The following is a 57,671-nucleotide window of genomic DNA, read 5'->3' as shown; positions in this document are numbered from 1 at the left end:
GACCGGTACGGCCGTCGGCCCGTGCTCCTCGTCGCGGTCCTGCTGCTGCTCGCCGGGCTGGCCGTCTTCATCTTCGCCGCGGGTCCCGGACATCTCGTCGTGGCGCGGATGCTCAACGGCCTGGGGATCGGTGCGATCGTCGTCGTCGGCGGGGCCGCTCTGCTGGACGTGAGTCCCGAGCGGGCGGCCCGCAGCGGGACCCTCACCGCCATCGCGTTCAACGTCGGCATCGCCGCCGCCGCGCTCGGCACCGCGGGCCTCGCCCAGACAGGCTTCCATCCCCTGCTCCTGCCCTACCTCGCTGACGCGTTCATCGCCCTCGTCCTGTTCGTGCTCCTCCTGGTGATGCGGGAGCCGCACCCCTCGGTCGGGGCCGCGCCTCTGGGAATCCCTCGCCCGCACGTGCCGAAGGAGATCCGTGGACGCTTCGTCTTCGCCGTGATCGGCGCCGGTGCCGCCTGGGCCGTGCTCGGGGTCTGCTTCTCGCTGGAACCAGCGATCGCCGCCCACGCGGCGCATGTTGACGGGCCGTTCTTCGGCGGCGTCGTCATTGCGGCCGTGACCCTGGCCGCCGCCTGCGCCCAGGTCGTCAGCGCGCGTCACCCGGCGCGCACGGTCGCGCTCGTCGGCGACACGGCGCTCGCCGTGCTCATGCTGGCCGGGGTGGCCGGCTTCGCGACCGGCAACGCCGGCGTCATCATCGTCGCCGTCGCACTCCAGGGCGGCGCCTACGGGCTCGCCTTCGGCGGCTCCCTGCGCCACCTGACCGCTCACATTCCCGCCGAGCGGCGCGGAGCTGTCATGTCCATGTTCTACCTGCTCGCGTACGGGGCGCTCATCACGCCCACGCTCCTCGTAGGCATCGGCGCCACGGTCTGGAGCGACACCGTGATCTTCCCTGTCTTCTCCGTGCTCGCCGCCCTTCTCTGCGTCTCCGCCGTGGTCGTCGAGCGCGTACTGGGGCGTCGGGGAGGGCAGGCTGCGGTGACGCCGGCGTCGACGGTCGAGGCGCCCCGGATGAGCGAGGTCGACTGACCGGTGACCTCGAAGCTGCCCGGCGCGCGGCGCCGGGCAGCTTGCGAAGCACGTCGTCGGGCAGGTGGCCCCCGGGGCGTGGCGGACGAGTGCCAGAGAATCCTGCGGGCCGTCCAGGCCGGCGTCGATGCCGAGGGCCTGATCGACTGGAGCATGGCCAGCGTCGATTCCACTACCTGCCACGCCCACCAGCACACAGCGGGCACCTCCACCTGTGCCCCAAAGATCCCGGGCCGACGCAGGAGCCCGCCACGTCACCGCTCCGATGAGGCTCCGGGACGCTCGCGAGGCGAGCTCACAAGCAAGATCCACCTCGCCGGAGAAGGTGGGCGCCGCCCGCTCGGGTTGGTCATCACGCCCGGCCTAATCAGCAGCCCCTGAGGGAGGGCGTCAACGCCGGGACGGGCGGGGTGTGCGGTCCGTCATGGTGGATTCCTCACCTGTCGTCGACGGCGGGAAGCGAGTCGTCGGAGGAAGAGCGCGGAAGGAGTGGCTGCCCGGGCCGCCGCTGCCTGGAGAATGCGCGGCGGCCGGGTGCCGGTGCCCCGGAACCGGTGGCCGGGGGGCCGGGGACGGCGGTCCGTGGTCGGTCCCCCCCCCGGGGGGCGGTGTCCCCGGGGCGAGGGATCATCCTGCTGCCAGCGCGGCGTTGATCGCGTCGGCCATCGGGGTGCTGGAGGCCGGGTTCTGGCCGGTGAAGAGATTGCCCTCCTGAACGGTGAACGCCTGGTAGGCGTCACCCTGCTCGTGCCGGGCGCCCATCTCGCGCAGACGGCTCGCCAGCAGCCACGGAGCGTTGTCCGCGGTGCCGAACAGTTGCTCCTCCTCGTCGGTGAACGCGGTCATCCGCCGACCGGTGAAGATCCACTTGCCCTGCTCGTCCACGGCGGACAGCAACGCGGCCGGACCGTGGCAGACCGCACCGACGATCTTCCCGGCGCGGTCGGTCTCGACCAGCAGCCGGCCCAGGTCCGAGTCCTGAAAGAGGTCGACCACGGGGCCGTGCCCGCCCGGCAGCACCACGGCGTCGTAGTCGGCAGCCGAGACCTCGTCCAGCTTCAGCAGCGGCCCGAAGTCGCTGAGCGCCTGCTGGGCGTGGGCCACGTACCGGGCGCAGTCCTCACCGGCGAGCGTCGGGTCGGCGCTGTGCTGGTCCAGTGGCTGGAGCACGCCTCCGGGGGAGGCGAAGTCGACGGTGTGGCCAGCGCTCACGAACGCCTCGTGCGGCGCGGCCAGTTCCTCGGCCCAGTAGCCCGTGGGGTACTGCGAGCCGTCGGTGCGCTCCCACACGGCGGCGGCGGACATGACGATCAGAATGCGGCTCATGACTTCTCTCTCAACTTCTCGAACCTGTGCGGCTTGTGGCGATCGGCCGGTCATCTGCGGGACAGGCCACCGGATCGGGCTGATCCGGCGCCGCATCCACTGTCCCCCTGCCCCGGCCGCCTCGAGGCGGTCATCACTGACCCTGAGCTGCATAGGTGCGCCCCGCCTAGGACTGACAGTCCTTGTCGAGACGGCCATGACCGCGGCGAACCGGACCACACTGGCCGCCATCTCGAACCGCGAACTCGCCGATTTCCTGTAACGGGCCCGTGCGCCGTGCGACCCGGCGCGCGCGGACCTATCGTCGGGCACCCACGTGCGTCGCGTGCCCGGTCTGCGGTGCGAAGAGGTGGCACGACCGGCCGGCGTCTCCGCCGTCAACTACGCCCGCCTCGAACACGGAGGCCGTCATCCCCTCCTCGTGATGGCCTTGTGGGTGCGTGCGGACCGCGCCCCGGCCATGTGGTGGGCCGTGGGCCGTGACCAAGCGTCGCAAGCCTGCTCGACATGGCCCCGCTTGATGTACATCTAGGCTTCCGCCACAGGTCCAGGGCGACGATACGGGCGAAGGCGTCCGGCCTCACCGCGGCGGCCGGTCCGTACTCCACTGCGGCTGCCTCATGGTCGCCGAGCGCCTCGAAGACCTTCACCGCCCGCGATTGCACCGAGCCGATCGGGGCTCCGGCACCAGCGCCCGCAACGGCACCTCGTCCCCACGGGCTTCGCCCTCGGCGAGCAGTGTGCGCGCCGGCGTCGGCCCCGGACGGTGGCGGTTCCGGGACGCGGGTGCCCGTCAAGGCCTTCAGGGCGGTGGTGGTGGCATCGGATCGAATCCTTACAACGCACCGGCGGACGCGACCCCTGCCACGTCGTGATCACCGCGTCTCCGGAGGGCGCGACACCCCGAACCTCCTGCGCCCCGCCCAGGCGGACAGCTGACGGCAGGGCCCTCTTTCAGTCCTCAGGTGCCGCTTCGGTCGAGGCGGCGTGGAGGATCTGCCGGATGCCGAACCGGAAGCGCGCTTCGAAGTCCACGGACATGAACTCGTCCAGCGCCGAGTCCAGTCCGGGAAGGTGGCGTTCGGCCACGCGGGTGCGCAGGCGGTTGCGGCTGTCGGCGGGTTCCGTCTGCTCCTCCTGGACGAGTCCCAGGGTGAAGTAGAAGAGGTTCCAGGCCGTCCACGCGGCCGTCCTGCGGGTGGGGCAGCCGCGTAGCAGGGCGGTGAGCAGGCGGTCGGTGAAGGCGAGGGTCTGCGGTTCCGCGGGGAAGGTGCCCGAGACCAGCAGCGCGCCGTCCCGGTGGCGGAGCATCGCCTCGCGCAGTCGTTCGATCAGCTCGGCGGCCTCGTCGTGCCAGTGCTCGGGCAGGTCCTCCAAGTCGACCTCGCCGAGGACAGCCTCGGCCATGGTGTCCAGGAGTCGGTCCTTGGTGCGGATGTGCCACATGACGGTGTTCATGCTGACCCCGAGTTCTGCCGCGATGGCGCGGGTGGAGAGCTTGGCGACACCGCCTCGGTCCAGTACGTCGAACGCCGCACCGACGACGTGGTCGAGGGTGATCCCGACCTTGGTGGGGGCGGCAGCTTGTTTCTTGGTCACTGATCGAGTATATCTGGCACCGGCAATCTACTTGGTCAGTGATAGAGAGGTGTGGCATGGAGGAAAACGTCGTCATCATCGGGGGCGGACCGACGGGCATGTGGCTCGCCTGCGAACTGCGGCTGGCCGGCGTCCCCGCGGTGGTCCTGGAGCAGGATCCGGAGATTGATCCGAACTCCCGGGCGCTGACGGTCCACGCCCGCACGATCGAGACCTTCGCGCTCCGCGGCGCGCATCAGGAATTGTTGGCGGAGGGCGGCCGGATCCCCAGCGGCCACTTCGCGGTCCTCGACGACCGCCTCGACTTCGCGGCACTGGACACCGACTTCCCGTACACGCTCACGGTTCCGCAGGCCCGCACCACGGAACTGCTTCAGTGCCGGGCCGTCACCCTGGGCGCGGACGTCCGTCGCGGGCACCGGGTGACCGGCTGCGTGGACACCGGCGACACGGTGACCGTGTCGGTCGACGGTCCTGACGGTGCCTACGAGCTCGATGCCGCGTACGCGGTCGGGTGCGACGGCACACGCAGCACGGTGCGCCAGTGCGCGGAGATCGAGTTCGACGGGACCCGGTTCACGGCCCTCGGGGTGCTGGGCGATGTGGTGCTCGGCGATCCGCCGCCGGGCCCGGTCGCGAGCAGGTGGACGGTGCGGGGCACGTTCATGCTCGTACCGTTGTCCGGGGGCCGGCACCGGATCGTGGTGCATTCGCCCGAGGACCTTCGTGAAGACTGGCCGGGCGAACTGACCCTGGAGGAGTTGCGGGAGCGGGTCCGGCGCATCGCCGGCACCGACTACGGGATGCACAGCCCCTCCTGGCTCTCCCGCTACAGCAACACCAGCCGCGTGGCCCGGGACTACCGCAAGGGCCGCGTCCTGCTGGCGGGGGACGCGGCCCATCAGCACATGCCGATGGGCGGGGTGGGGCTGAACGTGGGTGTACAGGACGCGATGAATCTCGGCTGGAAGCTGGCGGCGACCGTGCTCGGCCGGGCAACCAACGCGCTGTTGGACACCTACCACCACGAGAGGCACCCGGTGGGGGAGGACACGATCGAGCACACCCAGGCGCAGACCGCGATCATGTCCGGCTTCTCACCGCAGGGAGCCGCGCTGCGGTCCTTGATGGGAAAGCTGATCGCGGAGCGGCCGCAGCTCAACGACGCCCTGGCGCAGCGTCTGTCCGGGTTGGCGGTGGCGTACACGCTGCCCGGTCAGCGCCATTTGCTCGCGGGCTGCCGGGCGCCGAACCTGAGGCTGTCGGACACGGAGCACCTGTTCGACCTCCTTCGGGACGGCCGCCCCCTGCTCATCGATTTCGGGCGCGTCGACGGCTTCGACGCCGACGGTCTCCTTCCCGACCGCGCGACCGCCCTACTCAACTGGTACCGCTGCCCGCGGTCGGCCGAACAGTCCCGTGCGGCATGGGTCGGCGTCAGCGCCGCCCTGATCAGGCCGGACGGGTACGTGGCATGGGCCTCGGACGAGAGCGACGCGGCCGCTCTGCTGGCCGGGGCCGCGAACGCCGTCGCCGCCCTCCACGATCCGCTGCCCGCACATGTGCAGCTCGAAGGGGACCACGCATGATCCACCGCATCGAACCGGACGGTGTCTTCGGCCTTCCGGACCTGGTCAGTCAGATATCCGTGCCGGCCGGCCAGAAGCTGGCGTTCCTCAGCGGCCAGGTGGCCTGGGACGAGCAGGGCCGCGTCGTCGGGGAAGGAGATCATGCGGCGCAGGCCACGCAGGTGGCCCGCCGTGTCGACCGTCTGCTTGATGCCCTCGGCGCGCAGCGGCAGGACATCGTCAAGGAGACGATCTACGTCGTGGACTACGAGCCGCATCTGATCCCGCACATCCTGGGCGCTCTGCACGGTTCGCCGCCGCCCTCGTCGACTCTGGTGGGTGTGGCGAAGCTGTTCGCCCCGGAGTTCCTGATCGAGGTCGAGTGCGTGGTCGCCCTGCCTGACAGAAAGCCCGACGGGAAGCAGGCACGCGCGCGATGAGCAACACCGAACAGACCACTGAACCGCCCCCCGTCCGCCCCTTCCGCGCGCTGCTCGCGCTCACGCTCACGGTCTCGGCGGTGCTGCTGGGCAGCACCATCCTCAACGTGGCGTTGCCCACGATGCAGAGCGAACTCGGTGCAAGCAATACCGAACAGCAATGGTTCCTGAACGCCTACACCCTCACCTTCGCCGGTTTCCTGCCCGTGGCGGGAAGTGCCGGTGACAGGTTCGGCCTGAAGCGCCTCCTGGCCTGGGGAACAGCCGCCTTCGCCGTGACGACGGCAGTGGCCGGATTCCTAGATTCGGCCCTGGGCATCATCATTCTCCGCGCGCTCATGGGCGTGGCCGCGGCCACCATCATGCCCGCCACCCTCGCGGTGATCCTGCGGATCTTCCGGCCCGAGCGACGGGCCCGGGCCATCGCCTCGTGGGCGGCCGCCTCAGGCCTGTCCATCTCGCTCGGCCCGCTCCTCGGCGGCGCGCTGCTGAGCGCGGGCATGTGGTGGGGCTCCGTCCTCGAACTCGTCGCACTGTTCGCCCTCCTCGGCCTCGCCGCGACCTGGGCATGGATTCCGAAGACGCCGACGAGCGGCGTCGGACAGCTGCGCATGATGCCCGTCGCCGCGTCCTTGGCGGGTATCGGCCTGCTCGTGTTCGGAGTGGTGCACGCCACCGACGACGGCTGGGCCTACCTGGGAACCTGGCTGCCCGCGGCCGTCGGCCTGGCCGTGCTGGCCGTACTCGCCCTGGCCGAGGTGCGCCACCGTGAGCCGCTCCTGGACGTCCGCCTCTTCAAGCACGCCTCGTTCACCACCGCCGCGGTGGCCCTGACGCTCGGCTCCTTCGTCGTCTTCGGCTACCTGTACTTCACGACCTTCTACCTCCAACAGGTGCGCGGATTCACGCCGTTGCAGACAGGGCTGCTCTTCATTCCGCTGTCGGCGGGCCTGGTGGTCGGGGCCCCGCTCTCACAGCGGGCGACGCGACGGTTCGGCGCCCGGACGACGATCGCTGTCGGCACCGCGCTCATGGGCGTGGCGTTCGCCGGCGTGGCCGGGCTTGGCGCCCACACCAGCCCCGCGTGGTTCGTCGTGGACGCGTTCACCCTGCAACTCGGCTTCGCGCTCGTCCTGGCGCCCGGCACGACCCTGGCCTCGTCCTCCGTGCCCATGGACCGAGCGGGGGCGGGATCAGCGCTGCTCAATACCCTTCGCCAGCTGGGCAGCGCGCTCGGGGTGGCGGTCCTCGGATCGATCCTGTGGTCCCGGTACGCGGGCATGATGACCGACCGGCTCGCCGACAGCCCGGCGGGCGTCCGCCGGACCGCGGCGGAGTCGCTCGCCTCGGCCCTCGCCACGGGCGATGCCGCGGCGACGAACGCCGCCGCGCCGACGTTCCTCAGCGCCATGCACACGACGACGCTCGTCGCCGCCGGAGTGTGCGGGATCGCCGTGCTCGTCACGCTGTTCATGCGCCCGTCCCCCCGGACCGGAACGGTTCGCCCACTGACCTCCGTACGGGAACGGGTCCGCGCCGGGCGCGGTGCGTGACACCTCTTATGGGGCATGGCCGAAGGGCCTCTCACAGCCCTCGCACGCGGTCAGCGGTGCGAGGGCAAGGGCAAGGGCGAGGGCGGGGGAGAGGGGGCTGGCGGACCGACTGCAAGGAACTCGCCGACAGCTCGTCGCTCGGCTGAGTGTCAGGCTGCGTGGGGGCCGGGGGCGGCGCTGCCTTCGTACTGGTTGATGTTGGAGACGAGTTCGGTGAGGTCGGGGTCGCTGTCGTAACGGCGCTGGTGGAGGGCGGCGATGGCCTTGCCGATCTCGGGGTCGAGGTCGTCAGTGATGTCGAAGGAAACGAACTTGTCGACCAAGGGCAGCCCGATCTCGTCGGTGCGACGGTGGGCGTCGTGGATGAGGTACTCCCAGTAGCCCTCCAGGTCCGCTATCTGAAAGGTGGCACCCCACTCATACGCGCCGCCGTGGTCGCGGCCGACGAGGAATGACTGTACGGAGGGGATGACCTCGCCCTGGTAGCGCAGGCTGGCAAGGGCGTTTTCGAGCTGTTGCGGCGTCGTGCCGGGCTTGAAAGTGAAGCGGACGCAGTGGCGAATCATCAGAGTGTTCCCTTCTCGGTGCTTCTTTTTCGTCATCGAGGTGGTTGGTGTGCGCACAAACTCGGGGGGTTGGGCCAGACCAGGCCAGCCGAAAGGAGCCCCGCCGGGGACGCTGAGCTGCCTGAGGGCCATCACCAGCGAGCCCGCTCGGACCTGAGTCGCTTGATCTCTGAGCGGGTCTGCTTTCGGTACCGCGTACGCGGACCATCCGCAGGCTTCAGCTCTCTGCCAGAGTGGCGAGGAAACCCCGGTACCACTCCAGGGTCTGACTCAGGGTGGTCTCGATCGGGGTGGGCGCGACACCGAACTTCTGCTGGAAGGCGGTGGAGCCATGATCTGCGGCTCGGCGCCGACCAGCCAGCCATGATCGAGCCCGGCCAGTGTTGACACCGCTCGTGATCAATACAGCTAGGGTCTCTTGTCGTCGGTCTTTTCGAGTTCGTGGGAGATGGCTGCTTCGTCCTGTCCCCGCACGGTCTCTTCCAGACTGTGGTCGTCCCGCTGTGCGAACCGCTCGCCCTTGGCGAAGTCGTCCTCGCTCAGCACCTGACCGCACCACTCCCCTCGCCCCGCCACATGGTCGTCGAACGGCACAGCCGCGCCCTCTCCAAGGACGACCCACTGGTCGGCATCCCAGCGCAGGGCAAGGACATACCTGTGACCGCTCTCCAGCCGGGGAGCAGCGGGAGCCGTGCCCTTGACCCGTTTGCCGCTCCGGTACACCGACCAGCCGGGAGCGGTCATCTCGAACGCGCTCCCCAGCTCACGCCGAGGGGCGCGAGCGGACCACAGCACCTTCTCCTTCGAGAGCGTCACCGTCCGCTCGACCGTGTACCGCACCGGCCCCTTGCCCAAGTCCCGCCTGTTGATGGCCCGCTCGGCGGTCGGCACCGCCACCACCACATGGTCAGCGCCCGCCTTCCAGTCCGCCGCGGTATGGGACGGGTAACGGTCATCGGCCGCACCGCAGCCCACCACGGTACGGAGCCCCTCCTTGCCGATCAGCACACCCGCGGTAATACCGACAGCGGCGAGAATCGCGACGCCCGGCCTTCCCGACAGCGGCATACGGCACGTGAACTTCAACTCAGAACACCTGTTCTCGAACAAGGATGGACAATTCAGTTCGCACAGGCGTTGACGATTTTCTGCGGAAGTCTTCTGCTGGGTGCACGCACGGACGCCTCCGCGCAGGCCGTGCCGAGCGGAGCGGCCGGTCGGACACCAGACGTTCTTGTCATCTGCTCCGCCGCCGACGAGCAGCAACACCGCGAGAGCGCTGCTAACCCCTACCGAGCACGCCCTTTGACAACATGATCACGGCAGGACCGCGACCGGCGGGCGAAGCCAGTACCCCCATCGGAACCGGCGCCCGCCCTTCCGATGTACAGACCGATGCCCGGTGGGCTTGAAGCCGTGCAGTCCCGACCACGATCACGGGTCTCATCGGGTAGTGCCCCTTGCTGTGCACACCGGTCCGTCCGGCGCACTCTCAGCGAACCATTCGGTCCACGGATGTGGAAGTTCCGATCCGGCATGGGCACTTATGCCTGTCGGGTATGGGTCTGATAGCGCGGGCCCGCGCGTTCGACACCGCGGAACTCCCGCAGAGCCCGTATCGGTCCCCACCACATGACCGTCGTCACCATGCTGCCCTCGTGCAACATCGGCCACAGACATCCGGTGCCTTCGGACCGGCCTTCGCGGTGGCGAGACGGCTCCACTGTGGGGTACGAGGCGCTCTCACGCCCCGGTGCCAGCGAAACCATCATGTCCGTCTGCACTGCCGAACCCCGGGCCACGTGGCGCGCATCGAGCGGCTGCGGGCCGCCAAGAAGACTGCCGCGCGGTCATCGAGCGGGCGCTGGGACGACAGCGACAGCACTCCCATTCGGCCCCACTCCGCACGGAGATGATCGAGCAGGGGCGGCCGGGCACCGTTGGGCGGCCCGGGGCGCTTCCAGCGTGTCAGGCCTGCTCCACGACGGTCCTCATCAGCCGGTTTCGAAGGCGGTGCCCGCCGCGGCCCCACCGACGACAGTCGCCCGGTCAGGGGCGGCATTGCGGACTGCCGCCGCCGGGCCTGTCGATAGTGACGCGCTGTGGCGGGCCATCACCACGTCCGACACCTCCAGCGCGAGCCGGACGAACCGTGCGACGGCCCGGGAGGTGCTGGACTCGTGCCAGACCAACTGCAAGGTGCTGGGCGAGAGGTCCCGTACGCGCACCATCTTGATGCCCCATGGGTGGGTGTCCGCCGGCAGCACGGACCTGGGGACGAACGCGATCGCCTGCCCGAAACCGACCGTCGACAGAATCTCCAGGGAGTCGCGTATCGCGGGCCCTTCTCGCCACGGACGGTCGCACAGGTCGACGCCGGCCCCATAAGCGCGCTCCTGCTCACTGGCCACCGGTCCCATCACCACCGTCTCCCCGGCCAGTTCGTCGAGGTTCACCTCGGCGCGGTGGGCGAGCGGGTGGTCCGCGGGCAGGAGCGCGACACGGGGTTCTGTCAGCCATGACTCGCTCGCCAGCTCCCATGCGCCGTACGGCACCCGGATCAGAGCCAGTTCGCACGCTCCCGAGCGGACCGCTGCGGGCTGCGCCAGCGGTTCGGTGAACACCAGGTCCACTCTCTGGCCGGGCAGGCGGGCCGCGCACTCCTCGACGAGGCGGCCCGCCAGCCCTCCGTCACAGCCGCGTACCGCCAACCGAAGGGGTGGGGTGGCGTCCTGGGCCGCGCGCTGGACCTCGCGGAGCGCGCTCGCGACACGCTCGTCGAGGCCGGAGACCTCCGTCATCAGCACCCGTCCGACATCGGTCAGTTCGACGGAGCGTGGCCCGCGGACGAAGAGTTCCGCGCCCACCATGTGCTCCAGTGTCCGTATGGCGCGGGACAGGGCCGGTTGCGTCATGGCCAGTTGCCGGGCGGCGCGGGTGAAGTTGCGCTCATGCGCCACGGCGAGGAAGTACCTGATCTGCCGAAGGTCCATGTCTGTCACTCACACAGCCTAAATTGCTGTGCTACCCAGCCATATCGGCCGCGCGGATCGGCGGTGCCGCATGCTCGGACCCATGCCCGGCGGGCATGGGCGCCCGTGCCGGATCGGAACTTCACTACCGGCGGACCGGATGGTTCGCTGACTGCGCGCCGGACGCACCGGCGTGTACAGCAAGGGGCACAACCAATGAAATCTGTGATCGTGGTCGGGACGGCGAAGCTTCGGGCCGACCGGGCGGACGAGGCCCGAAAGCTCATCACTTCGGTGGTGGAACGCTCCCGCCGGGAACCGGGCTGCTTGTCCCACGAGGCCCACGAGGCCGTTGGCGATCCGCTGACTCTGATCCTCATCGAGAAGTGGGCCTCACAGCAGGACCTGGACAGCCACAATCAGGAGCCCTGGCTCGCCAAGTCCCTGGGCCGGCTGGTCGAACTGCTCACCGGCGCACCCGAGATCCAGGTGTTCACCCCGCTCGGTGACGGTATCGCCGACCAGGACACCCCGCGCTGACGGTCTCCTGACGCCGGGGCGTGGACCTGACGGTGCGGGCCCTGGACGTCACGGACCACGACGGGCGCGTGCGTGCCTGAACGACGTGACGATCGAGTTCGGGGATATCGACATCCTCGTCAGCAAGGCCGACAGCGCGACCCGCGGCCCACTTGAGCAACTGAGCGGCGCCGCTCTGCAGAGACAGCCCGACGTCAACTTCCTCGGCATCGCCGCGCTCACCCGGCCGCCGGCGCCGAACCAGTCGGCATCAACGCCGACTGGGCCGTGAGCAGAACCTCACTCCAGGCAGACCTGGCAAGGCAACTGCCGGACCAGCACCAGCCCGATCCCACGAGAGGTGCCGGTGCTGAACCAGGTGGCGGGAGTGTGTTCGCACTTCGTAAGTGCTGGACGGGAAGCCGGACCAGGGCTGCTGTTCCAGCGCTGCCTCAAGCGTGAACCGCCGCGGAGCGCCCTTCGGGGCCACGCCCTGTGCGTCCTAGGTCGCTGCTGACCAGGACTGACAGACCCAGTTTGGGCGGCCATCAGCGCTTTTCGTGCCACAGACTTGTTCCTATGGCTTCCGTCAACCGTGAAATCGCCGATTTCCTCAAGCGTTCCCGCGCCCAGTGCGACCCCGAGCAGACGGGGCTGCCACCGGACGGACGGGTCCGGCGCGTGCCGGGACTTCGGCGAGAGGAAGTCGCCCTCCTGGCGGGAGTCTCCGCCGATTACTACGCCCGTCTTGAGCAGGGCCGCCCCATCAATCCGTCCCCTGCCGTCGTCGAAGCCATCGGTCACGCCCTGAGACTGGACGAGGCAAGCCTTGCTCACCTCAAGAATCTCGTCGGCATCACCGCCACCCGCCCCCCAGCGCGTACGCCCAGCGTCCAGCGCCTGCGCCCCGGGCTCCACCGGCTCCTCGACTCCCTGGACAGCGCCGTTCCCGCCCTCATCCTGGGACGTCGGTCCTCCGTTCTGGGGGCGAACCGGATGGCCAGAGCCCTGTTCGCGGATTTCGACACCATGCCGGCCACCGAACGTAACTACACCCGCTGGCTCTTCCTCGACCAGGACGCGCGCGACCTGTTCGTCGACTGGGAAGTGCAGGCCCGCGCCGCGGTGGAGAACCTGCGCCTGGACGCGGTCCACGCGTCGGAGCGGCAGGCCACACAGGCGCTCGTCGCCGAGCTGCGGGAACTGAGCGACGACTTCGACCACTGGTGGCGACAGCACCGCGTGCACCAGCGCACGCACGGTTCCAAGCGGCTGAGGCACCCCTTGGTCGGCGAACTCACCGTGGAATACGAAACTCTCGCACTTCCCGGAGACACCGAGACCACCCTGTTCCTCTACACCGCCGAACCCGAGTCGGCGTCCGCCCAGGCGCTGAGCCTGCTGGCGTCGTGGACCTTGGCGGAACCGTCGACCTCCCCCGACCGGCCGCGCCACTGATCCGAGGGGTGCCACCTGTGTGCTGCCCTTGGCATCGCTGCCGCCCTCCCGGAACCGACCTGCGAGGAAAGTCATCAATGCCTGTGCGAACTGAATTGTCCATCCTTGGAGAAGGTGCTGTGGTCCGCTCGCGCCCCTCGGCGTGAGCTGGGGAGCGCGTTCGAGATGACCGCTCCCGGCTGGTCGGTGTACCGGAGCGGCAAACGGGTCAAGGGCACGGCTCCCGCTGCTCCCCGGCTGGAGAGCGGTCACAGGTATGTCCTTGCCCTGCGCTGGGATGCCGACCAGATCCGCGCGTTACGAGTCGTCGGCACCCGCGGCACGGCTTCAGGGCTGAGGGTGAAGCTGCTCGATGCGGTCGCGTTTGGTGTACATGTCCCAGTACTGCTCGGCGAGATCATCGGGGTCGACGACCGGAAACTCCGGGGCCGACTTCGCAGTACCCGCGCTGCTCTGCGCGCTTCCGTTCTGGACGACGAGGGCGCTCAACTCGCTGCGCGCGATGCCGGCGCCGACCGACAGGGTTCCTGCGTAGATGCCGGTGTCGGCGAGCTCGCCGTGGAGGGCGTAGAGGTAGTTGCGGGCGGCGGCGCCGAGGGGGGCCATGCCACTGAGTCCCGCAGTGGGATGGACCGCTGTGACACCGGTGGTCAGGAGGAAGGCGCCGTCTCCTCGATCGGTCCACTCCGGCAGAGCCGCGCGCACGACCTCCACGGGTGTCAGCAGGAATGTCGGCAGGCCCTTCTCCAGAAGGGCGGCGTCCGTCTGCGCGGCTGGGGCGAGGCTCAGGTCGGTGCTGACCGGTCCGTACTCGATCACGTCGATACGACCGAAGCGCTCGCGGATGCGCGCCATCAGCGTCGGCACGTCGGCGGGCCGGGACAGATCCGCGGTGAACCCGGCGGCCTCGATACTGTCCACGGCCAGCTGCTCGACGAGGGCGTCCAGGCGTTCCCGGCGGCGCGCCACCAGGGCGACACGGAAGCCCTCGCGGCCGAAGCGGCGGGCGACGGAGACACCGAGGCCGGTCCCGGCCCCGAGGACGGCGATGACTTTGGACATGAGGGACGCTCCTTGCTCCGGCTGTCCGAGAACTTGACAGTAGGGTCAACTTTCGTTTCGAAGGTAACATGTAGCTTGACCCCTGGGTCAAGTTAAATGGACGGGCAGACTGGTCCGCGACGGCGACAAGGAAAGCCGGGCCGGAGCCGGGAGGGAATCAGCGCATGCGAGCCGACGCACAACGGAACGCGGAGAAGCTGCGCGCAGCCGCCGCCGAGCTCTTTCGGGAGCGCGGACTGCAGGTGCCGCTCAAGGAGATCGCCCGGCGGGCAGGGGTGAGTCATGGCACGCTCTACAACCTCTTCGGCACGCGTGAGGCGCTCATCGACGAGGTGGTGACCGAACGTGCCACGAGCCGTTTGGACGAGGTCGCCCAGCAGGCCCTGTCCGTGGAGGACCCCTGGGACGGCTTCGCGCACTACGTCGAGAAGCTCTGCGAACTCCAGGCCACCGATCCCGCCGTCGCCGACGTGGTCAGCGGCCGCTACCCGGGGGCCGAACGCCTCATGACGGCCTGCGCCCGGAGCATGGACGCCGCGCAACGGATCGTCGGACGGGCCCATGAAGCCGGCGCTCTGCGCCCCGACTTCACCAACGCGGACCTCGTGTTCGCTTTCGCCGCCAACGCCCTGCTGGCCCGCGCGACCGCGGACACTGCCCCCACTGCCTGGCGCCGCCAGGTCGCCTACCTCCTGGACGGCCTGCGCACCGAAGCCGCCCGCACCGCTGTGCCCGCCGGCCGACTGACCCGCCAGCAAGTCCACGACGCCCTCACAAGCCTCGGCGAGAAGGCTTAGCACGGTCGAGGATGAGTACATGGCCGGGTACGTCGTGCCCGACGACAAGGGGGATCTCATGACAGTGGCGTGGAGGCACTGACCGAGATGGCCGACGCCGTCGCAGCCATCGACGACGACCACTCATCTCCGCAACCAGGCGGCGGACGCGGATCTCGGGGATGTCGACGATGGCGCTCTGCCCGCTGGCGCCCTCGCCACCGTCGACTGCTTCGTCCAAGGTCTGGACGCTCGCAGCGGTCGGCCCGGCTGGCCCACCCCTGATCCACCGCGGCGTGGCGGGGCTTGGTGGCGGGACACACACTGGCATTCCTAGACAGAACGGAATGCGATTTCCTCTCCTCGTCGCCGCAACGTGGAACCAGGTGAGCATGAGCAGCCGCGCTCAAGACGACACGCGAGTTCCCGAGACACCACTCAGACGCACGCTGACCACGCCGGTCCTCTACTTCTTCATCCTGGGGGACGTGCTGGGTGCCGGCGTGTACGTGCTGGTGGGACAGGTGGCAGCGGAATCCGGGGGCGCGGTGTGGCTCCCTTTGATTGTGGCCCTCGGCCTGGCCCTGCTGACGGCCTCCTCTTACGCGGAACTTGCCACGAAGTACCCACGGGCCGGCGGCGCCTCGCACTACACCACTTTGGCCTATGGCCCGTTCACCGGGTTCTTCGCCGGGTTTTGCATGCTGGCCGCAGGTGTCGTGTCCGTGGCCGGGCTGGCCCGCGGGTTCGGCGGTGACTACCTGAGTGTCTTCGTCACTCTCCCTGTGTCACTGGTAGCCGTTCTGTTCCTCGGCGCCCTGGCCCTGCTCAACGCTCGGGGCATCAGCGAATCGACCCGGGCCAATGTGGCCGCGACCGTCGTCGAGGTCGGTGGCCTGGTGTTGGTGATCGGCCTGGGTGCATGGGTGGTCCTGCGCGGTGATGGGGATGTGGGCCGCCTGACTCAGCTCGGCACAGCCCAGCACTCACCGGCCCACGCCGTGCTGAGCGGATCGGTCCTGGCCTTCTACTCCTTCGTCGGCTTTGAGACGTCGGTCAATGTGGCCGAGGAAACCCGCGATCCGCGGCGGTCGTACCCGCGTGCCCTGTTCGGTGCGCTTGCCACGGCCGGTGTGGTCTACGCGCTGGTCGGTGCCGCGGCGAGTTCCGCGGTACGGACGAGCTCGCTGGCACAGTCCAGCGGACCACTGCTTACCGTCGTCGAGGTCGCGGACGGCGTACCGACACGACTCTTCAGCGTGATCGCCCTGATCGCCGTCGCCAACGGCGCGCTGCTGACCGGCATCATGTCTTCCCGGTTGGCCTATGGCATGGCCCGCGACGGGCTGCTGCCAGAGTTTCTGACGAAAGTACTGCCCGGTCGGCGTACTCCCTGGGTTGCCATCGTCATGACCACCTCGTTCTCGCTGCTGCTCGCGATGACGGGTGACGTGTCCGCGCTCGCCTCGACGCTCGTTCTGCTGCTCCTCGTCGTGTTCTTCCTGGTCAACACGGCCGTTCTACGACTGCGGACCGACACCGTGCCGCATGACCATTTCAGGACCCCGACGGCGGTTGCCCTGTCCGGCGCCGCATCGTGCGTGCTGCTCGCCACGCAGTTTGAGCGCCAGGTATGGGTGCGGAGTCTGGCCGTGCTGGCTGTCGGCGCACTGCTCGCGGGGGTCGCGGCCCGTCGACGACCACGCGAATAGCGCGAAGGCTGCTGTTCGTATCCGAGACCGGCTCAGCCTTCCTTACACCGGCGTCGTCGTTCTCGACAGGTGGTATCCGCCGAACAGCGGTACGGTCGTACGGAAGATTTCCACCCGCCCACGCAGTGCTAATTCCGGCCGGCCTCTTTTCCGGAGAGCCGATTTCGGCGGAATGGAGTGCGGTGATGGAACCGTTTCGCATCAAAGCCGTGGAGCCCATCCCTTTACGTACCGTGGAAGAGCGGCAGAACATTCTGGCCGAGGCCGACTACAACGTTTTCCGCGTGCATTCCACCGACGTCACCATCGACCTGCTGACCGACTCGGGGACGACCGCGATGTCGTCCAAGCAATGGGCGGCCCTGTTTCTGGGAGATGAGTCCTACGCATGGGCCTCCTCCTTCGAGCGGTTCGAGCGGACCGTGCGGGAACTGACCGGATTCCCGGAGGTCATTCCCGTCCACCAGGGACGCGCGGCCGAGAAGCTGCTCTTCACCATCCTGCTGCGCCCCGGACAGACCACCGTCGCCAACGGCCACTTCGACTCCACCCGCGCCAACATCGAGCAGCTGGACTGCCGCGCGGTGGACCTGCCGTGCCCCGAGGCCGCCGATATCGTCAGCGAGGCACCTTTCAAGGGAAACATCGACCTCGACCGGCTACGGGAGCTGCTGGACGAACCGGACGACGAGCAGGTCGCCCTCGTGATCCTGACGGTGACCAACAACGGCGGTGGCGGCCAGCCCGTGTCTCTGGAGAACCTGCGGTCCGCGCGGGAGATCTGCCGGCAGCACAAAGTACCCCTGCTGCTGGACGCGTCCAGGTTCGCCGAGAACGCTCACCTGATCATCACGCGTGAACCCGGCCAGCAGGACCGCACGCCGCGTGAGGTGGCCCGCGCCATGTTCGACCTCGCGGACGGCTGTTGGGCCTCGCTGAAGAAGGACGGCATGTCCAATACCGGCGGTCTCATCGCTCTGCGGGACGCGGAGACGGCGGCGCGCTGCCGTGAGTCGCTGACCATCTCCGAAGGGTTCCCGACCTACGGAGGACTCGCGGGACGAGACCTGGAGATCCTGGTCCAGGGGTTGCACGAGGTCACCGACCCTGCCTACCTGGCGCACCGGGCCGACACCGCGGCGTGGTTCACCGACGCTCTGGCCGAGGCGGGCCTTCCCACGCTGCGTCCGGCCGGCTGCCATGCCGTCTACGCCGATGCAGGACAGCTGCTGCCGCACATCCCTCCCGAGAACTTCCCCGGCCAGGCGCTGGTCTGCGAGCTGTACCGCCAAGCCGGGGTGCGCACGGTGGAGTTCGGCACGCTGACGCTCGGCCAGGACGGCGGGCAGGCCCCGAACGAGCTGGTGCGGCTGGCGCTGCCGCGCCGCGTCTACACCCGCTCGCACCTGGAGTACGTGGTGGACGCGGTGAAGGACGTCGTCGGACGGGCCGGGGAACTGACCGGCTTCACCATCACCGGTCCGCAGCCGCCGATGCGGCACTTCACCGTCAAGCTCACCCCGCTGAAGGAAGACAGGAGCCCTCCGTGAACAGCCTGATCACACTCGTCAACCCGAACAAGGTCCACCCGCCGATCACCCCGTATGCGCTGGACGTCCTTACCACACAGCTGGAGCAGCACGGCTATACCGCGGAAGTCGTGGATCTGTGCTTCGCACGGGACGCCTGGCCGCAGATCCTCGAGGAGTACTTCACCTCCCGCCCGCCGCCGCTGCTGGTGGGAATCTCGGTACGCAACACCGACACCCTCTACGCGCAGCAGCAGCGCGTCTTCCTCCCCGAGCACCGGCAGATCGTGCGGAAGATCCGCTCACTGACTCCGGCACCCATGGTGGGCGGCGGGGTGGGGTTCTCCACGATGCCGTTCGCGTGCATGGACTATTTCGGGCTGGACTTCGGGGTCAAGGGCCCGGGCGAACGCATCCTGGTGGACCTCGCCGACCGGTTGTCCCACGGCGGCGACCCGGCCTCGGTTCCGGGCCTGCTCATCAACCAGGGCGACGGTCTGGTGACCCGCGTTCCCACTCTCGATCCCGACACCGCCCTGGGAGGACTGGGCGAAGTCGGCGCCGGACAGTCGCGCGCCTGGCAGGTCGACACCGACTCCTCCTACACACGGCGATCCGGCGACCGGTCGAAGGTCGACAACCTCGGCTACTACGAACGCGGTGGGCTGGGAAACATCCTCACCAAGAGTGGCTGCCCCTATGCGTGCGCGCACTGCGTGGAACCCGACGCCAAGGGCACGGCGTTCGCGAAACGCTCCGTACACGCCGTGGTCGACGAACTGACCGAACTGGTGGATCAGGGAGTGTGCGACGTCCACACCGCCGACTCCGAGTTCAACCTCGCCATCGCGAACACCAAGGCCGTGCTGCGCGAGATCGGCCGCCGCAAGGACACCACCCCCGACTCCCCGCTGCACCGACTGCGCCTGTGGATCTACGCGCAGCCCAAACCCTTCGACGACGAGTTCGCCGAGCTGCTGGCAACGGCCGGATGTGCCGGGGTGAACGTGGCACCCGACCACGTGCGCGACGACATGCTGGACGGCTGGAAAGTCACCGGCAAGGGGACCCGCTACTACACCTGGTCCGACACCGAACGCCTGGTGAAGCTCTGCAACAAGTACGATATGGCCAGCATGGTGGAGGTCCTGGCGGGAATGCCGGGAGAGACCTGGCCGACCCTTCGCGAGGCCATCGACCGCACCCTGGCACTGGACGCGACCGTGTCCGGGTTCAGCCTGGGACTGCGCTGCTTCCCCTACCAACCGCTGGGCCAGTGGCTGGCCCAGCAGAGCGAAGGCGTACGGCACGTACCCGGGACGCAGTCCGACAGCGCCACCGAACCCATCGTGCTGCGCACCGCCGACCAGTGCCGCACCCCCGTGGAGTACGAGCGGCAGTTCATGTTCCAGTCCGACGGCACCGTACGCCCGGTGTGTTACTTCTCCACCGGCCTTCCCGAAGATCCCGCCACCATGGCCGACCCGGCCGGCCGCTGGCTGCACACCGTCGACCTGATGTGGGAGCACATCGCCCCCGCCGACTATCCGCGCGTCATGCTGCCGACCGCTCCCGGCAGCTCCAAGGACGACAACAACTACGCCGACAACCCCTTCCTCACCGCCCTCACCGCCCTGGGGTACCGCGGCGCGTTCTGGGCGAAATGGAGGGAACGCGACACCATCCTCGCCGAAGCCGAACAACAGGGGATCACCTGAGGACTCCGGCCGCGCGGGCCCGGTTGCGGCTGCGCACTGCACGGCAACTGGTGCCAGACAGCGTGCTCAGGCACAGTGGCTGGGCCGCCGCGGTGATCGAGTCCTTATCGCTCCCCGGCGACCCCTCCGAGCTGCCCCTGCGTCTCGTATACGCCGACACGTTGAGTGACACCCCCAGCGGACGCGCTGGAGGAGTGGAGCGTGGAGCTCCTCCACCGACCGCTCGCTCACCCGCGAGTCCCTGGCGATCGCCGTGTTCCTCTCGGCGCGCGCGAACCGCTCGCCGGCCTCGAACCGGATCCGTTCCCTGAACTGCTGTCGCTCCGCGGTCAGCCCGCCGCCCTGCGCGTACCGGCCGTCAACGAGGAGGTGGACCCGGCTGCCGTCCCCAATCCGGCCCGGGTCGCCCGGCTCCTTCTGATGCGCGCGGAACTCGCCTCCGGGCTGGCCAAGCGGCTCGCGATCTCCCAGGACAATGGACCTGGTGCTCGGCGCGGGCGACGGCACGTGCCTGTACGTGCCGAGGGTGGCGGCTCGAAGGGGAGGGCACCCACAGGGGGCCGAGCTGCTCGCGCAGAGCCGCCCCTACCATCTCCGGCACGCCGGGATCTCGTTCTGGCTGTACTCCGGTGTGGACCCTGCCGAATGTGGTGAACTGCCGTTCAGCGGCTCCGCGTCCTGTCGGCACCTCGAACTCCGGCCAGCACTCTCCGGGGCGGGACCAGCTCGTTTCCGATCGCTCCGGCGGCGCTGTAGGGGGAGGCCGGAACTCCTGCGCAAGGGGGGCGGCTCTCACCAGTGAAGCCAGCGGCCCTCGGTTCGCGCTTCATGTCGAGGACACTGTGGGTGCTTACCGGTTGTCTGTCTCGTCCTCCCAAGGGCGCCAGCGGCCGGTGTTGTCGACGGTGCCGAGTTGCTGGTCGGCGAAGTGCACGCCGAAGCCGAAGACGTCGCTCTGGGCCAGGAATTCAACGAGTCGGCGACGTGAGTGCTCGGCCTGGGCGCTGTCGTGGTCGAGGACGACTTCCCAGTCGGGATGCTGGATCTGGACGGGTGAGTGCATGGCGTCGCCGAAGGCAACGATCCGGCGGCCGTCAGCGGTGTCGAGGATGTAGGCCGTGTGCCCCGTGGTGTGTCCGGGCAGCGCCCAGGCGCGTACTCCCTCGGCGATCTCCGTTCCGTCGGCGACAGCTGTGGTCCGTTCGCTCTGTCCGGCGAGCCGTGGGCCGGAAGCGGGGTTGAGTCCTTGCAGTTCTCCCTCCCCTACGACCCAGCGCGCGTTGGGGAACAGGCTGCGCGGGTCGTCGACGGCGTCCGGCCGGGCCCATCCCGTGTGGTCGTCGTGCAGGTGACTGAAGGCGACCGTTTCCAGCGTGGCCGGGTCGACGCCCAGGCGTTCCAGGTGACCGGGGAGGCTCTGCACGTGGTCGAAGTCATGCTGGAAATGTTCGGGGTCCTCGCCCGAGATGCGACCGTGGCCGGCGTCCAGGAGCAGGCGCTTCCCGCGACGTTCGACGAGCAGTGCGCCGCACCCCATGGCCAGGTGGCCCGCGTCCGTCATGTGGGCACCGTGGGCCGTCCAGTTCTCGTCGGCGGAGGCGGGGTAGACCCGGGTGGGGATCATGTGGACGCCGGCGTCGGGGACGTAGGTGAGGCTGAGGTCGCCCAGGGTTCGCGTCCACAGACCGGGCAGGCGGCCCCCGGAATCGTCGGTGGTGCCGTGCTGCGGATGGGCGGTGGTGGACTGCTCGCTGGTGGTCATGGTGGGTCCCTTTCCTTGTTCGTGTGTGCGGGGGAGTGGTCCGCTCAGGGCGTGAGCAGGCGGACCGGTTCGCCTGCTGAGCAGGCGAGGATGTCGGCTAGTGGGTCGCGGTAGAAGATCTCGTATGCGTCGGCGGTGACGTAGCCCAGGTGTGGGGTGAGGACGGTTCGCGGAGCGCTGCGCCATGGCGAATCGGTGGGCAGCGGCTCGGTGGAGTGGACGTCCAGGGCGGCGTCGCCCACCGTCCCGGCGTGCAGTGCGGCCAGCAGTGCCTTCTCGTCGACGACGGGTGCCCGGGAGGTGTTGATCAGTAGTGTGTCCGGCCGCATGAGGGCGAGTTCGTCGGTACCGATGAGGCCGACGGTGCGTGGGGAGAGCCGGATGTGAAGCGTCACCACGTCCGAGGTGGCCAGCAGGATCCGTTTGCTGACGGGTGTGACGCCCAGTGATTTCGCGTGCCCGGGATCGAGGTGGGCGCTCCGGGCGACGACGTCCATACCGAAGGCGACCCCGACCTGGGCCACGCGACTGCCCACGCCGCCGAGGCCGACAACGCCCAGGCGGGTCCGCGCCGCGCGGCCGCCTCCGTGTCGATGGCAGCGTTGGCCGGGCCCGTGGTCACCAGCAGGCGCAGGTTCGGCAGATGGCTACGACCACATCGAACGGCTCCAGCGTGGTGATCACCTCCCCGGTACTGCCCAAGTGCTCGAAGAAGTAGGTCAGGTGGGCGCCTTCGGGCAGGGAATCCCAGGCGGCGTACCGGTGTGCTGTGTGCTGGTAGTCGTCCAGGATCGCCACTCGGCGGATATCAGGCATGAGCGGTCTCCTCGCCGTGGGCGTGGGCGTGGGCGTGGACGCGGGCGCGGGCGCGGTCCGCGCCAGGTGTACGGGCCGCGTTCACACTTTCGTCCGCCGACGGGTCGGCGAGCGGTTCCGCGGGGCTCGGACGGAGCAGTTCCAGGGACCAGATCGCGAGGCCGATCAGCGCGATCACCGCTCCGAGCGCGGAGACCCCTGCCCAGCCCACAAGCGGATACAGCGCGGCCGTCAGTGCGGACGTGACAGTGCTGCCGGCGAAGGCGGAGACCATGAGCGCTGTGGTCACCCGGCTGCGTGCGTGCGGGATTCGGCGGTACAGGACGCTCTGGTGGCTGATCAGTAGTGCCTGCTGGGCGAGGTTGAGCGCCACGATGCCGACCATCAGCGCGCTCAGACCGAGCGGGCCTCCTCGGCCGGCGAAGACGAGCACGCCCCAGCTGCCGGTCAGTACGATCAGCCCGCCGGTGGTCACCTTGCGGGCGCTACCGCGGTCCGCCAGCCGTCCGGCCGCCGACGCGGCGGCTGCCCCCACGACCCCGACCAGACCGAACAGGCCGATGACCGCCGGACCGTACCCGTAGGCGGGGCCGGCCAGCAGGAACGACGAGGCGGTCCACAGGACTGTGAAGCCGCCCATGCCGACCGCGGCCAGAGCCATCCGACGGCGCAGCAGCGACTCGGTGCGCACCAGCGTCACCACCGATTGCAGCAGTTGGGGGTAGGGCGTCTTCGTGGTCGGCGGGACGAGAGGCAGAACCAGGCGCAGGGTGATCGCAAGAACCGCCATGACGCCCGCCGCGAAGACGAACACCAGCCGCCAGTCCCCGAATTCGGCCAGTACCCCGGAGACCGTTCGCGCGAGCATGATGCCGACCAGCAGGCCGCTCATGACCGTCCCGACCACCGCGCCGCGTTCATGGTCGGCGGCCAGAGTGGCGGCCATCGGCACCACGATCTGCGCCACGGCGGAGGCCACCCCGACCAGCGCGACCGAGGCGTACAGCGCACCCAGCGAGGGGGAGGCCGCCGCACCGATGAGAGCGACAGTGCTCAGGGCGAGCAGCCCGCTCACAAGACGGCGCCGCTCCAGTACGTCACCCAGGGGCACCAGCAGTGCCAGCGAGAGCGCGTAGCCGATCTGCGAGGAGGTGATGATCAGACCTCCGGCCCCCTCGGAGACACCCAGAGCCTTGGAGACGACGGGCAGCAACGGCTGCGCGTAGTAGATGTTCGCGACCGCCGCGCCGCACGTCATCGCCAGCAGCAGCACCATCGCGCGGCTCAGCGGGGAGCGGACGGCAGTGCCGCCCTTTCTGAATTCTGGATCGTTCATGCCGGAATGGTCGTCCTGGTGCGACGTGCTGGTCAAGCAGTTTTAGATCGATCGATCCGTAAGTGATCAGGGTCACTGCGGGTCGTCGGCGTCCGGGCTCTCCGACGCTTGGCGCTTTGTAGAGCAGTTGGTCCAATATGGGAGGAGCGCTCCCCGTGCCGGAGCGCTCGTCTTGTGACGCAGGAGGTCCATATGCCGCCAGTCGGCCGTCCCCGCGCTTTCGACATGGAGGCCGTACTAGAGGCCGCGATGCTGCTGTTCTGGGAGCAGGGCTACGAAGCGACCTCGCTCGCACAGCTGAGAGCCGCCACCGAGCTGTCCTCTGCGAGCCTGTACGGCGCCTTCGGCTCGAAAGAAGGGCTGTTCAAGCAGGTCGTCGAGCACTACATGGACGGGCCGGGCGGCGCTGTCGACGGCATCGAGGACGAGACGGTCAGCCCGCGAGAGGCCGTGGCCGGCCTGCTGCACCGTTCGATCGACATGCAGGCCGACTCGTCCCATCCCACCGGCTGTCTCATCGCCCTGTCCGGCACGATGCGGGCGCCGGGGGAGGATCACGCCGCAGTGCGCGCGACCGTCGCGGCACGGCGTGCGGCCGACCGGGAGCGCATCGGAGCCTGCGTGGAGCGAGGCGTGGCCGCGGGCGAACTCGATGCCGATGCCGACGTCGCCGGGGTGACCGCCATGATCCACAGCTTTCTCCTCGGCCTCTCCACGCAGCTGCGCGACGGGGTGGCCGCAGCGACCCTGCACGCGGCGGTCGACGTCCTGCTGCTCAATTGGCGCCGCGCATAGAGAAAGCAGTCGGCCTGCGGGTCCCTTCGGTCGCTTGGGCGGCGAGGAAGTGGCCGGCGAGGCGGCTGACATTGTCGAGGGCTTGGTGGCGGACAGAGGGCTCCACCACGTGACCCGTCCGGCGTGGACGCTCTGCTGTGGGTCCAGCGGGACCGGCCGACGACCGACGGCCGACCGAGCGTCGAGCGTGGCCGTGGGTGTGGGGGCCCGGGGCCTTGCTGGATGCCCGCCTCGAGGGCGCACCGCTGTCTCAGGAGTCGATTGCCATCTCACTGCCGGTCGAGCAGATACATCACCGAATTCTTCGGGGGAACCTCGATAGGTGATGGGATACGGTCGGCGCGTCGAACACGCGTTTCGTCGCGATGCTGGTTGACGGGCCGGGGGCGAGGGCCTGCGGCTGACTTGTGAAGGCGGCTGTTGCGATGCTGACCTGGCGGGTACGGGGTATGCCCTGGAGGGCGAGATCCGGAAATCAACCGCCGCCCGCACGGCGGCCGGGCGGCGTCACCAACGTCATGGCCTCCTACAACTGCGTCTTGTGCAGGGTGGCCGAGGGTGTCACGCCGTGGCGTTGACGGTAGGCGGCGGCGTACCTGCTGCGGTGGGCGAAGTCCCAGCGGTAGGGGGGAAGAGACCCAGCTGGAGTGGCACCCTTGCGGCCCGAATACAGGCGGGCTGCTGACCGGTACGAAATGCGTTCAGCGGACGTCGTACTCAGCCTGCGCTTGTGGTGCTGCTTCACGCGGGCCCGAAGTGACCGGGGGAGTAGAGGTGACTGTTCTTGCAGCCGAGCATGGGTTGTCCGAGCGCAGTGGTGGTGCGGCCCTTTCTCCAAGAGAGACATGCGCGAGCGAGCTGCGCATATCACCTCAGCTAGGCACGCGTCACACCTACTGGTGGGACGCTGCCGGTGGGAGGCCGATCTCACCAGGCTCGTCCGTGACCGGTCTTCATCGAGTACGGCCGGGTCTGTCACAGATGGCTCCGGAGGCGAGTCCCTTTCTGTGGGGCTACCGCACGGGTATGGCGATCATGCCGCCAGGCGGGTGCCGCGGCGCCAGATGGCGCGGGTGTTGAGGGTGTCGCTGATGTTGCTGGTCGGGTCGCCGTCGACCAGGAGAAGGTCGGCGCGGAGTCCTTCGGCGATGCGGCCCCGGTCGCTGAGGCGGAAGCGGCGGGCCGTGGTCGCAGTGGCGGCGCGAAGGGCCCGTGCGGGTGTGAGGCCAGATGTCACGAGGTATTGCAGTTCGTGGTGCAGGCTCGCTCCGTGTGCCAGGCCCCCGAAGAACGTCTCGGGCATGGAGACGTCGGTACCGGCCAGCATGTCGACGCCGTCGGCGTCCAGGGCGCGCACGGTGTCGTACACGTCCTCGAGTTTGCCTTGCGGGTAACGGTTGTAGCCGGAGCGCAGGGTCTGGTCCCACTTGTTGCCGAGGCGTGCGGCGACTCGGGGATCGTCGGCGAGTTCGCTGCCGGTGATCCCCATCATCGAGGCATTGAGAGTGACGCAAGGAATGACGAACATGCCCCGCGTCCTTGATGACGCCGATGATCTCGGCGGTGTGCGGCTGGTCCATGAACACGTGGGTGAGGCCGTCGATGCCGGCTTCGGCGGCCACCGAAGGAGAACCGGACGAGGTTCATGGAGTTCTGCCGCTACCTGCGCAGCCCCTGCCCGTCGGAGATCCGCATCGCGATCGTGCTCGACAACTTCTCCCCGCACCTGACCACGAAGAAGGATCGCCGGGCCGGCGACTGAGCCACGGCCCACAACGTCGAGCTCACTTACACGCCCACGAACAGTTCGTTGGCCGAACCGCATCGAGGCCCCCGCTCACGCGCTGTGACAGGAATGGCGCTGCCGGATCCCGAACAACTTGGTGTGCGGGGCCGACGGAACCGGGTAACGTCTTGGTCATGTTCTTCCAGACGCCGATTTACGAGTGAGGGAGTGACGGGCCCTTGTTGACGTCCTTCGATGTCGCCGCGCCCGTCCCTCACCGATGAATCCGTAGGCACTTGACACTATTTCGGGAGAACCCGTGAGCAAGAACATCAATAACCCTGTGGGCATGGGCGGCGGCAAGCGCAAGAGGCTGTCCCGTGCCGAGCGGCAGAACAACGGTCCGCACCGCAACCTCGACCGCCGGGGTGCCGCCGACCAGAAGGCGGAGCTGGTGCGCAAGATGCGCGAGAAGGTGGGCGCGGCCGAGGGCGACGCAGGGCAGACGAGCGACGACACCGCACAGAGCTGACGCACCGCCGCCGCGGGGCGGCACCACATGGGGCAGGGCTCGGGCCGCGAAGCGCGGTCCGAGCCCTGCTGCCGTACCGGGCGTGGCCGGTCCCGGTCAGCTTTCGGCCGAGCACCCGCGTCTCAGCCACAGCCCGCGGTACGTCCCTGAATCTGGTGAGACACCGGGGTGCCGCGGCTACTTCGGCGACATGGTGTGCCCTCCGGTAGAAGTTGCTTCGTAAAGTTCAGGCTTCGTCCGCGCGCGCACCTCTCCGTATGGGCATGGATGCCCGGGCCACCGCACAGCCACGCTGGACCAGCAAAGGCTGGTCTTCGTGGCGGAGACGGACATGCGTGGCGGGCAGCCGCTCGACGAACACCAGCTTGTGGCGTGCTCCGGCTCCCATCGCTCGTCGCCTCGGACCTTCCGAAAGTGGGTGTCGCTGAGCGGCCCACAACGGGCCGCGTCACGCGATGAGTACAGAAACCACGTCCCTGCTCAGGCCGGTGATCCGCGGACGGTTGACGAGCATGGCGCGGATAACGCTCCCGCTGAACCGACCAAGCCGCCACGCAGTCTGCTGGCCAACCGGACCGCCCGAACAACGAGACCGCGGACACACCCTGTATGAGCGGCTTGCGTACACATACGCGGGCCTGTACTGCAACGAGCCCGGCGGCCCCGTTTGCGACCTGCTCCGTCTCCAAGTCTCAGCCAGTCAGTTCCGGTTGCCCCCATCGGGATTGACGGGGCGCAGAGGGCGGACGCATGGCGCACCGGGCGCGTGAGACGGCGTGTACTCATCCCATCCGTACACCGGCTCTGCTCCAAGGGCTTCCGGATGTGCGATCACGCGGATTGCCAGCGTGCAGTCATTTCCCTTTGATCGAGGTACGGAGCGATGTCATCCAGTTCGACGCCAGCCCCCCCCCCCCTTTCTGCTCGGACGTGTCCAGGCCCCGCGCAGATTATGCGTTCAGTCACTCGGAGGTTGACGGTTGTTGGCGGCGTTGTTTGAGCGGATGGTGGTGCGGGGTCCGGATGTGGTTGCGGTTCGTGATGCGGGTGTGGTGGGTGGGGAGCTGACGTATGGGGAGGTGAATGCGCGGGCCAATCGGCTTGCCCGGTGGCTGGTTGCGCGGGGTGCCGGGCCGGAGCGGTTTGTGGCGTTGGCGTTGCCGCGCTCGGTGGATCTGGTGGTTGCCTGCGTGGCGGTCGCCAAGACCGGGGCGGCCTACCTTCCGGTGGATCTGTCTCTTCCCGCCCGGCGCATTGAGTTTGTGTTGGCGGACGCGGATCCGGTGCTGGTGGTGACCGTGCGGGCCGCGCTACGGCAGCTGCCTCCTGAAGCCGTCTCGTCGCGGCAGCAACTGGTACTCGATGATCCGGAGGTGGTGCAGAGCCTGCACTGCCTGGACTCGTCCGACCTCAGCGATGAGGAACGCGGCGCTCGTGTGTTGCCGGGGCACCCCGCTTACGTGATCTATACCTCCGGCTCCACCGGACACCCCAAAGGCGTCATCACCACGCACCGGGGCGTCGAGGCCCTGGCTGCCACGCAGCAAGAGCGGTGCGCGCTGGTCCGGTCCAGCCGGGTGTTGCAGTTCGCTTCGCCGACCTTCGATGCGTCCTTTTGGGAACTGTGCATGGCACTGCTGTCCGGTGCGACTCTGGTGGTGGCTCCGGCCGAGCGGCTGCTGCCAGGGCCGGAGCTGGTCGGACTGGTCACACAGGAACAAATCACCCACCTGACACTTCCTCCGTCCGTGCTGGCCGCCCTGCCCGACGACGGCCTGCCGCCGGGCGTCACGCTCATCGTGGCCGGCGAGTCCTGCCCCGGAAACCTGGTGGCGCAGTGGGCGCCGGGACGGCGGATGCTCAACGCGTACGGCCCCACCGAAACCACGGTCTGTGCCTCCGTCAGCCTCCCTTTGACCGGGGCAGGCTCGCCTCCGATCGGCCGACCGGTGCGTGACGCGGACTGTCACGTACTGGATGCAAAGCTCGAGCCGGTGGTGGCCGGGGCGACGGGAGAGCTCTATGTGACGGGGCCACTGCTGGCTCGTGGTTATCTGGGCCGTCCGGTGCTGACGGCACAGCGGTTTGTGGCATGTCCCTATGGTCGGCCGGGGGAGCGGATGTACCGTACCGGGGATCTGGCACGGCGCAACGCCGACGGGGACCTGGAGTTCATCGGCCGGGTCGATGACCAGGTCAAGGTGCGCGGCTTCCGCATCGAGCCGGGCGAGGTCGAGGCCGTCCTCGCCCGCCGGCCAGGCATCGCCCAGGCCGCCGTCATCGCCCGGGAAAGCAGCCCCGGCACCACACACCTCGTCGGGTATGTGAAATCTGGCGGCGGCCAGACGCCGGATACCGACTCGCTGCGCCGACGGCTCGGGGAGATGCTGCCCGACTACATGGTGCCCTCGCTGCTCATCGCACTGGAGGCGCTGCCGCTGACGCCGAACGGCAAGGTGGATCGCGCTGCACTTGCCGCCAGACCGGTAGAACGTTCCCTCCAATTCCAGGGACCGGCCCCCCACGGCTGTGTGGAGGAGCAACTGGCCGGGTTTGTCGGTGCGGTGCTCGGTGTGGAGCCCGTCGGGGCCGAGGACGACTTTTTCGCATTGGGCGGCGACTCCCTTTCAGCCGCCCGCCTGTTGCACCGTATTCGCGCCCGGTACGCCGTGGACCTGCAGCTCAGAGAGGTGTACGAGACACCGACCGTTGCGGGACTAGCGGCAGCCGTGCAGCGCTCCGAACGCTTGAGCGGCGGACCGGAGCTGGCTCCCAGGGAGCGACCGACCGTGCTGACTCTCTCGCACGGGCAGCGCCGCCTGTGGTTCTTGAACCAGATCGCGGAGGCCGCCCCAAGCTATGCGATTCCCTTGACGGTACACCTGCGCGGCACGGTGGACCGGGACGCCCTGAGGGCCGCGCTGGGCGATGTGGCCGCGCGCCACGAGAGTCTGCGCACCCTGTTTCCTGCCACCTCGGGGCTGCCGCGCCAGGTGGTGCTCGAACCGGAGTGCGCCCGCCCGGTGCTGAACGTGCGCGTCGTCTCCGCGGCCGAGGCGGGCACGTGCGTGGAGGCCGGCGCGCGGCGGGGCTTCGACCTGACGCGAGAGCTGCCGCTCCGTGCCGAACTGTTTGAAACCGCTCCGGACGAAACCGTCTTGTTGCTCATCGTGCACCACATCGCCTGCGACGGTTGGTCCGCAGCACAGCTCTGTGCGGATCTCGCGGAGGCATACCGGGCCCGCTGCGCCGGACGCGGCCCCGACTGGACCCCACTGCCCGTACAGTACGGCGATTACACGCTCTGGCAACGCGAACTGCTCGGCAGCGCGGACACTCCGACGAAGGACACGCGGCGGCACCTGTCCTATTGGAGAGACACGTTGGCGGGTCTGCCCACTGAACTCCCCTTGCCCGTTGACCGCGCGCGCCCGACGGTGCCAAGTCACCGTGGCGCACGGGTCCGCGCGGCCTGGCCGGACCAGATGCACCGCAAGCTGCTCGACCTGGGACGCCAGAACGACACCGGCCTGTTCACCGTTCTTCAGGCCGGGCTCGCCGGGTTGCTGACCCGGCTGGGAGCGGGGACCGACATCCCGCTGGGCACGATCGTTGCCGGCCGGAGCGCTCCCGCTCTGGACCACCTCGTAGGTTTCTTCGCGAACACGCTGGTGCTGCGCACCGATACCTCCGGCGCCCCCGCCTTCCACGAGTTGATCCGCCGCGCACGGGAAACGGCCTTCGCGGCCTTCGATCACCAGGACCTGCCGTTCGAGCGCGTCGTGGAAGCGGTCAACCCCGCACGGTCTCTGCATCGCAACCCCCTGTTCCAAGTCGCGCTGGTGGTCCAGAACAACCCCTCGCCCCAACTGGACCTGTCGGACGGCACCCATGAGGGCACCCAAGTGCACGTTGCGCACAATGGGTCCGCCAAGTTCGACCTGCTCTTCGAGTTCTGGGAGCGACGAGGAGCCGACGGCCGCATGACCAACATCGACTGTGTGGTCGAGTACGCCACCGAGCTGTTCGAGCGCGAAACAGCGGAGTGGTTGCTCGGGTGTCTGGAACAGTTGCTGACCGCCGCGGCAGCCGACCCCGCGCGGCCGGTCAGCACCTTGGACGTCGAGGGTCTGCGCCGACGACCGCGGACCCTCCCTGCCCCTCAGCACGCCGTCACCTGCTCGCCCCGGGAACCGGCGGTACTGGCGGCGTTGTTCGAGGGGGTGGTGGTGCGGGGTCCGGATGTGGTTGCGGTTCGTGATGCGGGTGTGGTGGGTGGGGAGCTGACGTATGGGGAGGTGAATGCGCGGGCCAATCGGCTTGCCCGGTGGCTGGTTGCGCGGGGTGCCGGGCCGGAGCGGGTTGTGGCGTTGGCGTTGCCGCGCTCGGTGGATCTGGTGGTTGCCTGCGTGGCGGTCGCCAAGACCGGGGCGGCCTACCTTCCGGTGGATCTGTCTCTTCCCGCCCGGCGCATTGAGTTTGTGTTGGCGGACGCGGATCCGGTGCTGGTGGTGACCGTGCGGGCCGCGCTACGGCAGCTGCCTCCTGAAGCCGTCTCGTCGCGGCAGCAACTGGTACTCGATGATCCGGAGGTGGTGCAGAGCCTGCACTGCCTGGACTCGTCCGACCTCAGCGATGAGGAACGCGGCGCCCGTGTGTTGCCGGGGCACCCCGCTTACGTGATCTATACCTCCGGCTCCACCGGACACCCCAAAGGCGTCATCACCACGCAGGCGGATGTCGCGGCGCTCGCCACCGACAGCAGTTTCAGCGGTCAGGCGCACCAGCGGGTACTCCTGCACTCACCACACACCTTTGATGCGGCCACCTACGAACTGTGGGCACCGCTGCTGCACAGCGGACGCCTCACGGTGGCACCGGACGGCAGGCTGGGCATTCTCGAACTGGTCCGCCTCATCACCGAGGAGGAGATCACCGGACTATGGCTCACGGCGGGACTGTTCCGGCTGCTGGCTGAGGAAGCACCGGAGTCTTTGTCGGAGGTCCAAGAGGTGTGGACCGGAGGAGAGGCAGTACCGGTCACTGCGGTGCGGCGAGTGCTGGAGCACTGCCCGAACACCACCGTGGTCAATGGTTACGGACCGACAGAGACCACGGTCTTTGCCACCCGCCACCACGTGCGAGCAACCGGGCAGCTCGGGAGGACGGTGCCCATCGGCCGCGCGCTGGACACGATGGCCGTGCACCTGCTGGACGAAGGCTTGCACCAGGTTCCCGCCGGGGAAGTGGGTGAGCTCTACGTGTCCGGCAACGGGGTCGCCCGCGGATATCTGGGCCGTCCGGTGCTGACGGCACAGCGGTTTGTGGCATGTCCTTACGGTCGGCCGGGGGAGCGGATGTACCGTACCGGGGATCTTGCACGGCGCAACGCCGACGGGGACCTGGAGTTCATCGGCCGGGTCGATGACCAGGTCAAGGTGCGCGGCTTCCGCATCGAGCCGGGCGAGGTCGAGGCCGTCCTCGCCCGCCGGCCCGGCATCGCCCAGGCCGCCGTCATCGCCCGGGAAAGCAGCCCAGGCACCACACACCTCGTCGGGTACATCGTGCCGGCCCATGCCCTGCAGGCGGACACGGACGCACTGCGTCGGGCGCTGCGGCGCGAACTGCCGGAACACATGGTCCCGTACGCGCTGGTGCTGATGCCCTCCCTGCCCCTCGGGCCCAACGGAAAACTGGACCGCGCCGCGCTGCCGGTCCCCCGTGAGGCGGACACGTCCGATATACCTTCGCAGGCTTCTTCGGGTGCGAAGGACGGTGCCCTCGCACTGGAACCGGTGCTCAGGGAGATCTGGTGCCAGGTCCTCGATATCGACACCGTAGGGCTGGACACCCTGTTCTTCGACGCGGGGGGCGACTCGCTGGCCCTGATGCGCATCCAGGCGCGCATCACTGCGCGTCTGGGTTTCGAGCCGAGCATGGCGGACCTCTTCGAGTACCCGACCATCCGGCGCTGCGCGTCCTGTCTGGCCGACCGGCTCGCCCAGCGGGAGACACCCGAGACGGCGGTCTCAGGACGCACCAAGCGCCGCACCGGGGCCCTCAGTGTCCCGGACTGCGACGGCATCGCGGTGATCGGCATGGCGGGCCGGTTCCCCGGGGCACAGAACGTCGACGACCTGTGGCAACTGCTGTGCGACTGCCGCGACGGCATCACCCGTGGCAGCCCCCGTCCATCCGACGAGACGTGGGTAGCAGCGGCTGGGCTGCTCCCTGAACTGCACGGCTTCGATGCTCCGCTGTTCAACATGAGCCCGGCGGACGCCGCAGTCATGGACCCCCAGATGCGGTTGTTCCTGGAGTGCTCCTGGAATGCGCTGGAGCACGCCGGATACCCACCGCAGTGCGAGTCGCTGCCCACGGTCGGAGTCTTCGGCGGCACGGCCCTGCCTCGTGAGTGGCTGCACCGGTTCGCCGCTCAGGGCGCCGCTCCGGGCTCCGCAGAAGAGCACCGGTTGCTCAGCGGCAACCCATGGATGTACCTCGCAACCCAGACCGCGCACCGGCTCGGCCTCACCGGCCCGGCGGTGACGGTGCAAAGCGCCTGCTCCACCTCCTTGGTAGCCGTGCACCAGGCCTGCAACAGCCTGCGTCGGCAAGACTGCTCCATCGCACTGGCCGGTGGCGCGACACTGCTCACCGAACCGGGCTACCGCTACGAAGCGGGCAGCATCCTCTCACCGGACGGACACTGTCGCCCCTTCGACGCAGACGCCAAGGGCGCGGTGCCCGGCAGCGGGGCCGCAGTCGTGGTGCTCAAGAGGCTGACGGACGCACTGGCCGACCAGGACACGGTCCACGCGGTGATCCGCGGATCAGCGGTCAACAACGACGGCGCGCGAAAGGCCGGCTTCGCCGCGCCGAGCGTCGCCGGTCAGCGGGACCTTCTCATAGCCGCCTGGAGCGCCGCAGGCCTCCGCCCCGAAAACATCGCTTACATCGAAGCCCACGGCACCGGCACCGTGGTGGGAGATGCGGTGGAGATACGCGCACTCGCCCAGGCCTTCCAAACCCTGTCCCCACCTGTGGGGCGCTGTGCCCTCGGCTCGGTGAAGAGCAACCTCGGTCACCTCGACGCCGCTGCCGGAGTCACTGGACTGGTGAAAGCGGTGCTGGCGGTCAAGCACGGCATCATCCCGGGAACACCGCACCACCGCCGCCCGAACGCCGAACTCGCCTGCCAGAGCACTCCGCTGTACGTCAACAGTGCAACCATCCGCTGGCCGCAGGACGAGCACCAGACGGTGCGCACCGCCGGGGTGAGCGCGTTCGGCATCGGCGGGACCAACGCTCACGTGGTCGTCGAGGCTGCTCCCGCCCAGCGGCCGTCCGCGCCGCCACCGGGCCCGCAGCTGCTGCCGGTTTCCGCTCGAACGGATGCCGCTCTCAAAGCCACGACGCGAAGGCTGGCCGCACACCTGCTCGCCTCCCCCGAGGCCGCGCTGGCCGACGTCGCCTACACCCTCAGGCACGGCAGAACCCCGCAGCCGCTACGCCGAGCCGTCGTCGCCGCAAGTGCCGAGCGGGCAGCGCGGGCACTCGAGCACCAGGAGCCCGCTGCCTTCACCGGCAGCCCCGACCCCGATCGTCCACGCCGACTGGTGTTCATGTTCCCCGGCGTTGCCACGCACCAGCCGGGCACGGGACACGATCTCTACAACCGGGAACCGGTCTTTCGCGCGGAGATCGACCGTTGCGCCGATCGTTTCGCGCAGGAACTCGGCACGGACATCAGAGCAGTGCTCCTTCCGAAGCCAGGACACCAGCTCCGGGCTGCCGAGGAGCTGTTGCGTCCCTCGAGGAACATGGCAGCGGTCTTCGCCACCGAAGTCGCACTCAGCCGCCTGCTGGCGTCAAAAGGTCTTCACGCCGGGGCCGCCGTGGGCCACAGCCTCGGCGAGTACGCCGCCGCCTGCGCGGCCCAGGCACTGGCCGTCGAGGACGCCATCGCCTTGGTTGCGCTGCGTGGGCGGCTGTGCGACGAGCTCCCCCCGTCCGCCATGCTCAGCGTGCCGCTCCCCTCGGAAGAACTCGCTCCGCGACTGGGACCGCACCTTTCGATCGCGGTGGTGAACGGCCCACAACACTGCGTGGCGGCCGGCCCCGACACGGCCATCGAGGACCTCCGACAGACCTTGGCCGCACAAGGAGTCGAGGGCCACCGCCTGCGTATCGCCGCCGGTCTGCACTCACCGCTCGTGGAACCGGTCATGGACCAGCTCGCTGAGCGAGCCGCCACCATGCCCATCCAGGCTCCCCGCATCCCTCTCATGTCCAACGTCACCGGAACCTGGGCAACACCATCCGTCATCGCCGACGCCGGCTACTGGGCGCGGCATCTACGCAGCACCGTCCAGTTCGGCAAGGGACTGACCACGCTGCTCGGCGACGACGACACCGAACAGCTGCTGGTCGAAACCGGCCCCGGCCAAACCCTGGCCACTTTGGTGCGGATGCACCCTCTCGCAGCGAACGCCGCTCTGGTGGCGACTGCACTGCCTACGGCAGGAGACAGCGATCGCAGCGAGACCGCGTCCGTTCTGGACACGGTGGCCGCACTGTGGTGCGCGGGCTTCGACGTCGACTGGGCCGCCTTCGACGCGGCCAAGCCCCGCCGACGCGTCCCCCTGCCCACCTACCCATTCGACGGTGCGGGTGGACCTTCCGGCGAGATGCCCAGCGTCATCCCGGTACGACAACCAGCACCCACCAATCCCGTGTCCGCCGTCAGCCGTGCGCTCGTCAGCCAGAGCGTGGCGGAGATCTGGACCGAACTGCTCGGCGTCGAACCGGCGCACGACGCGGACCACTTCTTCCGCAGTGGTGGAGACTCACTCCTCGCCGTGCAAATCAGCAGCCGCTTACGGCAGGCCCTCGGCATGACCGTCAGCACCCACACACTTCTGGAGCATCCGACTGTCGGAGAGCTCGTCGACCACTTGGTCCACGTAGCCGAGGCGCGTCAGGCCCCCCGAAGCCCGGACAGGCTCCTGGTGACGGTGCAGCAGGGTTCCACCGGACGCATCCCGATATTCATGGTCCAGGCCATCGGCGGAACCGTCTTCAGCTACCGCGAACTCGCCGCAAGCATTGGCCCCGAACAGCCGATGTACGCCTTCCGCGCGGCCGGACTGGAAGACGGTGAGGAGCCCTTCGACAGCATCACCGCCATGGCAGATCGCTACGCGCAGGAGCTTCTGAGTAACCGTCCGGCCGGCCCGTACATCATCGGGGGCCACTCATCGGGCGGGGTCGTCGCCTACGAGATGGCACGGCAACTGATCAGCCGTGGCGCCGAACCCCCACTGGTGCTGATGCTCGATACGGTGACCGTCGCACAGTCCCAACAGCTGGGCATCAGCACCATCCCCGACGTTCGTGTGCTGATCGACGCATTCCAGGAGATCGCCCCGGAACCCACCGACGCACTACGGTCCGCCATCGAAAACGATCCACGCGTACGCGATGTCGTCGTGCGGACCAACCTGGCTCTCTCCCGCTATCAGCCGGAACCATGCCCCGCCGACCTCGTCTATGTGCGGGCCGCCGACCGGGACCAGCTCCTCGCCCCCGATGCCCATCAGTGGTGGGCCGGGTACTGCCAGGGCGAGATGACCGTCCATCACATTCCCGGAAATCACTTCACCATCATGGAACCACCGTGCGTGCTCCAGGTCGCCAGCCTGCTCGCCCGCCACCTGCCCGACCCAGCGCAATGACCATGACCGAAGGGACAGTCATGCCCGAGCGCCACCTGTCTGCCGACGTCCTCATCATCGGCGCCGGACTTGCAGGACTGACCGCGGCGATCTCCCTGCAACAGCAAGGAAAACGAGTGCTGGTCCTGGAGCGCCGTGAGAGCGCAGGCGGCCTGTGCGGAACCACGCGCATCGGGAAGTACGAGTTCACCCTCGCCTGCAACGACTTCGGCTCCGGTATCGAGCGGGTCATGGCCCAGCTCGGCGTCAGCGTGACGTTCCGCAGGCGCGCCACACGGTTCCACTGCGGGCGGGAAAGCTACACACTCCCACCGACCGGCACCACCTTGATCAACCTGCTGCGCCACTCCCTGGATGCCGGCAGGCTCCTGCGCGCCCTCCGCCGTCCGTCCACAGATGACCGTTACGAATACCTCGGACCGCTGCTCGAAGCCAGCGTGCGCAGTCAGCCCTTCGCTGACTACCTGTCCATCGCCGCGTATGCCTTTGGATCGGCACCCGACAGGTACCCGCTCCAACAGTTCCGGCAGACCTTTTCCAAGGAACTCGATTACGGATACGACAGGACCACAATTCCTCTTGGCGGTCCCCAGGCACTGATCAACGCCATGACGAAGCGGCTCGCTGAACTCGGAGGCGAGCTCGTTCTCGGCACCCGCGTCCATTCCCACGCCACCTCGGACGGCCTGAAGATCGCCCACACCGACCGAGACACCTACCGTGCGCGGCATCTGATCACCAGCGAGGGACGCCTCAAGGACTACCCACCCGAGACGGCTCCCAGTCTCGCGGCCGGTATGTTACGGCTGGCCACCCATTCCGATGTGGTCTTCCCTGAACACATTCATACCCTGGGCCACTTCCCCGCCGGCGCCGCACATTGGCTGTACCAACTCGAGACCGGGAGAATGCCGAAGGCCTTCGGCTTCCACGTGGTCCCGTGCACACCCCCGGGTGTCCGAGACCACCGCACGTTCAATGTCTACTTCCTCTGTCCCCGCGGCATGTCCGAGCCATCTGCGGACACCATTCATGGGATTCAGGATTACATATTCGAGCGCCTCTCGTCGATGCTGCCCAGCCTGACGGACAAGGTACTTCTTCAGCATTTTGTCTCCCCGGGTCAGTTCGCCGAGGCCCACGGACTATCGACCGAGCTGGTTGCCGCCGTGGCGCCGCCCACGTTCAGCAAACCAGAAATCTACGACGAGGAGTCCGATCTCTACCACGTGGGCAACACCGTGGGACCGCCCGGCCAGCATGCCGGGGCCGCGGTGCGCTGCGGCCTACAAGCCGCTGAAGCCGTCATCATGGCCGAAACACGGAAAACGGGGGACCCAGCTTGAACGACCAATTCGACGCGCTGGGGCCCTCTTATGAGGAAACAGCCGAACTGCCTCTGCGTCGCTATCTCGAAATGCCCGGAATCCTCGCCGCCGTGGGCGACGTACGAGGACTGTCCGTCCTGGACGTCGGCTGTGGCAGCGGTATCTACACCCGTTGTCTGAAACGCTCAGGCGCTCGCCGTGTGGTGGGCTTGGATGTCTCTCCCGGCATGGTGCAGGCCGCGCGTGAACGCGAGAGGCAGGAGCAACTCGGCATCGACTATGTTCTCGGGGACGCCGTCGGAGCAAAGAGTCTGGGCACGTTCGACCTCGCTGTCGCCGTCTACGTGCTGCCGTACGCCGAGACGGAGAATCAGTTGCGTGCCATGTGCCAAGGAATCGCTGGAGCGATTTCCGACCACGGCCGCTTCGTGACGGCTACCTCCAACCCGCATCTTTCTGCCGACCCGAACTGGTATGCCCCCTACGGATTTACCGTCCAGTGTGCAGCCACACGGACTGACGGCACCACCATGACGCTCGCCGCCGGCGCGGGAGATCTCCGCTTCAGCGCCACCGCATACCACTGGACCCGCGAAACGCACGAACAAGCCCTCAAGCAAGCAGGGTTCGGTGAACTCATGTGGAAAAGTCCGCAGCCCACGGAAGAAGGACTCACCCGGCTCGGCAGCGCCTACTGGGAGCGGTACATCGCCTGTCCCCACTCCCTCATCCTCGACTGCCGAAAGAGCCGCAGTCCGATCGACCCGAGGAAGCCTGCTTGAACTTACCGGGAACTGGGCTGGGATGAGGGAGTTGAGTAAGTCCAGGCCGAAGGTGTCGAGCGGCCGGTGCAGGTCGAGTTCGACGGCGTCGATCTGCACGATGTCGGCCTGCGCTCTTCGGGTGATCGCGCTCAGCAGGGCGTGCCGGACCCGTCGTGGGGGCGTTGGGCAGATACATCCCCACGCCTTGGCCACAGCGGCCGGCCCTTGACTCTGGAGTGCTCCGTGAAGAAACCCTCCGCGCACCTTGCCGCCCTCGCCGTCCTGGTCTGCACGGCGCTAGTGCCCTCCGCCGCTACGGCTCAGGCCTCGAAGTCGGGGGCGCCGCTGCCTCCGCTGCAGCTGAAGGGCGGCACGCCGTTCGACTACTGCCTCACCGACACCGCCCAGAAGGCGCTGGCCGACGCAGGTGTCACCTTCGGCGTGGTCGCCCCCGCGACTCAGGTCACCGTGAACGGGCACCCGTGCATGCACGCCGTGCTCGACAGCGGCGAGCTCAACACTGACCTGTCCGGCCTCACTGGCAAGGCCCGCGGCGGCTTCACTCTCCAGCACAACGGCAAGCGCGCCGAGTTCAAGGACATGGCGCTGGTGATGAAGCTCGACCGCACCGCGGTCATCACCACCGAACACCTCGGCAAGCGCATCGAAACCCTCACCACCGGCGCCGAGGGAGTCAAGATCGCCCTCACCAAGGTCAGCGCCGAGAACACCCCCGTCAACCTCGCCGGCCCCGCCGCCGACGCCATCACCAGCGAGCTCGGCACCAAGTCACTCGCGGCCGGGCAGCAGCTGTTCTCCGCCACCCTCAGCTTCGACGTCCTCCAGGGACTCACCGGAGCCAAACTCGGCTTGTAGCACGAGCGCGACCAGACCTGCCGGTTCCGAAGATGAGGGGGAGAGGAAGTTGAAGGCCCGGGTCAGCTGTCGGTCGGCTTCCTGGGCCGCGATCAGATCGGCCGGGCTCTCCTCCTGGGCCGCGGTACTCGACACTGCGCTGTCAGCAGGGCCCTACACGGCTTCCCACAGGGGGGCGTTTGCCTCCGGCCTGGCCAAGCGGCCCTATGACGTCCGGCACGCCGGGCCAACCGCCCCATTGAGCGGTCGATGAAGGCTTGGTATACCGACGGCTGCGGAACTTCGCCAGCGTCTGCCCGCCCCAGCAGACCAAGCTCCTCGTCTACCTCAAGGCCGACCCGAAGGAGGTCGACCTCGTTCCCGGCTTCACTCGGGACGTGACGGGGCTCGGCCACCACGGCTCGGGCGACCTGGAACTGCAGCTGCGTACGGAGCGCGACCTGGAACGCACTGAAGACCTTCTCCGCCTCAGCTAGCGTCCGAATGTGGCGTCAGCGCAGCGGGTCGTTCCGCAGGTGCGCCGGCAGCTGCCGGTATAGCCGCCGTTGGGCCGCATAACCATTCTGGCCATCTGTGAACTCGCGGGCGCTGAGCCCAGGAAATGGACCATAGTTCCAACTCACTTTCACAGTCACCACACCGTCGTCCGGAGCCACAGGCTGGTCCTCGCGATTACTGCCGGCACGTGATGCCTTGGTAGGGACCGGCACTGTCCCAGCGTTAGTGGAGTCGCCATGACCGTTGGACAGTCCACTCGTTGGGGTTGGTGGTACGAGCCCGCTGCACGGTGGCCTCTTGCATGCTTTGGGTCCTGGGGACCTGGGACGAACTGAGGCTCGTGCGACGTGCTGGTGAGCAGGTCCAAGGGCTGGATCGGGCGGCGGCGTACAGCCCCCGGCCGGTGCCAGGCAGAGGGCCTGCAGTGTCAGCAGGCTTTGTTGGCATCGTCATGGATTCCCATGAGATTCGTGAGCTGCACCGTGACACCGACCGGGCCGTCGTCATCGTTTCGTACCTAGTCGGACAGGGTTTTGGTATTTGGGGCAGACACGTTGCAGAGATCGAGATTGGGCGCGAAAGGCGCGGGCTGCGGAGAGCAGGCCACGTTCGGGCTGCGCCTCCAGTGGGGCCGGCGAAGGGGCTGTATCGGTGCGCAAGTGGTGGCCGCTGGTGGCCATCTGCCTGGGGACGTTCATGTTGCTGATGGACGTAACCATCGTGAACGTGGCGCTGCCGGCGATCTCGTACGACTTGCGCGCCTCGATCTCCGCTTTGCAGTGGGTCATGGATGCCTATGCGCTTGTACTGGCGGCGCTGTTGCTCACGGCGGGGGCGTGTGCGGATCTGCTGGGCCGACGCCGGATGTATCTCACCGGTTTGACCGTCTTCGCTGCCGCGTCGTTGGTGTGCGGGCTTGCCCCGAGCGCGGGGGCGCTGGTGGTAGGCCGTGCCTTGCAGGGGCTGGGTGGAGCGATCATGTTCGCTACCACCACGGCTCTACTGACGTCGGTCTATTCGGGCCGTGAGCGGGTAGTGGCATTCAGCGCGTGGGGTGCAGTCAGTGGTTCCGCCACGGCCACGGGACCGGTGCTTGGAGGTCTGCTCTCCCAGAGATGGGGCTGGCCGACGATCTTCTTGGTGAACCTTCCGGTCGCTGTGCTGACGATGGCGCTCGCGCGTCGTGTCCTGCCGGAGTACAAGAGCGCCGCGGGCCGACGCTTCGATGCGCCGGGTGCTGTGACCTTCACGGTCGCCGCCGGCGCTGTTGTCGCAGGGCTGATCTCCAGCTCGGAGAAGGGCCGGGACGACGACGGAGTGCTGGCTCTTCTCGCCCTTGGCGGAGTGGCTCTCCTCCTGTTCCTCGTGGTGGAGTTGAGCAGCGCCCAGCCGATGCTGGACCTGCGGCTGTTTCGCCGTCCAGCCTTCTCAGGGCTGATGCTGTCGGCACTGTTGTTGCAGGGCACGGCGTTCGGGCATCTGGGCTACACCTCGTTGTGGCTGCAGTCCTCCTTGCATATGCAGCCGCTGGCGGCCGGGCTGGTTCTCGCACCGCTGAGCCTCTCGGGTCTGCTGGTGTCGAGCCTCGGGGGGCGGTTCCTCCAGGGCCTGCCGGCACGCGTGCCGGTCAGTTGCGGTCTCCTGCTCATCGGTATCGGGGTCCTGTCCCAGGCGATGGTCGGTCCGCACTCGGGCTGGACGGCGCTGCTGCCTGGCCTGGTCCTCACCGGGATTGGCGCCGGCGGGATGATCCCGCCCCTGACGGCAGCGGCCCTCGCGTCGGTTCCGCAGTCGGAGGCTGGAACAGCCAGTGGCGCAGTCAATACGTTTCGGCAGCTGGGTCAGGCCATTGGCGTGGCGGTGTTGGGCAGTGTTTTCGTCCATGCCGCCGGCCCCAGCCTCGACCATGTCACCGACAATCCGCTGCGCGCGGCGGCGGCGGTCGGGAGCGGACAGAGCGACCGGTTCATCGATGCCGCCGCGCCGAACCGTCGCGGGGTTGTGGCCGATGCGGTCCACGCTGCGTTCGTCAGCGGTCTGCAACAGGTGTTCCTGATCGCGGGGTCGGCCGCAGTTGTCACCGGCATCGCTGCATGGTTCTTGCTCAAAGACCTGGATCGTGACAGAACGCCGGCTGCCGCCGAGGGCGCGTCTACTGGTGCGTCGAATCGCGGTCCTGAACCGCCTTTTGCAGCTGGGACCGTGACTCCTCCTTAGACGCCGCATCACCAAATGAAACGGCGTCTTATTGAGCGGGGACAGTCGGGAACGCCGCACTGGCGTGCACGCGTGCGCCTTCTGGATTCTGCTGTGTAGCAGGGGCATGGAGAAAACTCGGCGCCCAGCCTCGTCGAACAGGTTCGGATGACGAAATCGGCCGCCACAGACCAGGACAGTGATGCGATGGCCATTGCTTGCCCATTCCGGGCGGGGCGCGGCTGGGTTTCGGTGGTGGCCACGAAGTGCGCCGGGCGCGCGTGGGAGTTGAGGGGCTGCGCCGCCGCCGCTCGCTGAGATCAGTGAACGGCGCCGGGTTCGGGAGTGCGGGCCGCGCGGTGCGGGCAATTCCGCGGTGACCGCCCCGGGGCCGCCGCAGCCGCAGTCGGGGCTGTCACGCCGGACGCGGCATTCCCCCGCGAGCGTCCAACGCACTTCCCAGGAGAGCTTCATGGAAAAGCAGAACCGCCAGGCATCGGGTCCAGCCACAGAGAACGACCCGACGAGTCAGTCATATAATTGGGCCATCACTCCACCCCGGCGTCAGCGAAAGGCCGGGGGGCAGATCCTTTCAATCAATTCTGGAAAGTGTGTCGATGCGGAATGGACGCAACGTCGCGGTCGCACAGCCATCGAGAAACGGGCGCTGACCTCTTCCTGCACCGTCACTGAACTCGGAATCCAGGGGGACGAACAGGCCGCAGATTTTCACGGCGGAAGACTCCAAGCCGTGTACGCGTACGCACGGGAAGACCTCGACTGGTGGTCGGACGAGCTTGGGAGGCCACTGCGGAACGGCATGTTCGGAGAGAACCTGGACCTCACGGGATTCGATGTCAGCGGCGCGGCACTCGGCGAGCGGTGGCAAGCCGGTGAGGTGCTTCTGGAGGTAATGGCACCGCGCATGGCCTGTGGGACGTTCGGCGCCTGGATGGGGGAGACGGGGTGGGCCAAGCGCTTCAACGATGCGCGCCGCCCCGGCGCTTACCTGCGGGTCGTGAGAGAGGGAAAGCTGTCGGTCGACGATTCGGTGCACATGGTGTGGCAGCCGCAGCAACGTGTGACGGTCGCCGAGTCGGTCGGGGCCATTCTGGGCGATCACGAAGTGCTGCGCCGCATCCATGCCCTTGCGGAGCAGGTTCCCGCCTGGGACAAGACGGCGATGATGTTCCACGTCTCGAACCGGACCAATGCCAAGGCCAAAGGCTCAGGCGAGACACTCACTTCCGTACCCCCGGGGGCGGGGTGAACGTGGCATTCGAACTGCACGACGACTTCAACGCACAGGACCCGCGGCTCGCCCTCGCCGAATCCGCCAAAGGCTGCCCCTACCGCTGGGAACCAAAGAAACAGACGCTGTATGTTTTTGGCGCTGAAGAGGTGCGCAGCATTCTCATCAGCGACGGATTCTGGAGTGAACGCTCGGATGACTGCAGGGGCAGCCAACTGAGCAAGGCGGAGAAAGAGCGGCGGGCCAAACTGCGGGAATTCTACGGCTTGTGGCCGATCTTCTCCGACGGCGATCGCCACAAATGGGCCCGGCACGTCACGATACGCCTGCTCCGCGATACGGCCACACCGGAGCTGTTCGGCACGTTCGAACGGCTGGCGCATGAGCTGCTGTCCGAGGCCGGAGAGGATGCCTTTGACTGGACCGAGCGCATCGCGCAGCCGTTGGCCCACGAGGCGGCAGCAGCCTTGACTGGGCGACGTGACACCGGCCAATTGCTCGATCTGACAGGCGCCGTCATGCACGAACTGGCCGCGCCGGACATCGACACGACGCGAATCGATAGGGCCCTGGAGGCGGTGGACAGCATCCGAGACTGGCTGGGCGCACACCTGCAGCACCCCACATCCCCCGTCATCGCCGGGCTGGCGAAGGTCTGGCACGGCGAGAACGCCGGACCGGACTGCGCAACCGCCTTGCTCACCCAGCTCGTTACCGGCTCCTACGAGCCGACCCTGACCGCCCTGTGCGTAGCCGGAGAGCTGAACACCACCTCGATCAATGCCGAATTCCCAGTGCAGAACCTACGAGAGGAGGTATTCCGGCTAGCGACACCGTTCCGCTTCGCGAGCCGCTACGCCCGCCGACCGGTGTCCATCGGCCCGCACCGGCTCGGCACCGGCGACAGAGTCACCGTCTGCCTCGGCACCGCCAATCTCGACCCACGTCTCTACCCCGAGCCACTGGAGATCGCCCAACGCCGAGGAAGGCCTCACTCCTTCAGCTTCGGCCTGGGTAAACATCTCTGTCCCGGCGCCCCGATGGCACGTGCCGTGGTCGACGCTCTCCTCACGGCCATGATGCGGCTCGATGTCCGGTTCGCTGTGGAGAAGGTGGAGCGAGAGCCAGAACTGCCCATGCTGCGCTACCGCCAGCTGAAAGGGCGACTGCGCCCGGCGGCCCGGAAGGCCCGGCCGGCATAAAAGGCGCGCAGACCCACGGATCACATGGGAAACCACAAGATCGAAATCGCCGCGAAGAAAGAGAAGCCCTGCCCTATGCCCCGCCTCGTACTGGCCACTCGCAATCAGCACAAACTCGTCGAACTCCGCAACATCCTGACTGCCACCGCAGTCACCTCCGAACTCGTGAGCGCCGATTCATTCCCCGAAGTCGAGGACGTCCCCGAAACCGGTCTGACATTCACCGAGAACGCACTGATCAAGGCACGCGCACTGTCGTGGGCGACCGGGTTCCCTGCCTTGGCGGATGACTCCGGGCTTTGCGTGAAAGTGCTGAACGGCATGCCGGGGGTGCTCTCCGCCCGCTGGGCGGGACGGCACGGCGACGATCAAGCCAACCTCGAACTGCTGTTGGCGCAGCTCTCCGACATGCCGGACGAACACCGCACCGCCTGGTACACCTGCGCCGCCGCCCTGGTACTGCCTGACGGCACGGAACGGGTGACAGAGGGAACGCTGCGGGGAACGCTGCTCCGGGAACCGGTGGGTGACGGAGGATTCGCCTACGACCCGATCATGCAGCCACAGGGCGAGACTCGCACCACCGCCGAGATGAGCCTGACCGAAAAGAACACGATCTGCCATCGCGGCAGCGCTTTCCGGGCCCTGGCGCCCGCCATCATCGAACTCGTCGGCTGACCTCACAACGCCCCCGTCTCGTTCCAGAACCGCGGTCAGGCGGCGTCCGCTGCCTGGAGACTCCTGAATCCTGAAACCAGGAAGGCACACGTGGAACACCTGCTCGACCCTGCTGAACAGCCCCAGGACATTCCGGTGCGACTCACGGAACAGATCGCATTCATCGCGGAGATCGACCGCCTCAAGACGGTACTCCGCCTCAGCCCCTTGCTGGCCGCCGATCGTCGGGAAAACGATGCCGAGCACTCATGGCACCTGGCGATGATGGTGCTTGTGCTGAGCGAGTACGCCAACGATCCGATCGACGTAGGCAGGACGCTGAAGCTCGTCCTGACGCACGACCTTGTAGAGATCTATGCCGGCGACACCAACCTCTTCGACGAAGAAGGGCGAAAGGACAAGCAGGCACGGGAGCAGGCAGCCGCCGACCGACTCTTCGCCCTGCTCCCGGACGACCAGAAGCAGACGTTCCACTCCCTGTGGCGCGAGTTCGAAGAGGCACGGACTGCGGAGGCCCGGTTTGCCCAAGCCATGGATCGACTCCAGCCGCTGCTGCTGAACTTCGGCAACGAAGGCGGCACCTGGCGTGGCCACGGCGTCACCGAGTCCCTCATCCGCAGGCGGACCTCCCACATCGCCAACGGTTCACGCAGGCTGTGGGACTTCACCGAGAAACTGTTCGCCCTGGGCGTCGGCCGCGGCTGGATCACCCGCGGCTGACCAGTGTGGTCTCCGGCTCGCTAGAGTTGCGGTGTGGGGCTTTGTGCCGGGCGGTAACGTCTGGCCAGGACCCGGTGGTAGTCCGTGGCTTCTGACGTCACAGAGGATCAGACTGGAATCCAGGTCCAATTGAGCCTGGACCCGTCCGCAGACAACGCCGGCAGGACGGTGATCCGCCGCACCGCGACGTTAGGCGGAAGCCTGTGGGGAGCACGTTCGGTGTGTGCCGACGTTCCATCGTGCGGCATCACGGTCGCGGTCCTCGGTCTGTTGAGCGGGACAAGCGGTTGGTGACCTAGTCCAGATCGCGTACGGGCGTCCGCGTCGGTGCTCGCGTCTCGGAGTTCGGGGCGTGCATGATGCGCCAGCCAATGCGCGGCACGGTGACCACGTGGACCAGGACGACGACGGCCTGGCGGCGGAAGCCATCCCGAGGGTCTGAGTGGAACCGCGGGGGACTGGTCGGGCGACACACCCTGAACGCGGCGCGCCACGAACAGCAGTGACCGGTCCCCTTTCATCTGGCAGTTTCCAATACTTGCGGTTCATCTCGCGCCTACGATGCCACCAGGCTTGGGAATTCCCTCTATTTCATGGACGTCGATCTACCATTTTTGATTCAGGGGCCGTGCTTTTGGAACTGCGTCGCCATGGGGGGGGGAGGGGGGGAGGTCGGGCCCCCGCAGAGCGGTACCCTGCATGTATCGTTCAACGTGGCGGGGCCACTTCAAAGTCCGGCCCGATTTCCATCGTAAGTTAGTCGATAAGTCGTCGACCTCTTCCACCCGCAAATGCGGGGCAACGTCAAAGTCCGCCGACCGTGCAGGAAGCGTGAGTCGGGAGGGCTCGGGAGGTCGTTGACCCGCAGAACAGCGATGGCCCATCAACCGGAACGATGAAGTGTGCCGTCCCGCCCGCCGCCCGCCGATGTCCCGTCGGCACCGCGTGGCCAGCGTTCCACCACGCGACGGATGCTCCAGGACGTCGACGCCGCCCACGTCTGCTGCGGCACCGTCGCCTACCTGGTGGAACAGCGTCACGCCAGCTACGCCCTGAGGGGCAAGGGCAACCATGCAGCTCTGTCAGCCGCGGTCCCCGAAGTGGAGGGGCACGTCCAGACCGAGCGTTCCCACGGTCCAATCATCCGCCCGTCGGTCTGGGCCGCCCCGTTGCCTGATCAACCGACTTTGACGCTGTCCTGGGGGCACATGGCTGAATCCCGCAGTTCGGCCATTCATTCGGGACGGCGGATTGCGAAGTGGAGTGGACGGCAGGCAGCGGATTCGGTCGTCCACAAATGTGCTGGCCGAATCGATTCTCCGGACGGCCCTTCGGCCAGGCGTCCGCTTTCGGTGGCCCGTAAAATATCCTAAATCCCCTCACATGAAAGCGTGTTTGGCGGGAAAGAGGTGTCCATTTCCAGGTCTCTGGTCGGTGTTTTCCAGACGTAATGGCCGGATGGCTGTGCCACGCGCACGTGCCGTATTGATCTTTCCGTGACCCTCGCCTATTTTATTTTCCGTAATGGCACATAACGGCACATCGGGCCCCGCAATTCCGCGGGCGCCTCACCCAACCGTGTCCACAAGCAGGGGTCACCCATGGCGCTGACGGTCGACGAGCTGGTTGCACTGTTCCCGGCGGGGGGTGCCGGTACGTTCGAGCTCGACACCGGGCGGCTCGGGCTGACCGGCGAGGCTGAGTCCCTGGAGCATCTGCCCAGCGGCATTCTGACCCTCGCTGAGGCGACTGCCGACAGCGCCGCTCTGACGGTGACCGGCAAAGTCACTTTGGCCGGTGAGGAGATGCCGGCCAGCGCCCGGTTCTTCGCCACCGGCACGGCGGTCGATGCGCTGCTCTTCGAGGCGAGCCCGGCGACCTGGCTGCTCCAGACCGCCGTCGCCCGCGTCGACCTGTCCGGACTGTCCGGCGGCCGGTCACTGCGGGTCCTGCTGGCCGCCGGACAGGCCGCGGCCGCGGCCGGACGGTGCCCCGGCACCGGGCCCTGGGCGGGCTTCCAGCTCGGCGGGGCGGTCGCCGACCCGCTGGAGTTCCGCGCCGAACTGCGCAAGGACTCCATCGGCACGGCCCAGCCCCTCGACGGACCGCCGCTGCTGATCACCCCGCTGCTCGAAGCCCTCGGCGAGTACGGCGTCGAACTGCCCGGACCGCTGGTCGACTGGCTGGAGCGGGTCCAGCTGCACCAGCACCCGATGGGCAAGATGGACAACCTGATGGTCACCGCCGAAGCGCCGGTGGACCACGGCACCGGCGCGAACCCGGTGGAACTGCTGGTGCTGCGGACCACGGCGCTCGGCCGCACCGGCCAGGACGGCAAACCCAAGGCCACCACCGTCGCCATGGTCCGGGTCCGCACGGACTGGGACGGTTCCGGGCTGCCGGTGGTCGGACCCATGATCGGCAACGGGCTGCTGTCCCTGCCCGCGCTCCAGATCATGTACGTCTCCGAGAACCTCAGCGCCGAAGACGTCATCAAGATCAACCGGGTCATCACGGAGTACAACCTCGGCCCGCTCCAGCAGTTGCCGGTGGTGAACGCGGCAGCTGGGGTCCCGCTGGGCAAGAAGGTGAGTGCGGCGGTCTACCTCGCGGTCATGGGTAAGCCGACCCCGGCACTGGTGATCACCGTCCCGCCGAAGTTCGGACCGGAACCGGAGAGCCCGGAGAAGCCGAAGCTCGAGTACGAGTTCGTCATCGGCAAGCAGTTCGGGCCGGTCTACCTCTCGTCGATCGTATTCCGCTACGACCGCAAAAAGGGCCTGCTGATCGAGCTCCAGGGCCAGGTCACGATCGGTTCCCTGACCTGGCAGGTCGCCGGACTCGGCTTCTACGTCGGCATGAGCGGCGGCTTCCCGCTGCTGCCCTTCCTGCACGGCATGAACATCGAAGCCACCGCCGCCGACGGGCTCATCGGCCTCAAGGGCGGCCTGCTCAATAAGACACCCGACGACCCCGCCCTCGACTTCGAACTCGCCGGACTGATCCTCGTCCAGGCGATGGCGGTCGAACTCGGCGCCCAGGCCGTGTGGGCACGCAGCGTCGAAGGCTGGCACTCAGTCTTCATCTACGGCGAGATCTCCCTCCTCGGCGGCGCCTCCGTCTTCGGCCCGCCGCCCTTCACCGTCACCGGCTTCTCCGCCGGATTCGGGATCAACAGCTCCTTCAAGAAGGTCCCCACCGGCGCCGAGATCGCCGAATTCCCTCTGGTGGCACGGCTGGACGCGGCCCAGGCCCTGCCCGGCATGCCGGCTCCGACGCCGTACACCCCCGAGGACGCGCTCAAGGCCCTCACCGGACCCACCGGCTGGATCCGCCCCACCGAGGGCCAGTACTGGATCGCCGCCGGAGTGAAGTTCACCAGCTTCGGCTTCATCGAGACCAAAGCCCTCGCCGTCATCGAACTCGGCGACTCCGTCAAGGCCATGCTGCTCGGCCGCACCTCCGTCAGCCTGCCGCGCACCCTCAACCCGAACGCCCGGACCATTGCCAAGGTGAACATCGGCCTGAGCCTCGGCTTCAGCTCCGCCGAGCACTGCCTGTCCATGGACGTGGCTCTGCTGCCCGGCAGCTATGTGCTCGATCCGTCCATCGAACTCACCGGTGGCATTGCCGTCTACGTCTGGACCGGCGGAGGACGCGCCGGGGACTTCGCCATCAGCCTCGGCGGCTACCACCCCGACTACAACGTTCCCGCCCACTACCCCCGGCCAAAGCGCCTCGGGTTCGTGTGGTCCCCGGCCAGCGACATCACCGTGCGGGCCGAGGCCTACGCTGCGATCACCCCCGCCGCGTTCATGTTCGGAGGGCGCCTGGCCGCCGTCTACGACAAGGGCATCTTCTCCGCGTGGTTCACCGCACACCTGGACGTGCTGGTCCAGTGGAAACCCTTCTACCTCGATGTCCGGCTCGGCATCAGCATCGGCGTCGCGGCCACCATCAAGGTCTGGTTCGTCCGGGTCCGCATCTCCGTCGAGGTCGGCATCGACCTCCACCTGTGGCTGCCGCCCTTCGGGGGCCGGGCCACCGTCAAACTCTGGTTCATCTCCTTCAGCTTCGGCTTCGGCTCCTCCCGCGACAACACCCTCACCGTGGACTGGCCCGAGTTCCGCACCCAGATCCCCGCACCCGCCCGGGTCATCCCCAACGAGGGCCTGCTCGCCGACGCCGACCAGGGCGAGATCACCCGGCGTGCGGCCGCCAAGGAAGCGACCCTCGTCTCCTCGGCCGGCTTCACCTTCACCACCGAAGCCGGCATCCCCGCCTCACACCTGTACATCAACGAACGGCTGATCAAGCAGTCCGACGAGGGGACCATCGACATCCGCCCCATGCGGAAGACCGGTGTCACCTCCGCCCACCGGGTCACCATCACCAAGGACGGCACGACCTTCCACCCCACCGACCATCACTGGGTGGTCAAGCCGGTCACCGGCACGGTCGCCCCCGGCCTGTGGGGCAAACCCCTGGCCAAACCCGGTGATGCGCTCGACGGCGACCAGCTGCTCGAAAACCGCCTCACCGGACTGAGGATCACCCTCCCCAAGCCGGACTACGGCACCGACACCGGGCCCGTCACCTCGAAGGCGCTTTCGTACGACGGACTCCCGGACGGCCGCATGCCCCTGCGCGTGTCCGACCCCGCCGGACCCGAACCGCGGGCCGACGACCAGAGCGTCCGGACCATCGTCGACACCGCCGCCGCCCCCACCGTCAAGGCCCGCCGCACCGCCGTGCTCAGCACCCTCACCCGGCTCGGCGCGGGACCCGGAGCCGATACCGACAGTCCGCTCACCGGCTACGCCGCACTCGCCGGCCGCAGCCTGACCACCCCGCCCCTGACCACCACCGCGACGAGGTGACCGGCCGTGACCGCTGAACCGGATCTGCGCATCCACTTCCTCGACCACCTGATCCCGCGTGCCACCCCCGGCGACTACCGGGTCGTGGTCAAGAACACCCTCAGCGACTCCGGCGACGAACTGGACGCCCAGGACAAACTGCTCCCGTCCGAGGAGACCTTCGAGATCAAGGCCGTCCGCTTCGTGCTCAGCGAAGCGTCCGTCCACGCCTACTACCCGCCGCGCGAGAGCACCGGCGCCTACACCAGGACCCTGCCGCACATCACCCTCAGCCGGTCGATCCTGCCCTGGGAACGCAACCTCGCCGGAACCCGCGCCGAGCAGCCCCCGGCCCGCCCTCCCTGGCTCGCCCTGCTCGTCTTCGGCGAGAACGAACTGCCCGACGACCCCGCCGCGTCCGGGGACACCGTGCTGCGCACCGTCGGGGAGCTCCGCAACCCCGCCGAGGCGGGGGTCAAGGGCCCGAACCTGCCGCCCGGCGGCGTCGACGAGGCTGAGGCCCGGAGCAAGTGCCAGACCATCGACGTCCCGGCGGACCTCTTCAACGCGGTCGCCCCGCGCGACGACGAGATGTACTACCTCGCCCACGTCCGCAAGGTCGTCGACGCGAACAAGACCCGGGCCGAAGGCGAAGTCCTCGAAGAAGGGGAGTACGCGGTCGTCAACGCCAACCGCTTCCCCCACAACCCCGGTAACTACGCCGTCCACCTCGTCTCCCTCGAAGGCTTCGAGGGCCGCCTGTCCGGCACCCTGCCCGGCGGCACCACGGCCGTCCGCCTGTGCTCGCTGCACAGCTGGAGCTTCACCAGCAGCGAAGGGCCCGCCGCCGACCCCGGAGCGCTGCTGGAGAACCTCCTCGCTCCGGGCGCCGAGGAGCCCGAAGAGCTCGCCCTGCGCCTGCCGGTGACCGCACCGGTCACCGACGACCCCGAGGACGACTACGTCCGCGGCCGCCTTGCCCGCGGCTACACCGCCGTCCCGCAGCGGACCCTCTCCGGTGAACGCACCTTCGCCTGGTACCGCGGCCCGGCCACCCCGGTCACCGCTTTTGACGTGCCCACCGAGCACAGCCCAGGCCCGCACACCACCTCCGACCACGCGCTCATCTACGAGTCCGAGCACGGGATCTTCGACGTCAGCTATGCCGTCGCCTGGACTCTCGGTCGCGCCATCGGCCTGGCCGACCCCGAATACACCACCGCCGTCAGCCGGGCCCGTCGTGAACTCGCCAACCGGGCGACGACGCTGATGGCGCTGGCCGGAGACCCAGCGCGCGCCTCGGTGGACCCGGATGCCCCGCCCGCCCTCGGCGCGCTGCGCGAACTCGCCTCCACAGGCTTCCGCGAGCAGCTCAGCACCGGGCTCAAGAGCCCCCAGCTCCCGGACGACGCCGGACGCAGGACGCCGCAGCCGAGAGTGACACGTACACAGTCAAGGTCCGTGCTCGCGGAAGAACGCACCGTCTCCCTGCTGCGGACCACCGCGGAACGCAACGCCGGGGCCATCGCCGCCTGGCAAGCCCGCCTCGGCCTGCTCCAGGGCGTGCCGTTCCACCACCTCGTGCCCGACCCGCGCATGCTGCCCCTCGAATCCCTGCGGATGTTCCGCCTCGACCAGGGCTGGCTGGACGAGCTCGTCGCCGGAGCCGCCGACGTCGGCGTGCACACGTCCGTCGACAGCCGCCTCGCCCCCGAACTCAACCGGGCCACCGCCCGGTCGGGCGGCGCGAAGCGGGCCGTCGGCGGGCTGCTCATCCACTCCGAACTCATCCCAGCCTGGCCGGATATCAAGGTCAACGCCTATCTCGAGGACGGCACCGCCCTCACTGAACTGCGCCGCGCCAAACCGGACAAGAGGATCCTGCTCGTCCTCTGGGACGGCGTTCCCGACAAGGTCGTCATCCGCGAACCGGGACAGGGAATCCACTACGGCATCGACGCCGGGAACCGCCTCGGCCTGCGCAGCCTGGCCGCCGATCCGCCGATCGGCACCCCGCTGGAGACTTACTACCCGGCCACCGGTAGCCTCTTCGACCTCCACCTGCGCTCCGACCCGGACGCCGGACCTGCGGTGCTTCAAATGTTCGGCGCGGGCGGCCTGGTGCCCGCCCTGGCCCGGGAGTTCGGGCTCACCGACCTGGACCCCGGACAACTGGCCCTGGAACTCGTCAACGCCCCGCTGGAACAGGAAATCCTCAGCCCCACCGGCACCGCTGCCCGGACGGAGACCTCCTGATGAGCGCCACGGACCTGATCGTCCCCGTCAAGGTGAACGCCCTTGTCGTCAACCGGCTGACCCGCACCGCCGAGACGTTCAACCGGTGGACACCGAACTTCGACGCCATGATCGAGGAGGGCGCGGGCGCGGAACCGCCCCCCGGCGTCGGCACCGAGACCATGGGCCCGGACAGCGAAGGCGTCTACGTCCACTGGCAGTTGCCCGAGGCGCTGGCCAACGGGCACTACGACCAGACGACGGGGGAGACGACCTTCCCCTTCGTCCCCAACCGCTGGCTGGTCGTGCGCTACAGCACCACAGCGGCAGCGGCAGCGGCGGACCGCAAGGCCGTCGGGTGGATCGTGCAGAGCGACTACCTGGAGAGCCGACCGGTCCATGACGCCGACGGCAACGACGTCTACGGCACCAACAAGCACCCGAACCCCGACTCGCCGGAGGGTGCTCCGCTGGAGCTGACCTTCCTCGGCCGTCGCCACGACCTCACCCGGGCGCCGTGGACCGAACCATCTGCCCAGAAGCCGCACCTGACCGCGGCCGGGCCCGGACTGCCCGGCTTCGCGGCCTACCAGCCGTACAACAAAGACGTGTTCTCGATGCACGACACCCTTGATGACCTCAAAGGCGGCCTGGACAACTACCCGCCCGACGCGACGCTGAGCTATTTCGTCGTCGGTTGGTACAGCGACGACGCACTCGACTACCTCAACCGCGCCGCGTCCGTGCCCGGCCTGCTCCCGCCGGGCGCGGACGGGGCGGCCGACCTCCTCGAAGCCCTCGGCTGGGACACCCCCGAAGGCACCGCTGCCGACGCCCTGGACCGCACCCTCTACAGCGGCTCAGCGCTGGGAATCGACTGGCAGCGTGAAGGCGCCACCCACGAGTCCGACAAACCGAGCAACATCGAGCTCAGCAAGATCCTCACGCTGGGCAGCAGCAGCACCGAAGCCCTCGGCAGGCTGGCCGCCCGCCAGACCCGGTCCGCGCGCACCGGGGACCTCGTACGCTCGCTCTTCCACGGCACCCTCGAAACACTCGACACCGCCGACGGCGAAGAGGACCTCGACACCCTCACCCACCACTCCTGGTTCTCCGGCTCCGACGGCGGCCATGTGTGGAAGGTGACCGCGCGCCCCGTCGAAGGCGACGACGAGCTGCCGCCCCCGCCGCCGGAACCCGGGTGGCTGACCGAACTCAACGATGTCCAACGGCAGTACGACGACCTCACGCCCAGGCTCCGCCGCTCTCAGCAGCGCCTGTGGAACATCTGGTGGCTGCGCAACAAGCCGGTTCCCCTATTCACCCCCGAGCACCCCGCAGGGTTCGACGCCGCAGCGGATGTCCAGCTCAACGAGAGCGATACGACGAGTCTGGCCGGGCGGACCAAGGCGTTGCTCGATGAACAGTTCGTGCTGTTGAGGCAATTGCCCACCGGAGGTACCCCGGAGGAACTCGCGGCCGACATCGGGAAGTACGCGGCCGAACGCGGACTCGACCCGCGCTACCAGCTGGAGCGCACCGCCCGCGAGTCCTACTACCGCCCCGCAGACCCGGTCGTGCTCATCAAGGACACCGGCGCCAAGGAACCCCTCACCCGGGACACCCCGCTGCCCTGCCGCCTCCCCGAAGCCCTGATCACCCGAATCACCGTCGGCGGCACGACCTACGACCGGTCCACCACTCCGCCCAGTCCGGGACTGGCCGGACTCCCCGACGCCTGCACCCCGCTGCTCGCCGAATTCGCCCTCCTGGACCAGGTCGCCCGGGTCCCCGGCGCTCTCGACGCGGCCCTCAAGGACCCCGCCGCCGTCACCGGACCCGTCCCCGAGCACACCGCGCCATGGCGGCAGCCCTGGCTGCCCATGCACCTCGAATACGAACTGAAGTACTGCCCCACGCCCTTCCAGGCCGGCGACACCACCTACTGGACCTTCAACGGCAGCCGCTACGAATGGTCCGGCCGGGGAGCACAGCCCGGCGGCGGCGAAGCCAACCTGCGCTGGCTCACCTTCAAGAACCGGGCGTTCCTCACCCCGAGCACGCCGTTCGTCCTGCAGAAGCAGATCGACCGCTACCTCGACACCTACTCCGGCGCTCCCACCGAGGGCCTGCTCGCCCTGCGCGAGGAACTCGGTGACCCCGGAATGCTCTCCCAGCGCCTCGACGGCTTCCACGACTGGCTCGTCCAGCAGGACGGCACCGCCAGGACCACCGTGCACGTCCCCAAGACCTTCGCCAGGCTCGTCGGCGACATCCAGAGCGTCCCGGAAGGCGGCCCGCTCGAACCGCCCGCGGACGACCCCGGAACACCGTTCCAGCCGGTCCGTGCCGGCCAGTTCACCTTTCACGACCTGCGCATCGTCGACCGCTTCGGCCGCACCTACGACATCGTCAACAGCGGCAACTACGAAGGGGTCCCCCTCACCCTCGCGGACAGCGTTGCCCCTGACAGGGTCCTGCATGAGGACCTCATCGGCAGGGCCCGCTTCGTCCAGCTCGGCCCGCGTCTTCTCCAGGGCGCCCGCCTGCGGCTGGAGACCGTACGCGCCGTGGACGGACAGCGGCTCTCGCCGATGGCCCAGGCGGCCACGACGGAAAACCCCCTGGCCGGCTGGGTACTGCTCAACCATCTCGACCAGACCCTCGTCGTCCACGGACCCGACGGCTTCTGCCTCGGCGAACTCCGCGTCGTCAAGGACATCGACGGCGCGGACGACAGCGTGTGGCTACCGCTCCCCGGCTCGCCCCATCCCGACGTCGACTCCCAGGAGTTCGAGGACGCCATGCCGCACCTGGCCCGGTTCGTCCGCACCCTGAAGGACAAACCCGCCGCCGCACTCACCGGTCTGCTCGACACCATCGACCAGACCCTCGACACCATCCTCGACGACGCGGCCCAGGAGGACGGCTCTCCGCTGCGGCTCATCGGCCGCCCGCTCGCACTGGTGCGCGCCGATCTGGGCGTCGAGCTCGAAGGGCCGCTGCTGAGCAACCCGAGCTGGGACCAGGTCCTTGAGGAGTCGGAGGAGGAGTACGACGGATATCGCTGGCCGGTCCGGCTCGGCAACGAGAAGCGGCTCGGCGACGGCCTCATCGGATACTTCGCCGGGGCGACCGGGCCCGACCAGGAGACCTCGTACGAGCTCTTCCACGCGGTCATGCCGCAGGGCGGCGGGGGCTACCTGACCCCGATCGACAAAGGCCACGGCCTGGCCGTGCCCGCGCGCACCCCGGACCAGCCGGTGACGCACCACCTGACGCTGCTGATGGATCCGTACGCGGCGGTGCATGCCACCACGGACATCCTCCCGGTGACCAAGGTCCAGCTGCCCGACGACCTGGTGTCCGAGGCGATGCGGCGGATCCGGGCGTCCTTCCGGCTCGGCCCACTGCTCGCGGCCGAGCGGGTCGACAAGGCCGAGGAAGCCCGGCGGGCACGGACGGGAGAGGAAACGACGGAGGCAGGTGTGGTGCTGCCGCAGCCCGCGTCGTGGCACGGAGCGTGGAGCTGGGCCGAGCCGCGCGGGTCGGAGACCGAGTGGGTGGAGCTGCCGATCGTTCCTGCTGATTCCGCGGCGCACTTCGGGGATCCGCAGGCGGAGGCCCGCTATGGATACCTGCTGCTCGACGCGACCGAGAAGTCCTGAACCTCCGCTAACAGAAGGGCTGTTGCATGAGCGTTGTCATGGTGAACGCCACCAACCTGCTGCCGTACGAACCGTCGACCGACCCCAAGCCGTTGCGGGTGAGCTCCGCCGAGGAAACCGAATACGGCTCCGTCAACATCAATGTCGGCGGCGGGATCACCACGTCGGCCTGGTGCAACAAAATCACCGCCCGGGTGCCGGTCGGCGCGGGGGCCGAGCACCTCACGACCGAGGGCGCCGACATCAAGACCGGTGCCAGCACCGGCTGGACGCCGTCCGCCCCCACCGTCTCCGGCGGCTTCGCGGTCATCACCTTCACCCCGGCCCGCGCGGTGCAGTTCACCGGACAGATCGTCACCCTCACCCTGTCCAACATCGCGGTCAACCGCACGGCGGGTCAGGTCTCCATCGCGATCGTCGAGAGTTCGTCAGGGACGAACGGGAGCTTCACCAACAAGGACGCTTCGGTGAAGGTGGACAAGTTCCCGGCCGGGTTCGTGTTCCGGAATTTTGCGCCCGAGAAGATCATGGTGGAGAACGGTGAGGTCGCCGTGCTCCATTGGGAGGGCTCGGACGCGAAGTACACGATGCACTGGGGCGACACCCCCGCTGGAGTCTCCCTCGACAAGGAACGTGTCTGGTCCACCCCGCGCGGCCTGACCACCGTCACCGGCTTCATGCTCCGCGCCGAAGTCACGGCCGGTGGCGTCACCCTCACCCACACCCTGACCACGGCGGTCACCGTACGCATTCCTGACCTCGTCGTCAGGAACCTTACCGTCCAGGGCCCGGCCACGTTCGCCGACAGCGTCAGCCTCAGCAACACCGCCAAGGACCTGACGGTCGCCGGTTCGGTGC

General features: G+C 68.3%; 36 protein-coding genes and 4 pseudogenes (2 of these 40 cut by a window edge). 29 read left to right on the top strand and 11 right to left on the bottom strand.

Annotated elements, in window-relative coordinates:
- Positions 1 to 1,035: the 3' portion of an MFS transporter gene (locus tag NOO62_RS03740; protein WP_268769451.1), read on the top strand. It extends 150 nt beyond the left edge of the window; the window shows 1,035 of its 1,185 coding nt (coding positions 151–1,185); its start codon lies off the left edge, out of view; its stop codon occupies positions 1,033 to 1,035.
- Between the two features lie 93 nt (positions 1,036 to 1,128).
- Positions 1,129 to 1,398 (top strand): annotated as a pseudogene (locus NOO62_RS03735) (IS5/IS1182 family transposase); the annotation flags it as partial.
- Positions 1,399 to 1,662: 264 nt separating this feature from the next.
- Here NOO62_RS03735 and NOO62_RS03730 read toward each other — a convergent pair.
- Together NOO62_RS03730 and NOO62_RS03725 are read right to left on the bottom strand one after the other, a co-directional pair.
- Entirely contained in the window at positions 1,663 to 2,361 is a 699-nt protein-coding gene (locus NOO62_RS03730; RefSeq protein WP_268769450.1) for a type 1 glutamine amidotransferase domain-containing protein, read from the bottom strand.
- Between the two features lie 954 nt (positions 2,362 to 3,315).
- A complete protein-coding gene (locus NOO62_RS03725; RefSeq protein WP_268769449.1) occupies positions 3,316 to 3,960 on the bottom strand; it encodes a TetR/AcrR family transcriptional regulator C-terminal domain-containing protein in 645 nt (214 codons plus the stop codon).
- Between the two features lie 56 nt (positions 3,961 to 4,016).
- Here NOO62_RS03725 and NOO62_RS03720 point away from each other — a divergent pair, with 56 nt between their 5' ends.
- From NOO62_RS03720 to NOO62_RS03710, 3 genes are read left to right on the top strand one after another with little or no spacing between them, the layout of a single operon-like run.
- A complete protein-coding gene (locus NOO62_RS03720) occupies positions 4,017 to 5,549 on the top strand; it encodes an FAD-dependent monooxygenase (protein ID WP_268769448.1) in 1,533 nt (510 codons plus the stop codon).
- A complete protein-coding gene (locus NOO62_RS03715; protein WP_268769447.1) occupies positions 5,546 to 5,968 on the top strand; it encodes a RidA family protein in 423 nt (140 codons plus the stop codon). Before NOO62_RS03720 ends, NOO62_RS03715 begins: the two co-directional genes overlap by 4 nt.
- Positions 5,965 to 7,521, top strand: coding sequence for an MFS transporter (locus NOO62_RS03710; RefSeq protein WP_268769446.1), 1,557 nt, complete (start codon positions 5,965 to 5,967; stop codon positions 7,519 to 7,521). The genes NOO62_RS03715 and NOO62_RS03710 overlap by 4 nt, the downstream gene beginning before the upstream one ends.
- A 149-nt stretch (positions 7,522 to 7,670) precedes the next feature.
- Here the strand turns inward: NOO62_RS03710 and NOO62_RS03705 are convergent, their stop codons facing one another.
- The 3 genes from NOO62_RS03705 to NOO62_RS03695 all read right to left on the bottom strand — a co-directional run bounded on the left by NOO62_RS03705 (position 7,671) and on the right by NOO62_RS03695 (position 11,080).
- Positions 7,671 to 8,087, bottom strand: a complete 417-nt coding sequence (locus NOO62_RS03705; protein WP_268769445.1) for a Dabb family protein — start codon at positions 8,085 to 8,087, stop codon at positions 7,671 to 7,673.
- Positions 8,088 to 8,495: 408 nt separating this feature from the next.
- The gene (locus tag NOO62_RS03700) at positions 8,496 to 9,356 is read right to left on the bottom strand and encodes a hypothetical protein (RefSeq protein WP_268769444.1); all 861 of its coding nucleotides are present in this window, start codon (positions 9,354 to 9,356) and stop codon (positions 8,496 to 8,498) included.
- Between the two features lie 725 nt (positions 9,357 to 10,081).
- The gene (locus tag NOO62_RS03695; RefSeq protein ID WP_268775457.1) at positions 10,082 to 11,080 is read right to left on the bottom strand and encodes a LysR family transcriptional regulator; all 999 of its coding nucleotides are present in this window, start codon (positions 11,078 to 11,080) and stop codon (positions 10,082 to 10,084) included.
- 195 nt (positions 11,081 to 11,275) lie between these two features.
- On the opposite strand from NOO62_RS03695, the gene NOO62_RS03690 reads away from it, so the two are divergent.
- From NOO62_RS03690 to NOO62_RS03680, 3 genes are all read left to right on the top strand, one after another.
- Complete coding sequence (locus NOO62_RS03690; RefSeq protein ID WP_268769443.1) at positions 11,276 to 11,599, top strand: putative quinol monooxygenase; 324 nt, start codon at positions 11,276 to 11,278, stop codon at positions 11,597 to 11,599.
- 85 nt (positions 11,600 to 11,684) lie between these two features.
- On the top strand, positions 11,685 to 11,870 hold the full coding sequence (locus tag NOO62_RS03685; RefSeq protein ID WP_268769442.1) for a hypothetical protein: 186 nt from the start codon (positions 11,685 to 11,687) through the stop codon (positions 11,868 to 11,870).
- Positions 11,871 to 12,157: 287 nt separating this feature from the next.
- Positions 12,158 to 13,036, top strand: a complete 879-nt coding sequence (locus tag NOO62_RS03680) for a helix-turn-helix transcriptional regulator (RefSeq protein ID WP_268769441.1) — start codon at positions 12,158 to 12,160, stop codon at positions 13,034 to 13,036.
- Positions 13,037 to 13,363: 327 nt separating this feature from the next.
- Here NOO62_RS03680 and NOO62_RS03675 read toward each other — a convergent pair whose 3' ends face one another.
- The gene (locus NOO62_RS03675; protein ID WP_268769440.1) at positions 13,364 to 14,098 is read right to left on the bottom strand and encodes an SDR family NAD(P)-dependent oxidoreductase; all 735 of its coding nucleotides are present in this window, start codon (positions 14,096 to 14,098) and stop codon (positions 13,364 to 13,366) included.
- Positions 14,099 to 14,262: 164 nt separating this feature from the next.
- On the opposite strand from NOO62_RS03675, the gene NOO62_RS03670 reads away from it, so the two are divergent.
- The 4 genes from NOO62_RS03670 to tsrT all read left to right on the top strand — a co-directional run bounded on the left by NOO62_RS03670 (position 14,263) and on the right by tsrT (position 19,833).
- On the top strand, positions 14,263 to 14,895 hold the full coding sequence (locus NOO62_RS03670; RefSeq protein WP_268769439.1) for a TetR/AcrR family transcriptional regulator: 633 nt from the start codon (positions 14,263 to 14,265) through the stop codon (positions 14,893 to 14,895).
- 371 nt (positions 14,896 to 15,266) lie between these two features.
- Positions 15,267 to 16,586, top strand: a complete 1,320-nt coding sequence (locus NOO62_RS03665; protein WP_268769438.1) for an APC family permease — start codon at positions 15,267 to 15,269, stop codon at positions 16,584 to 16,586.
- A 185-nt stretch (positions 16,587 to 16,771) separates the two neighbouring features.
- Positions 16,772 to 18,136, top strand: a complete 1,365-nt coding sequence (locus NOO62_RS03660) for a tryptophanase (RefSeq protein WP_268769437.1) — start codon at positions 16,772 to 16,774, stop codon at positions 18,134 to 18,136.
- Positions 18,133 to 19,833 (top strand): tryptophan 2-C-methyltransferase, encoded by a 1,701-nt coding sequence (gene tsrT / locus NOO62_RS03655; RefSeq protein ID WP_268769436.1) that lies wholly within the window; start codon positions 18,133 to 18,135, stop codon positions 19,831 to 19,833. The genes NOO62_RS03660 and tsrT overlap by 4 nt, the downstream gene beginning before the upstream one ends.
- An 850-nt stretch (positions 19,834 to 20,683) precedes the next feature.
- Here the strand turns inward: tsrT and NOO62_RS03650 are convergent.
- The 4 genes from NOO62_RS03650 to NOO62_RS03635 form a co-directional block, all read right to left on the bottom strand.
- A complete protein-coding gene (locus tag NOO62_RS03650) occupies positions 20,684 to 21,595 on the bottom strand; it encodes an MBL fold metallo-hydrolase (RefSeq protein WP_268769435.1) in 912 nt (303 codons plus the stop codon).
- A gap of 44 nt (positions 21,596 to 21,639) precedes the next feature.
- Positions 21,640 to 22,131 carry an NAD(P)-dependent oxidoreductase gene (locus NOO62_RS03645; protein ID WP_268769434.1) on the bottom strand — a complete coding sequence of 164 codons (492 nt, stop codon included), beginning with the start codon at positions 22,129 to 22,131 and terminating at the stop codon, positions 21,640 to 21,642.
- 82 nt (positions 22,132 to 22,213) lie between these two features.
- Positions 22,214 to 22,411 (bottom strand): hypothetical protein, encoded by a 198-nt coding sequence (locus NOO62_RS03640; protein ID WP_268769433.1) that lies wholly within the window; start codon positions 22,409 to 22,411, stop codon positions 22,214 to 22,216.
- Positions 22,404 to 23,747 (bottom strand): MFS transporter, encoded by a 1,344-nt coding sequence (locus NOO62_RS03635; protein WP_268769432.1) that lies wholly within the window; start codon positions 23,745 to 23,747, stop codon positions 22,404 to 22,406. Before NOO62_RS03635 ends, NOO62_RS03640 begins: the two co-directional genes overlap by 8 nt.
- Before the next feature lie 225 nt (positions 23,748 to 23,972).
- On the opposite strand from NOO62_RS03635, the gene NOO62_RS03630 reads away from it, so the two are divergent.
- The gene (locus NOO62_RS03630; protein ID WP_268769431.1) at positions 23,973 to 24,542 is read left to right on the top strand and encodes a TetR/AcrR family transcriptional regulator; all 570 of its coding nucleotides are present in this window, start codon (positions 23,973 to 23,975) and stop codon (positions 24,540 to 24,542) included.
- A 1,033-nt stretch (positions 24,543 to 25,575) separates the two neighbouring features.
- On the opposite strand, the pseudogene NOO62_RS03625 reads toward NOO62_RS03630, so the two are convergent.
- Positions 25,576 to 26,161: pseudogene (locus NOO62_RS03625) on the bottom strand (amidohydrolase family protein); the annotation flags it as partial.
- A 2-nt stretch (positions 26,162 to 26,163) separates the two neighbouring features.
- Between NOO62_RS03625 and NOO62_RS39230 the strand changes: the two are divergent.
- The 16 genes and pseudogenes from NOO62_RS39230 to NOO62_RS03550 form a co-directional block, all read left to right on the top strand.
- A pseudogene (locus NOO62_RS39230) lies at positions 26,164 to 26,389 on the top strand (transposase); the annotation flags it as partial.
- A gap of 198 nt (positions 26,390 to 26,587) precedes the next feature.
- Complete coding sequence (locus NOO62_RS03620) at positions 26,588 to 26,800, top strand: DUF6243 family protein (protein WP_268769430.1); 213 nt, start codon at positions 26,588 to 26,590, stop codon at positions 26,798 to 26,800.
- A 983-nt stretch (positions 26,801 to 27,783) separates the two neighbouring features.
- On the top strand, positions 27,784 to 36,537 hold the full coding sequence (locus tag NOO62_RS03615) for a non-ribosomal peptide synthetase/type I polyketide synthase (RefSeq protein ID WP_268769429.1): 8,754 nt from the start codon (positions 27,784 to 27,786) through the stop codon (positions 36,535 to 36,537).
- 20 nt (positions 36,538 to 36,557) lie between these two features.
- Positions 36,558 to 37,883 carry a phytoene desaturase family protein gene (locus tag NOO62_RS03610; protein ID WP_268769428.1) on the top strand — a complete coding sequence of 442 codons (1,326 nt, stop codon included), beginning with the start codon at positions 36,558 to 36,560 and terminating at the stop codon, positions 37,881 to 37,883.
- Positions 37,880 to 38,647, top strand: a complete 768-nt coding sequence (locus NOO62_RS03605) for a class I SAM-dependent methyltransferase (RefSeq protein WP_268769427.1) — start codon at positions 37,880 to 37,882, stop codon at positions 38,645 to 38,647. Before NOO62_RS03610 ends, NOO62_RS03605 begins: the two co-directional genes overlap by 4 nt.
- A gap of 225 nt (positions 38,648 to 38,872) precedes the next feature.
- The gene (locus tag NOO62_RS03600; RefSeq protein ID WP_268769426.1) at positions 38,873 to 39,505 is read left to right on the top strand and encodes a hypothetical protein; all 633 of its coding nucleotides are present in this window, start codon (positions 38,873 to 38,875) and stop codon (positions 39,503 to 39,505) included.
- Between the two features lie 263 nt (positions 39,506 to 39,768).
- Positions 39,769 to 39,981: pseudogene (locus NOO62_RS03595) on the top strand (transporter); the annotation flags it as partial.
- A 673-nt stretch (positions 39,982 to 40,654) separates the two neighbouring features.
- Positions 40,655 to 42,220 (top strand): MFS transporter, encoded by a 1,566-nt coding sequence (locus NOO62_RS03590; protein WP_268769425.1) that lies wholly within the window; start codon positions 40,655 to 40,657, stop codon positions 42,218 to 42,220.
- 451 nt (positions 42,221 to 42,671) lie between these two features.
- Positions 42,672 to 43,469 (top strand): MOSC domain-containing protein, encoded by a 798-nt coding sequence (locus NOO62_RS03585; RefSeq protein WP_268769424.1) that lies wholly within the window; start codon positions 42,672 to 42,674, stop codon positions 43,467 to 43,469.
- Positions 43,466 to 44,653 (top strand): cytochrome P450, encoded by a 1,188-nt coding sequence (locus NOO62_RS03580; RefSeq protein ID WP_268769423.1) that lies wholly within the window; start codon positions 43,466 to 43,468, stop codon positions 44,651 to 44,653. Before NOO62_RS03585 ends, NOO62_RS03580 begins: the two co-directional genes overlap by 4 nt.
- A 75-nt stretch (positions 44,654 to 44,728) precedes the next feature.
- Positions 44,729 to 45,331, top strand: a complete 603-nt coding sequence (gene rdgB / locus NOO62_RS03575; protein ID WP_268775456.1) for an RdgB/HAM1 family non-canonical purine NTP pyrophosphatase — start codon at positions 44,729 to 44,731, stop codon at positions 45,329 to 45,331.
- A 90-nt stretch (positions 45,332 to 45,421) separates the two neighbouring features.
- Positions 45,422 to 46,051 carry an HD domain-containing protein gene (locus NOO62_RS03570; protein WP_268769422.1) on the top strand — a complete coding sequence of 210 codons (630 nt, stop codon included), beginning with the start codon at positions 45,422 to 45,424 and terminating at the stop codon, positions 46,049 to 46,051.
- A gap of 1,601 nt (positions 46,052 to 47,652) precedes the next feature.
- Positions 47,653 to 50,931, top strand: a complete 3,279-nt coding sequence (locus tag NOO62_RS03565) for a DUF6603 domain-containing protein (protein ID WP_268769421.1) — start codon at positions 47,653 to 47,655, stop codon at positions 50,929 to 50,931.
- Positions 50,932 to 50,937: 6 nt separating this feature from the next.
- Positions 50,938 to 53,166 carry a hypothetical protein gene (locus NOO62_RS03560; protein ID WP_268769420.1) on the top strand — a complete coding sequence of 743 codons (2,229 nt, stop codon included), beginning with the start codon at positions 50,938 to 50,940 and terminating at the stop codon, positions 53,164 to 53,166.
- Positions 53,166 to 56,813 carry a hypothetical protein gene (locus NOO62_RS03555; protein ID WP_268769419.1) on the top strand — a complete coding sequence of 1,216 codons (3,648 nt, stop codon included), beginning with the start codon at positions 53,166 to 53,168 and terminating at the stop codon, positions 56,811 to 56,813. Before NOO62_RS03560 ends, NOO62_RS03555 begins: the two co-directional genes overlap by 1 nt.
- Positions 56,814 to 56,839: 26 nt before the next feature.
- A protein-coding gene (locus NOO62_RS03550; protein WP_268769418.1) for a hypothetical protein crosses the window boundary here: on the top strand, positions 56,840 to 57,671 show its 5' portion. It continues 545 nt past the right edge of the window; 832 of the gene's 1,377 nt are visible here — the first part of the coding sequence; it begins with the start codon at positions 56,840 to 56,842; the stop codon falls past the right edge of the window.

The organism is Streptomyces sp. Je 1-369 (assembly GCF_026810505.1).
Classification (GTDB): Bacteria; Actinomycetota; Actinomycetes; order Streptomycetales; family Streptomycetaceae; genus Streptomyces.
The sequence above is the reverse complement of the archived record's forward strand: the minus strand, read 5'-3'. Positions and strand labels throughout refer to the sequence as shown.

Bases quoted from the DNA above. Each gene is read 5' to 3' on its own strand.
- NOO62_RS03670 (WP_268769439.1), top strand. From the start codon at position 14,263: ATGCGAGCCGACGCACAACGGAACGCGGAGAAGCTGCGCGCAGCCGCC.
- NOO62_RS03565 (WP_268769421.1), top strand. From the start codon at position 47,653: ATGGCGCTGACGGTCGACGAGCTGGTTGCACTGTTCCCGGCGGGGGGT.
- NOO62_RS03630 (WP_268769431.1), top strand. From the start codon at position 23,973: ATGGAGGCCGTACTAGAGGCCGCGATGCTGCTGTTCTGGGAGCAGGGC.
- NOO62_RS03585 (WP_268769424.1), top strand. From the start codon at position 42,672: ATGGAAAAGCAGAACCGCCAGGCATCGGGTCCAGCCACAGAGAACGAC.
- NOO62_RS03705 (WP_268769445.1), bottom strand. From the start codon at position 8,087: ATGATTCGCCACTGCGTCCGCTTCACTTTCAAGCCCGGCACGACGCCG.
- NOO62_RS03680 (WP_268769441.1), top strand. From the start codon at position 12,158: ATGGCTTCCGTCAACCGTGAAATCGCCGATTTCCTCAAGCGTTCCCGC.
- NOO62_RS03665 (WP_268769438.1), top strand. From the start codon at position 15,267: ATGAGCAGCCGCGCTCAAGACGACACGCGAGTTCCCGAGACACCACTC.
- NOO62_RS03640 (WP_268769433.1), bottom strand. From the start codon at position 22,411: ATGCCTGATATCCGCCGAGTGGCGATCCTGGACGACTACCAGCACACA.
- NOO62_RS03730 (WP_268769450.1), bottom strand. From the start codon at position 2,361: ATGAGCCGCATTCTGATCGTCATGTCCGCCGCCGCCGTGTGGGAGCGC.
- NOO62_RS03650 (WP_268769435.1), bottom strand. From the start codon at position 21,595: ATGACCACCAGCGAGCAGTCCACCACCGCCCATCCGCAGCACGGCACC.
- NOO62_RS03675 (WP_268769440.1), bottom strand. From the start codon at position 14,098: ATGTCCAAAGTCATCGCCGTCCTCGGGGCCGGGACCGGCCTCGGTGTC.
- rdgB (WP_268775456.1), top strand. From the start codon at position 44,729: ATGCCCCGCCTCGTACTGGCCACTCGCAATCAGCACAAACTCGTCGAA.
- NOO62_RS03715 (WP_268769447.1), top strand. From the start codon at position 5,546: ATGATCCACCGCATCGAACCGGACGGTGTCTTCGGCCTTCCGGACCTG.
- NOO62_RS03720 (WP_268769448.1), top strand. From the start codon at position 4,017: ATGGAGGAAAACGTCGTCATCATCGGGGGCGGACCGACGGGCATGTGG.
- NOO62_RS03610 (WP_268769428.1), top strand. From the start codon at position 36,558: ATGCCCGAGCGCCACCTGTCTGCCGACGTCCTCATCATCGGCGCCGGA.
- NOO62_RS03690 (WP_268769443.1), top strand. From the start codon at position 11,276: ATGAAATCTGTGATCGTGGTCGGGACGGCGAAGCTTCGGGCCGACCGG.
- NOO62_RS03555 (WP_268769419.1), top strand. From the start codon at position 53,166: ATGAGCGCCACGGACCTGATCGTCCCCGTCAAGGTGAACGCCCTTGTC.
- NOO62_RS03710 (WP_268769446.1), top strand. From the start codon at position 5,965: ATGAGCAACACCGAACAGACCACTGAACCGCCCCCCGTCCGCCCCTTC.
- NOO62_RS03635 (WP_268769432.1), bottom strand. From the start codon at position 23,747: ATGAACGATCCAGAATTCAGAAAGGGCGGCACTGCCGTCCGCTCCCCG.
- NOO62_RS03660 (WP_268769437.1), top strand. From the start codon at position 16,772: ATGGAACCGTTTCGCATCAAAGCCGTGGAGCCCATCCCTTTACGTACC.
- NOO62_RS03695 (WP_268775457.1), bottom strand. From the start codon at position 11,080: ATGGACCTTCGGCAGATCAGGTACTTCCTCGCCGTGGCGCATGAGCGC.